Raw genomic sequence first — 40,763 nt, 5'->3', positions numbered from 1 at the left:
AATTATCCAGCTATTTGATGAACGGCGCTGTGGACGGATATGGAGAGCCGCCGACCAAGCCAAATGGCAAGCCGGGAGGGCTTGCTCCCGATTCCTACAAGGCCACCCAGTTCCAGCAAGATGCAATCATCTTCTGGCAGCCGCTTGAAACCAACCCCGGTGACTGGAACGACGGTTCCAGCAAACCCGACGAAGGCATCACCAAGTTGCATTCGGTAGGCACTTCACTCGGCATCGTGGATGGGCACGTTGAATACATGCAAACCGTGAAGTTTTACGCCGAGGGAAACATCGTAACCAAGAATCGGGTTTGGTGCAACCCAGGCACCGTGGACGGCCGCTAATCAGTCTCTGAATCAAAGAAATCCGAAAATGAAAAACATTTTTCCCGGTATAATCCTTTTGTGCGCGAGTCTGACCTTGGCTCTCACTGGCTGTAACAAAAACGCCAACGCCAGGGGTGAACTTGAAAAAGCCGCCAGCCTGTTAGAGAAATCCGAGACGGCACCCGCACCCGTGGCGCAATCACCGCAACCTGCAGAGGCAACCACCACTGTGGCCTCCCCATCGCAACAGATGAATCAAGCCATGGCTGCGTATAAAAGTGGGAATCTCGAAGACACTGTAACGCGCCTGCAAATCCTTCGGGCTGCGCCAGCCATCTCCCCCCAACAACGCGTGGCTGTGAATGATGCCACGGCAGCAGTGATGGCTGATATATATGCCAGGGCGGCCAAGGGCGATGCCGGTGCGATGCAGGCCGTCAAACAATACGAGCAGATGCAAACCCACAGCCATTAGCAATGAGCTGTGCGGAATGATTTACCTCCTTAAAATACAAAGGAGCCGGAACTTTCGCACCGGCTCCTGCTTCTGCTTGCTTTGAGCGGCATCACTGCCGCTCAGCATGATGGTCTACTGCCTACCATCCGTGGCCATGACCGCGATCTCCCCCACGCTCCCAACCACGGTGATCATAGTCTCGGTGCCCATAACCGTAATATCCCGGCCGACCATAGTAATAGGACGGAGGCGCTACCACCACAAAGGGCGGAGGCGCAAACACTGGCCTCGGTTCAACATAAACCGGCGCAGGTGCCACATACACTGGTGCAGGCCGGCCGATGATAATCGGCGGCGGTGGCAGCAACGGCAGCCCGATGCCGATGTGGAAACCCACCCCGGCTTGAGCCGCGGAAACCGCTCCTACCAGCACTGCTGACAGTAACAATATTTTCTTCATACAATGGTGAGACGACTCCCTATATTTTTCATTTAAGCCAAACTCATCTTTTTATTAGTTTTTCGTTGAATAACTCCACTCCTGATTCGTCTCCCACTAACTCAATCGCTGGCCGAAATGACTAAAACAACCAACTAAATCCATGCTCCATCCCTTGACAAATACGGTTAAGTTCAACCGGAGAATCACGATGTTTTAATAGTGCAATACCCTTGCCATCGCCGCCAAAGTCTGCTTCACTTTTTCAATCAGGAAGTTCGCGCGTCAACCCCGTAATATTTGGAGTACCCAAAGCTATGGATGCCAAAGACGATAAAAAAATGGAGGACCTCATCTTGCACCAGTTGTATTCACAACCTGGACGCCAAGGCGTTCTGGTCCCCTCAATGTTCAGCCCGCCCATCATGCTGAGCAACATCTTCCGCATCGCCTGCGCCTTGAAAAGCAAGGGCTACACCACTCAACCTGATCGCCGCTCGGGTGGTTGGCACCTCAAACTACTCGATCCTGGCATCTCCGCCTGCCAGTCCGGAGTCACCACCTCTGGCAGCCCTCCCACTTTAAAGCGGTTGTAGCCTGTAGCTTGCCATTCTTCTCAGCATAGCCCGATCAGTGCAAAGCCAGGAGGTTGAGAGTTCGAATTATTGTATTGCAGGGAACGTCCTGGCCCTGCCTTCATCCGGCACGTCCGGAAAATTCCCCCCAAAACCCTCAATCAAAATTTGACGACGCCCCCCCACCAAGACCACAGTGTCTTAACGGAGCATCTTGCATCCAGTTTTAGATCCAAACAAACACAATGGAATTATCAATAGGTAAACTGCCTGATAAATTGAAGGCTGCCACCGCATCCGCAGCCAAATCGGTGGGCGTCGAAAATCCTCCTGTCTGGCAGAACACACAGGAGGTAGCCACCATCAACTTGCTCAACCTTCCCTCACTTTGCCTCTTCCTGGATCATGTCGCCAAGATTGAGGGCTTTAAGGATTCCAACCAGGCCTTGAAAAGCACCCGGTTGAAAAATTTGCCCTGGTGGGAAACCAGTATCTGGCTGCCACTTCTGTTCGATCCCCGGCCGGAACCGACCGTCGACAGCCTGGGTTCGCGGAGCTTTCTTGGAAGTTGCCCCGGACTCATCTCCGAGCTGGAAGACATTCAAAAAAAATCCGATTTGGATCTTGGCGTAACGCCGCCCGGTTATGAGGAAATGAGAGCGGCTCCCGAAAAGACTCAACGTTCCGGCTTCACCCTGCATGGCGACCATCGTGCAGCGATCCAGTGGGTCTGGAAAGGTCTTTACGACGGCGCCCAACTCGCCCTGCGCAACTCAGCTCCGATGATTGGTTTCAGCTAGGGAGTTTTCTGCCCGGCAAGGCCCCGAGACAATTAATTTTGTTCGCCGCGCCAATGACGGAGAATTCGTTGGCCAATCCCATCAGCTCTCGTTATCTTGGCATGGGACTATGATCCGCTCATTTGCGTTCACCACTCAGGGAAAACTGCATAGCAAAGACTTCCAGATTAACCTGATGCCCTCGCTGCTTGCGGATGCGAGTCTTTTCCTTTGGGTCGATCTGGAAAAAGCCACTGGCGAGGAATCCAGGCAAATATTGGATGAGGTATTCCACTTTCATCCCCTATCCATTGAAGATTGTATAGCGGAAAGCCCCACGCCCAAAGTGGAGGAATATAACCCCGGGGAATATGATCGATTCGCGTCTTACCTCTTCATGGTCATTCATGCCGTGGATTACAGTCGCAAGAATGGCTTTTTCGCCACCAAGGAACTTAATTTTTTCCTGGGAGAGAAATTCCTGGTGACTTACCACGATGTTCCTCTGCAACCCATAACTTCGGCCGAGGAACTTTGCCTGAAAGGCGCGACGCATGTGGCCCGCTCTCCTGACCGCATCGCCCATACCCTCCTGGACTATGTCGTTGACCATTATAATCCCGCCTTGAACGAACTTTCAGAGGAAATGGCGAATGTGGAAGCCCAGGCTCTGCAGAATCCGAATAAAAAAACTCTCAATACAATTCTTCGCCTGAAGAAAAAGGTCAATCGATTGCGACAAATCATGGGCCCGCAACGGGATGTCATGGCCCGTGTCGCGCGGGGTGAGTTTAAGGTGATTCATGCCGATCTCGTGCCGTACTATCGTGATGTTTACGATGGCCTTGTCCGTATTTCAGAACTGGCACAAAGCTACACCGATTCATTGACTGGCATTCTGCAGGTTTACCTCAACATGTCTTCCAACCAAACCGGTGAAGTTGTCAAACTGCTCACTCTAATTACTGTCATCACCACCCCCTTGATGATGATTGGCACCTGGTACGGGATGAACTTCAAAGACATGCCGGAACTGAGCTGGCGTCATGCCTATCCCATTGCGGGAGGCATTATGATACTTTCAACTGGCGCCACTTACTGGTATTTTAAGAAGAAAAAATGGTTTTAATGGTGACAACGGCACGATATTTGAAAATAAGCAGCTCAGCATTTCCACAATGCCTCCCAAATCCAGTTTTTTAGATAAAGTCTTAGGCCGTATCAACCGCCTCGACGCCGAAGGGTTGCAAACTGTTGTTCAACGCCTCGCCAGCGAACGCAGCTTCCTCGAGACTCTCTTCAATACCATTGAGGATGGTGTGCTGGTGATCGATGCCAACAGCAGGATTGTTTATTTTAATCAAGCGGTCACCCAACTCCTCGGCTTGAAATCTGATGACGCCGAAGGTCGTCCCATTTCGGACTTCCTCCCGGAAATGAATTGGAAAAAGCTTGCCGCAATGGATACCGCCGGCGGCCAGCGCGTGGTTCGGCACGAGTTTGAAGTCAATTTTCCACGCCCGCGCTTCATCCGGCTTTACGCCGCGCCGCTGGACGGCGAAGCCGTGGGCACTTCCGGCCTGGCCCTGATCCTGCACGACGCCACGGAGGCTCGTCAGAAGACCTTCGAAGCCATCGAAAGCGAACGTGTTCAGGCGCTCACTCTGCTTGCTGCCAGTGTAGCTCATGAAATCGGAAATCCCTTGAACGCACTGCACATCCATCTCCAGCTCATGGAGCGCGAGTTGAAGAAGCTTCGCTCTTTGCCAACTGAGCAGGTGGCCACCGGTGGACTGCGGGCCCGTCGCGCGGCTCGTGCTCAGGCAAGCACCGTCTCCGATGACCTCAGCGAAATCACTGCCAAAATGGAACAGTATCTGGGCGTTGCCAAAGGCGAAATCAACCGGCTCGACTATATCATTACCCAGTTCCTCCAGGCCCTGCGTCCAACTCCTCCTCAACTAAAGCCGACCTCGCTTAACGAGGTCGTCGAAAAAACCGTCACCCTGCTCCGCCCGGAACTGGACAACCGCGGCCTGACAGTGAAGGAAAAGCTCCTTCGCCAGTTGCCAAGCGCTCCGATCGACTCCGTCCAGCTCCAGCAGGTATTGGTCAACCTTTTCAAAAATGCCATGCAGGCCATGACCAAGGGCGGGGTTCTCACCCTGCAAACCGGCAAAGGGCTGGATGGTGTCTGGGTGAGTGTGGCGGATACCGGAGGCGGCATACCCCAGGAGCAGATTAATCGAATTTTCGACCCTTTTTATACGACCAAAAAAAAGGGTTCGGGACTGGGATTGATGATTGTGCAACGCATCGTTCGCGCCCATAACGGCAGAATTGAACTGGAAAGCCACGTCGGCAGAGGCACTACTTTCCGCATCTGGTTGCCTTTGCACGAGCGTTCACCGCGCTTGCTCAATGACGCGTCCACGGATAAAAAATAGGTCGGCAAACGTGAGACATGAAATTGACCGAGAAACCAATGCTGCTGATAGTCGACGATGAAAAGCCCACGCGTGACGGTTTGCGCGCTGCTTTGGAAGATCGTTACGACGTCTACGTGGCGGAAGATGCCAAGGCCGCCATGGAACTTCTCGAACGTGAGCACTTCACCATCCTGCTGACCGACTTTCGCCTCCCGAACGAAGACGGGATGAAATTGATTACTCGCGCCAAATCGCTTTCCAAGCCTCCCATCTGCATTCTCATGACCGCCTACGGCTCGGAAGAACTTGCCGTGGATGCCATGAAGCGAGGCGCGGATGATTACATTGCCAAGGGCCGCCTGCAGATTGATGAACTTGAAATGCGGATTGCCCGCGCGGTTCGCCAGCAGGACCTTGAGGTTGAAAACGCCAGCCTGCGCGCGCAACTTGAGACCAGGTTTGGCATGGAGAACATTGTTGGCGAATCACCTGCGATGCAGGAGGTCTTCGACGCCGTCCGACAAGTCGCCCCCCACCGCTCCACCGTTCTGTTGCTCGGCGAGAGCGGCACCGGCAAGGAGCTCATCGCCCGCGCCATACATCAACTCAGTCCCCGCAGCAAACAGTCCATGGTCACCGTCCATTGCGCCGGACTGCCTCCCACCCTGTTGGAAAGCGAACTATTCGGCCATGAGAAGGGCGCTTTTACCGGCGCACACGAGCGCCGCATCGGCCGCATCGAGCAGGCTCAGGGTGGCACCTTGTTTTTTGACGAAATTGGTGAAATTGATGCCAGCACGCAGGTCAAGCTGCTCCGCTTTTTGGGCGAAAGAACTTTTGAGAGGCTCGGTTCCAATAAGACCCTGACTGCCGATGTCCGCCTGATTGCCGCCACCAACAAAAATCTGGAGGAGATGGTCAAAGCCGGCACCTTCCGTGAAGACCTCTTTTTCCGCCTGAGCATTGTTCCCATCCGTCTCCCTCCCCTCCGCGAGCGTGCCGGAGACATTCCACTTTTGGCCCAGGGCTTCCTGAGCGAGTTCGCCACTGAAATGGGGAAACCGGTCAAAGATTATACCGCCGAAGCTTTGGAAGCCTTGATTAATTATCCATGGCCGGGCAATGTCCGTGAACTGCGGGCAGCCATTGAGCATGCGGTCGTGTTATGCAGAGGGGATCGTATCACCTTGCGCGACCTGCCGCCATCAACTCGCTCCGGAGGCGGTGGCACGGCTTTGGCCGGTGACCCCAAAAAAAATTTGGCAACCAATGACATGACTGTAAAAGAAGCTGAAAAACAACTAATTCTCCGCGCGCTGAAGGAGGCCAACGGGAACCGGACTTTGGCCGCAGCCAAAATTGGCATGAGCCGCCGCACACTGCATCGCAAATTGCATAGCTACCATCTGGAAGGATTTTAATAATGCCGTTTATTCAAGACTGGATTCATCGTGCCGAAGAAGGTGGCGGCACACGCTATCTGAAATATGCCCTGATAATCTTCGCCTTCGTGGCCATGATTCTGAGCTACAATTATCGCGGGTTCAAAAACATGTCCAACCTGGAGTCCATGGACGCCGCCCAACTGGCGCGCAATATTTCCGAGCACAAAGGGTATAAGACCCAATTCGTCCGTCCTTTCAGCACCTACCTCCTGCAGAAAGCCGCTGTTGAGAAGTACGGTCCTTTGCCCGTAGGCAACCTCGAAGACCGCGCCCAGCTTCACGCCATGCACCCGGACATCTCCAACCCTCCGGTGTACCCGCTCGCACTCGCTGGCCTGATGAAGGTCGTACCGTTCAAATATTCGGTCAGTTCACCCAAATCCATCTGGAACCGGGCCGGAGCGTTCTGGATGTACGAACCTGATTTTGCCATAAGCGTATTCAATCAGTTCCTGTTTTTTATCGGTGTGGTTCTCGTCTTCTTTATTGCCCGTCGTCTTTTTGATTCAGCGGTGGCCTGGACCTCGGCAGCAGTTTTCTTCGGAACCGATTTATTCTGGCGCTTCAGCATTTCCGGCCTTTCGACCATGCTGCTGATTGTCATTTTCCTGGTTTTGGTTTTGGGTTTGATTTTGCTTGAGCAGGCGGCGCGTGACGGCAAATGGAAGGAGTCGTCACTTCTCGCGCTCGCAGCCACGGTTGGAGTCTGCGTTGGCATCGGCACATTGACACGTTATTCATTTGGCATATTGATGCTTCCCATCCTCTTGTTTTTCATTCTATTCCTGCCCCAGCGGAGGGTAATCTTCTCTCTCGCAACAATTGCGGCGTTCGCTGTCGTCCTCGCTCCCTGGGTTTTCCGCAATTACCGCCTCAGTCATACCGCCTTCGGCACTGCCCAATACGCCATTTACGAAACCGTGGCGCCCTTCACTGAACATCGGCTGTCACGCTCGCTCAAACCTGACTTTTCCCAGGTTCACTACAATCAAATTTGGTTTAAATTCCTCGGCAACTTTCGCTCGGAAGTAGCCGAAGATCTTCCCCGCATCGGCGGCAATTGGGTCAGCGCTTTCTTTTTAGCCGGGCTGCTTATCAGCTTCAAGCATCCCGGCCTGAACCGCCTGCGTTTCTTCCTGCTTTTCTCACTGTTTGCTTTTCTGGTCGCTCAGGCCCTTTTCCGAACGCAGTTGGCTGAAGATTCACCCATCATCAATTCTGAAAACCTTCTGGTGATTTTGGCTCCTTTGATCATAATTTTTGGAGTCAGCCTTTTTTATACCCTGCTGGACCAGGTATCCTTCCCGATTCCCCAACTGCGAAGCCTGGCCATAGGTGGATTCTGCGCCATTCTCTGCCTGCCCATGATTTTAACCTTCGTCTCGCCACGAGTGAATACCATCGCTTATCCACCTTATTATCCACCCATTATTCAAAAAATCTCGAGCTGGATGAAGCCTGACGAGCTCATGATGAGTGACATCCCAGCCGCGATAGCTTGGTACGGTGATCGCCAATGCATGTGGCTTCCCTTGAATGCTCAGGACGATTTTTTCCAGGTGAATGATTACCTGAAACAAGTTCACGCGGTGTATCTCACTCCCCAAACCATGGATGGCCGTTTCCTGACACAATGGGTGCGTGCCGGTGAACATAGCTGGGGCAGTTTCATCCTGGAAAGCATGGTAAAAAAAGAATTACCCCCGAATTTTCCCTTGCGAAAGTCCCCCTCGGGTTTCCTTCCGGAACAACTTTTCCTGACGGATCGCGATCGCTGGTCTGAAGCGGCCATTCAATAAGCTGACGGGGCCGCCTGCCTTGACCAGGTGATTTGCCCGCCAGCTATTAACTTTGCTTATGATGCGTGCGCCTCCAGCACGTGCCAGCATTATCAGTTCCATCTAAATCAGCATTCAAAAAATTTCGGGGCAAAAGTGGTTTTTAGCTTGAATAACTGACCTGAAGCTGCGTCAGATGGTCAAAAGCACTGTGAACCCTGAACTCCCAACATCCATGGACTCCGCTCCCGCAGACGGGATCTTTAAAAAAGATGGCGTCTATTATCTGCGACTGCTCTTTCCGTGGGAGACTCAGTTTGTCAACATCGCTCTGCACGGCGCTCTCAGCTACGCGGATGCGTTGAAAACATTCCAACTCCTTTATTCGCGGATCAAATCGTTGCCCGCTTACATTCCCTGATTCCTTTCCGCTAAGAAAGCTTTGGCTCTTCTCTTGGAAGCTACTTCACGTTACACACACTGTGGATGAGACGGATCCACCTGCGTTTCCTCAAGTGTAAGAATAACCCTTAATGAGCAAGTAGGCCCAGGCCCCAAAAAAGACCATGGGCATTAAAATCGGGCCAATCCATCCGCTATACAACAAGAGCTGATCTTTTCCTATCGTGGGCAAATAATCCGCCTCCCTCGTCATTGGCCTCAGCAAACCCCGCCACCGACGTATCGCCACCCATGCCGCCAAAATGCCAACAAAGCTCAGCAGACAGAAGCACGCGCCGGTAATGGGCACTAAAGGAAACAGAAAATCGTTGCCGGGTGTGGGAAACGGAGTATTTCCCCGGTGACCAATCGTCAAGGCAGTCAGGAGAAACGCCTGGGACCCGGTAAACCAATTCAACCGACTGCTCATCACATTGTCCTCACGCGCAATCTCGTTCCGGATGGCCTTGTAACGCTCAAAGGTCTCCTGGTCGTAGGTCGATTGCTTTTCAACGTCGCTCATCGCAGAATTTACTTCGGTTGAGAACTCTCCTCTAACAAATGGAGCTTACTCCACGAGGTGCCGCACCGCCAGTTCTCGGCTGGACATTGGAAGGCTTCAAAAACCTGATTTCCGACCTCCTCCAAACCGGTCAACCGAATCACCATTTATTATTGAATTCCGACAAGCGAGTGATACAGTTGTGTCTGTTCCCTGCATTCAGTTTAACCAAACCAATCCCCTATCTCCCATGAGAAAAATAATTCTCGGTGCCGCAATTGCTGCGGTTGCTGGCATGTTCAGCACACGTGCCGGTGTCATTATTTGGCAATCACCCCAGGTCATTACCGGGGCGGCTGACGTGCTCACCAATGGAACATATTTTGGTTCCTGGGCCCCATACGATGGTGGCGCGAATGGCATGCCGGTTAACGGCGTGACCTTTCAGGGTTTCTCGGATTTGCCCAGTCTGGCCTCGAGCTTTGATGGCGGCCAAAACGGCTATAATGGATTCGCATCGCCAGGCACTCCGGACGTCAATTATAACAATCTCCTGCAATACGCTGCCTTCGCCAACGGCATCAGCCTCACCTTCAGTTGGGGCGGCATGACGCCAGGCCACACTTATGAAGTTCAGTTATGGGCGAATGACGCCCGTGGCGTGACTGGAGGGCGTTGGGAGAACTTCAGCGGAGGAGCCATTGGCGCCACTGCTTATGGCACCGACACTTCAGACCCCGTTGGTTATTCTTCACCCCTCTTTAGCGGCAACGCCAGCGCCGGATATTATATTGTCGGCACCTTTGCGGCGGACAGTTCCCGGTTCGGAGGAGGTTTTGTTGACGGCATTTGCCAATAGCACTGCCAGCGCGCAGATCAACCTCGTGCAAGTCCGCGACATCACCACACCACCCTCGCAACCGATTAATGGCGGATATTCCGCAGCGGTGTTGTCCGACCATCCGTTGGCTTATTACCGGCTCAATGAACAAGGCCCGCTGCTGCCGGACATCTCCACCAACAGCGGCAGTCTCGGAGTAGCGGGAAACGCGACGAATTTTCCCGGCGCCGGACACCAGATTGCGGGGGCGATCGCAGGCGACCTGAACACGGCGATGACGTTTAGCGCCATTGACACCAATTCTGACGACGGCGGAGTGCCCGTGATTATTCCCTACAATTCTGCTTTAAATGCTTCCAGTTCGTTCACCATCGAGGCATGGCTGCGACCAACCGAGGAAGGCGCGGGGAACGCGCAGTGTCCGCTCTTTAACTGCCAGGCCAGCACTGAAGACTATGGCTGGGACTTCTACCAGCGCGCGTCCGACGCGGGAGCCGGCCCTCAAGGTTTCGAATTCTATATGAACGATGCCAGCGGAGCGCGGGTGGCAGATGCCGTGGGCGGCACTTATACCGTGGGCCAATGGTGTCATTTGGTAGCGGTTTATAACTCGAGTGCTGCCACCGCCACGCTTTATGTGAATGGAGCGCAGGTGGCTCAATCCGCCGGCATCAGCGGATATGTGCCAAACCCTTCCTACCCGATGTCCATTGGCGGCTATTCGGACGGATCGCAGAATCCGTTTGTTGGCGACATTGACGAATTTGCGTATTACACCAGCGCGTTGTCATCGGCCCAGGTCCTCGCGCATTACCAGAATGGAACCAATGCCTCGCGGAGTACTCCATACAAGTCGCTCATCACTTCGGACGGCGCGGTGGAATACCTGCGACTGGATTCGCCCGCAGTCAATGTGGCGGTCAATGCCGGCACTCTTGGGTCGCTGGCAAATGGCGTTGACTCCAACACTGGTAACCCGGTGTCCGGCCCCGCTGCGCCGCTTTTCCCCGGCTTTGAATCCCCTGGCACTAACCTCGCCGAGTTTTTTGATGGCACCAGTGATTATGTCGAGCTGTTGAATCCGCCAGGTTTGAATTTCACCGGGCCAATTACACTGGAGGCATGGATTCAACCCGCCGCGACGCAGCATACCGCGGGTGATATCATCGCCCACGGCCACAATCACGACGCCACCGCGGAAGTGGTGTTGCGCGTCAACGACACCACCAGCTATCAAATTTCATCATATGATGGTATTAACAACTACGGCGCCTCAGCCCCCATCCCGGCGCAGGACTTGGGCAACGGCAACTGGGTCCATCTGGTCGGAACTTACGACGGTGCCAGTTGGAATCTCTACCGCAATGGCGTGCTGGTCGGGTCCTCGGGTGCCGATGTCGGCTCCTTGCCAGTGCCCAATGCCAGCTGGGCCATCGGCGCGCGCGGAAGATGGAAGTACGCCAGCGGTTATCCGATCAACGGGCTGGATCGGCAATTCACCGGTGCCATTGATGAAGTGGCCATTTACGATCACTCCCTGACACCAGATCGCGTCCAGGCACATTACAACGAAAGTTTGCAGGGCCTGAAGTTAAGTATCTCCGGCGGACAGGTGACACTGACATGGGTGCTGGGCACCCTGGTGAGTTCCACCAGTGTCACCGGGCCGTATGCACCAGTGTCAGGCGCGACCTCGCCGTATCAGCCCACGCTTAGTGCGGGTCCCCATTTCTATCGCCTCAAATACTGAGCGAACTATTGGGCTACACACAATGGAAGCCGGGAGCATTCCCGGCTTCCATTCGTCACATTCATTTCGGCTTTCCGTGGCCTTTTACTGGCACTCCCTTTTGCAAAAAAGTCCTGCTTTATCGGGAATTAAGATGGAACTATTCTTTGTGCCGTACTAGCGCGACGGGCGTTTAGCGCGCGTCACATCAGTTGTCGTCTTGATGAACTGTTTTGGCGACTGCCCTGTTTCGCGGCTGAAGGCCGTGCTGAACCCGCTCGCGGATTCATAACCCACGGCGAGTGCTGTTTCGGTGACCGTTTTTTGCCCGGAGTTGAGCATGGCCTTGGCAACCGACAGCCGCCAATGCAACAGATAGTTCAGTGGAGTCATTCCGATTACCCGGCCGAAGCGCGCTGCAAAAGAAGACCGAGACATGCCGGCTTCGCGCGCGAGTGTAGCGAGCGTCCACGGATGCTCAGTTCGCGTGTGGATACCACGCAAGGCCGTCGCCAACTGTGGATCACGAAGTCCTGCCAGCAATCCGGTCGCATTCAAGTCGGATTGAACGGAGCGCAAGGCTTCAACGAGCATGATTTCGATGAGGCGCGTTAACACGAGCGACTGACCCGCGCGCTTTTCCAACGCCTCGCGCTTGATGAGTTCGATAATGGGCACCACGCTGCCAATGCCAGGGTCATTTCCGCGGAGGTGGACCATCTTCGGCAATAAGTCGAGTAGCATCGAGGAATTGATGGAATCAAAGGTGAAATAGCCGCCCAGAAGGCTTGCAGATGGTTTTGTCGTTGCGTCGCCATGAAAAACCTCCTCCAGCTGCTTTCCGGACGGAATGGGCTTCATTGACTTCGGCTTGGTCTTTGAGTCGCTCGCCAAGGTAAACCCCGGCGTGGCCGGAAACAAAACGAAGTCGCCCGTTTCAAGAATTTTGGCTGGAATTCCATCTGGGGATAACCAGCACGGCCCTTTGAGAACCAGTGCGAAGCTCGGATGACCAAACTTGGAGTAGCTCACACCCCAGCGCCCGCTGCCATGCACGAGCGTGGCCACGATCGCTTGCGGCTTAAGAAGGGTGACAACAGCGGCTAAAGCATCCATTTGGACTATCTCAAATGAATCTCGGACTTGCTCTTATAGCAAGTCCGAAATTTGCTGCTATCGTCGATGTCATGCAAAAACATATGAATTCCACTGTTCTCATCACCGGTTGCTCCTCTGGTTTCGGCAAGGCGAGCGCCGCATTGTTCCTCACGCGCGGCTGGAACGTCATCGCCACGATGCGTTCGCCCAAGCCAGAGTTGTTCGAAGTGAGCGATCGGTTGCTCATCACTTCGCTCGATGTCACCAATCCGAAGAGCATTTCCGACGCTATAGCGAAAGGGATCGAGCGATTCGGAAAGATTGACGTTCTCGTCAACAATGCCGGGATCGGCCTCTTCGGAGCACACGAGGTAACACCAGACGAAACCATCCGTCAGGTGTTCGAAACAAATACCTTCGGTGTAATGACGGCCAACCGCGCCATTGTTCCTCACATGCGCGAACGCGGATCGGGAACGATTATCAACGTGACATCAAGCGCTGGCATCGCGCCGATGCCGATGGTGGCGGTTTACACGGCGAGCAAATACGCAATCGAAGGATTCTCGGAATCGCTGGCATACGAGCTTGGAACGTTTGGCGTTCGGGTCAAGATCGTCGAGCCCGGACTCGCTCCCTCGACAAGCTTCGCCGCCAATTCCGGTGGTCGCTGCGACAATCTGATTCCTCCCGCTTACGCCGAGTATGCGGGAGGTTACCTCAAATCAATGCAGGACTATCCCACCGCCTATACCAGCCCCGAAGATGTCGCTGAGGCCGTCTATACCGCTGCGACCGATGAGAGCAATCGCCTTCGTTATCCAGCGGGCGCTGACAGCGTGATGTTGGCCGAAATGCGCAAATCACTTCCGGAGAAGGTGTTTTTGGCACGTGTGCGCGCAATGACCGGAGGCAACCAAACAGAATAGCAAAGATCACTACGTGGGGACCTCCGCCTTCCCGCATGTAAACTCCGTCCTGGCAATTCGCTCCCTCCACCTCTTTTCCCGAGGCTGCTACCGCAGTCTCTCGAAAAAGGGGACATGCTCACGGAATTAGGACAACGCCTTTCGGGAAGAATTGTCAAATTGCGCCCGCCTGATAGATCATCCTCGACGACTTCTTTGTAGCGATGTTAACTCAGCCTAAGTGAAAACACTCCAACCGCTCTCGCCGCCGAAGGCCTTCTCAAATTCCGCCCGGACCATCGTCAGATTATCGTTTTTGATAACCGCCCTTGCCGTCCGGGCCTCGGAACCCGCCGGCTCCGGCCCTCAGGCGACGCTGGTGGCCCCGGGCATCTGGCGGATCCATTTCGGCAATCCAGAGCCCTTCACTCCCATCCATTTCCAGAGCGCACCCATGGACTCGTCGGCCCTCAAGACGATGCCTGACAAGAAGCCCATTCCCGTGGACCAAAACAAAATCTCATTCCGATGCTCTGATCGCGGATGCTCCGTGCTCCTGCCGATGAAGTCAGGTGAAAGCATCTATGGGCTGGGGTTGAGCACGAAATTGTTCGATTTGACGCAAGGCAAAAACGGCCAATCCGGCCGCCATGTCTTCCTCAAACCAACCGATTCCCCAGAAAATGAACTGGGTGAATCCCACGCGCCTGCTCCATTTTACGTTTCCTCAGAAGGCTACGGCGTGTTTATCGACACAGCCCGGTTCGCCTCATTTTACACGGGGAATAACTCGCCGACGCTCGACGCCGTCGAAACCCACGGCCGGGAAGTGAAAACCAACACCACCGGTCGCCCGCGAGGCATGAAAACGATGCTGGTGGACGTACCCGCGGCCAAAGGTCTGGACATTTATGTGTTTGCCGGTCCAACCATGCTCGACGCAGTCAAGCGCTACAATCTTTTCTCAGGCGGCGGCGTAGTCCCGCCATTATGGGGTTTGGGCATTCAATATCGCGGCCACGCCAAACTCGGCGCCGATGAAACACTCGAACTAGCCAACCGCCTTCGCGCCGACCACCTCCCGTGTGACGTCTGGGGCATCGAACCGGGCTGGCAATCCAAAGCGTATTCCTGCTCCTTCGTCTGGAACTCCAACACCTTTCCCGATCCCGACGGTTTCCTCCAGAAAATGCGCGGCCTGAATTACCACATGAATTTCTGGGAACACGCCTTCACCCATCCTTCCTCCCCGATTTACAACGAGCTCAAACCCTGGGCAGGAAATTATTTTGTATGGGGCGGTCTGGTCCCGGATTTCGCCTCTCCCAAGGGCCGCCAAATATTTCTCCATCAACAGAAAGTGGCTCTGTTCGACCATCAGGTCGAAGGCGTGAAACTGGACGAGTGCGATTACCAGCCGGAATCCCCCGCTCCATGGTCATTCCCGCTGAATACTGCCTTCCCTTCCGGCTTGGATGGCGAACAAATGCACTCGCTCTTCGGCTTGCTTTACCAGCAGGTGATGCTGGAATCCTATCGCGAAAAGGGTCTGCGCACCTGGGGCCTCGTACGCAACTCTCACGCACTGGCGAGTTCCCTTCCCTACGTCGTTTACAGTGATTCCTACGATCATCATTGCTACGTCCGCGGCCTCGTCAACGAGGGGTTCAACGGCCTGCTTTGGACCCCTGAGGTACGTGACGCCACTTCCCTGGAGGATTTTTACCGCCGTCTCGAAACTGTCCTCTTCTCCCCCAACGCCCTCATCAATTCCTGGTTCATCCGCAACCCGCCCTGGTACCAGATCAATCGCGAAAAAAATAATCGCAACGAATTCATGCCCGAACGGGTGGACGCGACGGACGGCGTGCGGCAATTGCTGCAACTCCGGATGAGTTTCATCCCCTACCTCTACTCTGCCTTCAACGAATACCGAACCACCGGCAAGCCCCCCATTCGCGCCTTGGTGCTGGACTGGCCCACAGACCCGAAAGTCCGCCAAATCGACGATCAATTCATGTTCGGCGATTCCGTTTTGGTGGCCCCCATGTTCGCCGGCCAAAACCAGCGGGATGTCTATCTGCCCGCCGGCGATTGGTATGATTATTGGACCCGCGAGAAATGCAGCGGAGGCAAAACAATTACCGCCACGAATGGAGTCAATCAAATTCCCTTGTTTGTGAAAGCCGGCACTCTGCTCCCGCTGGCCGAACCCGTGGAATTCGTCAAGCCGGACACCTGTTTCAAAATCACCGTCAATATCGTCGGTCCCAATCCTTCCGACTTTATACTGTACGAGGACGACGGCGTGACCTCGGCTTATGCCAGGGGCGAACAGAATAAAATCAAACTCCACACCAAGGGTGATAGCCATTCCGTTCAGCGCAGCGGCAATTATCACGGTCCGGATCGATTCAAGATTGTCGCCTGGCAACAGTTTTGAACGGCCAACAAGGTAAATTTCATACCGGTTTCAAAAACCTGATTGCAGTTCTTCGCCGGCTCGGAGATAACTTTCCCATGTTAGCAAGGGTTTGTTCCGCAGCCGTAAACGGCATCGAGGCGTTTCCGTTCGAAGTTGAAGTCAATGATGGTTACGGCGATAGCAAAATTGTTATCGTTGGCAACATTAACCTTAAGCAACTTTAAAGATAATTTTGGGACTTGTAGATGTAAATATTAAGTCGGTATTCTGACATACGTAATCCAAAGGAACTCCATGGCAACCACAACACTCATAACAAAGACCGCGTTAAGGAAAATATACGACTCCCTTGACGCTAGTTTTTTTTCTGCTGCTAGCTTCAGAATCGACACACCGCAAAAAGAGGTGTTCGCTCGAATTCATTATCTCGACAACGATTCCTATTATTTCCTTTTTTATGAAAAAGATGGGAATATGTCAGTTCAATTTTCCCCCGGAGAATTAAAAAATGTTCATACTGAGAGGATACACGGATTGGATGGTTGCATAGATAAAATTAGTGATTGGTGTGTTTACATCCAGCGCGAACTCAAGACAGGAAACCCCTTCTACGATGAACTTGAAAAAGTGAAAGCTGAATTCGCGGAAAAACTGAACAATCATTTTAGTGACGCTACTGCGCATTTTTCTAGCGAAGAGGCCGCGCAACTTCACTCCAGATTTGATGAATTGCTGCAAAAATTTGGGGAACTTAAGAAGCAAAATGGCATTAATGAAGAGGAACTGCGCAAGGTGAAGGAAACTGTGGCCACATTGCAAAGGGCAATTGAAGAGGTGCCCAAAAAGACATGGTATCGGAGCGCGGGGAACAAACTCATGGATTTGAGCAAAAAGTTTCTTCAGTCGAAGCAAGGACAACAACTCATTGCAAACGTGGGAGAAAAACTTCTTACAGGCGGGCAACCACAGTCACCGGAGCTGTAGCATGATTAAGCCGCAATAACCAATCACAGGAACCGAACATGACAGACCAAGAAACAGCAAAAAAAGTTTTCGATAGCCTCTTTGTGAAGCAGCGGGCGGCACAAACGAAAGAGGAAGTAGAGCAACGTTTATTTGTCGCTCACACCCTCATCAATTCCGTATTGATGAACAACACCGCAACGGGAGAAGTGATAGAGAAGTGGGAGGAAGAATTGTCAGATATTGAGGAGCATCTGAACGAGTTGCGGACTAAGATCGCTCAAGCCAAAACTTGAGCGAGCAAGACGCAAATAGCGCGCGCGCAAATAAACACACACAGCGCGCCTAGTCTCAAGCTGCACAAGCTAGAATCCGCTTTACCGCTGTAGCTGTCCACTTGCCCCCCTCTGGCGGTCTGTTCGCCGCGTTTGTTCATGCAATTCCAAAAACCTGATTGCAGTTCTTCTCCGGCTCGGAGATAACTTTCCCATGTTAGCAAGGGTTTGTTCCGCAGCCGTGAATGGCATTGAGGCGTTTCCGGTCGAAGTTGAAGTTAATGATGGTTACGGCGATAGCAAAATTGTTATCGTCGGCCTGCCGGATGCCGCCGTGAGAGAGTCAATCGATCGCGTGAGCACGGCGCTACAAAACTCCGGCTTCAAATTTACCTTCGGCAAAACCACCATCAATCTCGCGCCTGCCGACGTAAAAAAAGAAGGACCCAGTTTCGATCTGCCCATCGCCGTAGGCATCCTGGCCGCCAGTGAACAGATTGAGACCGACCAACTCGACAATTTCGTCATGGTTGGCGAACTCGCCCTGACGGGTGCCATCCGGTCGGTCAAAGGGATTCTGTCGATTGCCATTCAAGCTCGCGACGCCGGGAAAGCTGGCATTCTTGTCCCCGCTGAAAACGCCGCCGAAGCCGCCGTGGTCAATGGCTTGCTTGTCATCCCGGTTCGCAACCTCCGTGAAGCTGCCAGCTTCCTTGGAGGCGAACTGAAGATCAGTCCCACCAAGGTCGATATTGCACAAATCTTCGACCAGCCCATGGATGAGGAATATGATTTTGCGGATGTGAAAGGTCAGGAATCGGTGAAGCGCGCCCTGGAGATTGCCGCTGCTGGTGGTCACAATGTTTTGCTCATCGGCCCACCCGGTACCGGCAAATCCATGCTCGCCAAGCGGCTCGCCACCATTCTTCCTCCTCTCACGTTGCAGGAAGCACTCGATACGACCAAAGTCCATAGCATTGTCGGACTTCTCAAACCTGGTCAGGCACTGGTCACCCGCCGCCCTTTCCGCGCTCCACATCACACCGCCTCCGATGCCGGCCTGCTGGGCGGCAATATCAATCCAACTCCCGGCGAAATCTCCCTGGCACATCATGGAGTGTTATTCCTGGATGAACTGCCTGAATTCAAGCGCAGCGTTTTGGAAACCATGCGCCAACCTTTGGAAGAAGGCCACGTCACCATCTCACGCGCTGCCGGCACCATGACCTTCCCCGCGGAATTCATGCTGGTGGCCGCGATGAATCCGACGCCGGACGGAAAAATGCCGCACGAGTCAAAAAGTTCTCCCCGCGAAATTCAAAATTACCTCGGTCGCATTTCCGGTCCTCTGTTGGACCGCATTGATCTGCACATCGAAGTGCCGCAGGTTAAATTCCGCGAAATTACCGGGGAACGAACCGGGGAGGCTTCCGCTCAAATCCGTGACCGCGTCGTCGCCGCCCGGGAACGCCAGCAGAAGCGCTTTTCTGCAAAACCCTCGATTTCCTGTAACGCCCGCATGGGCAGCCGCGAGTTGAAAACCTATTGCGCCATCGATGCGGACACGTTGGAATTGCTCAAGTTCGCCATGTCGGATCTCAAACTCAGCGCGCGCGCCTATGATCGCATTCTTAAAGTCGCTCGCACCATTGCTGACCTGGCCGGTTCCGAACACATCGCCAGCGAGCACGTCTCCGAAGCCATCCAGTATCGCACGTTGGACAGGCAGTTGTGGACTTGAGCGCTGAGCAGCTTTCAGAAGTGTTGATCCTGGTCGAGTGCTGCTGCGATGCGTTTAGAAAGCGTTCCACTTGGTTTCGGCCGACCACTAATCCGGTTCCAGATGGTTATTGGGCTCAGTCCTAATTGCTGAGCGATTGGTCGGCGAGTTTTTCGGTTTTTGAGGGCATATTACACGATCATTTCGCCAAGTCTGCAAGGGTGTCGGTGATAAAAAGGCCACGTCTTTGGTTTCGTTGCCTCCGGCCTTCCAGGGACGGGATTGGTGAAGGAATTGTAGCCGAGATAAGCAGCAATGGCCGGTTGCTGTGTCCAGATTGGATAAACTTTATCCCCTCGTTTAACACAATCCTTCCGTCCATGTCATCCAATCGTATGACTATTTTCTCTGGAGAATTGTGTTTATATTCCGGTCAAATCGATCCCCAATAAGCATGAAACACTTTTTGTCAACCGCGCTATTCGCCACGATATTCTCCGCCGTCTCGTCTCTCCAAGCCGCCCCGCTCTATTGGGACCCCAGTGCATCCACTGGAACCACGCTCGGTGGCACGGGAAATTGGGACGAGGTCGGTAATTTTTGGTATAATGGCACTGCAGACATTATCTGGGCGAGTGCCAATGGCGACGATGCTTATTTTACCGGAACAGCCGGGACTGTCACGCTGACGTCAAGCATCACCGCCGGAAACCTTTATTTTACGAACGCTACCGGGAGCTATGTGCTGACCAATGCGACGGGCGCAGAAGTTTTGACGGTTGCCGGAGCAATTGACACCGGCGGCGGGGAACATATCATTGGCGCGCCAATCGTCAATTCGAGCACCTTAAACAAGAATGGTGGCGGACGGTTGCATTTACCCGTGGACAACGGCGCCACCCTCTTCGGCGCTGTGATGATCAACCAAGGCGATGTTTCGGTTGAGAACAATAACGGAGCGGGCCAGAGTACTTCGATAACGGTGGCCGACGGCGCAGCTTTGGTGTTGAACGGCGGCACTAGCGGATTGACTTCATTTAATCCAAATGTAACCATTTATGGTTCAGGCATTACCAACAGCGGGGCGCTTCGGAACCTGTCGGGTGTAACCACATTTAATGGACAGATTATATTGGGTGCGAATAACAGTGTAATTTATGCGGACAGCGGCAGCTCTTTGGTTTACAACGGGACAACCCCGCTTACCGACAACGGAAACAATTATAATCTCATTATCAACGCGTCGGGGTCGGGCAACGTTCATTTGGGTCAAATCAGCATTGGCGGGAGCCTGATCCTCAAAGGCCCCGGGTCGTGTTACAGCTATCTGAACTCAATTACGCCGTCGGCTTGGAAAAGCACGTATATCTCTCAAGGCGGCACGCTTTATGTCGAAAACAACAACGGCTTTGGAACGCAGCCGGCCACACTAATGACGACAAACGTGCTTTTGGACGGCGGCACGATTAACTCGATTGGCACCTATACCATGTATGCGACCGATGGTATCACGGTAACCACCAATGGCGGCACCTTGACTGTCGCCAGCGGCACCTTGACGAGTTGCAATATTTACAGCCAATCAAATGCCTCTTTCACAATCGGTGGCGCGGGGAGCAGCAGACCCGGCGGCGCGGCTGGTATAACGGCCGGGACCATCAATCTGGGCACAGGAGCCCTCATCAAGACTGGCGGCGGCGATTGCAATTTGGGTTACGCCAATCCTTCGCTTGAAATCTACAGCAACCTCGTGGTGAACGGGGGAAGCATCAGTTTCAACTACGATGTAACCAGCGGCCAAGTGACTAGTTTGGGAGCGGTGCCCAGCACGCTTAATGCGTCCAACATCGTGCTAAATGGAGGCCAGCTGCACGTCGGTCACACCACCACGATCGGCGCGATGCGCGGAATCTACGTTGGATCCGGTGGCGGAACCATCGAGGATGTCACGTCCGGCGGAACTGTGACGGTCGCATCGCCGATTATCGGGCCGGGCAGCATGAACTTTCCCTTGGGGAAGAGCGGCAGTACCACGGCGGTGACTTTAACCGGCAATAACAGCTATGCCGGAACCACCACTGTCGGCGCCAGTTCCACGCTGAACATCGGCTCAGGCGGTTCGACCGGAACGCTCGGCGCAGGCAATACCACCGACAACGGCACGCTGGTATTTAATCGCACAGGCAGCTATTCATACGGCGGCGTCATCAGCGGCAGCGGGACAGTAACTAAAAACGCGGCCGGCACCGTCACCCTCACCGGCGCAAGTACTTTCACCGGCAACACCACTGTCAACGCTGGTATGCTGCTCATCAACAATACCAGCGGCAGCGGCACGGGAACGGGAACGGTGACTGTTCAAAACAATGCGACACTTGGCGGCACAGGTTCAATAGGCGGAGCGGTCACAGTCAATGCCGGCGGGACGTTGGCACCAGGCACAGCCAACTCGCCACTCGGCAAGCTCACCATCAACAATAGTTTGACACTGGCTGGAAATCTGGCCGTTTCAGTCAACAGGACTGTACCGACGAACAGCCTGGTAACAGTAACGGGCGCTTTGGCCAACACGGGCACCGGCAACAAAGTAACCGTCACCAACCTGGGCCCTGTGTTGGTTGCCGGTGACAAATTCTATGTGTTCAATCAACCAATCTCCGGCGGAGACACGCTCCAAATCACTGGCGCAAGTGGCGTTACCTGGAGCAACAATCTTGCTGTTGATGGCAGCATCGTGGTTGTGGCACCTGCGCCTAATCCAGTGATCAATAGTTTTTCCCTGAGCAGCACGAATTTGGTAATGAGCGGCACCAATGGTTATGCCAACGGCGCATTCTATCTGCTGAGCACCACGAACGTAGGCCTGCCCTTGAGCAGTTGGTCGCGCGTATTGACGAACACGTTTGATGGCACCGGCAATTTCTCAGTCACGAACCAACAGACCACCAACTCACAGCGCTACTACATGCTTCAACTGCCATAAACTGATTGCCCGTGAATACACGCACTTGATTTATCCCAGAAATTCACGGGAACGCTGTTGTAACGAAGTTTGAGCGGGTGTTTTCGAGAAATGCGTCTCGAAAACACCAGATTACCGCGAGCCGCGCCTTCACACTGATTGACTTGCTGGTAGCCATCGCCTAGGGCTGAGCCAACGCAGGCTGCGGCCAAAAGAACCGCCGCCAGGAGGGATTTCGCGGAAAAGGTCGCTTGGCTGAGTTGCTCCTCAGTCGAAGATTCACCAGGGATGTTCTCCCTCGTCGCGCCTTGCCATCCAGCCTTTTGCGCGAAAACAGCACCCTCCATAATTTTAAAACACGCTCTAAAAGACTTCTTGTCCAGCCACAGTAAGTGGTATAAACGGATGATGTCAGCCAGGCCGTTTACGTTATCCGAATGCAGTTGAATAATACAGCATCGAGATGGATTACATCATCTTGGGAGCAGCGCACCTTGCGGGTATTATTGCTGTTTCTCCTGAGTTTGGCGACGTGCCAGCCCTTGATTGCCCTGCCTGTTACCGAATTTAATCCCACGCTTTGGCAAACCGAGGAAGGGCTTCCCAATAACAACGTTTTGTCGATTGCCCAAACACAGGATGGCTATTTGTGGGTCGGCACTCGGGAAGGATTGGCGCGTTTCGATGGGATCAAGTTTACGCCGTTGATGATCACCCGCGGTTCCCCGCAACCCACCATTAACGCCCTTTGCGCCTCGGACGATGGTTCGTTGTGGATCGGCACTGAACAGCACGGTTTGTATTGTTATAGAGGAGAGGTACTTGTGCATTATGAAACGGCATTGACCAACGATAGCGTCGTTCAAATCAAGCAATCCGGCACGAACCAAATATGGGTCGCATATCATGACGAACTCGCCCAGATACTAGGAGGAAGACTTCATTTCGAGCCCAGTTTGGCGGCGGCAACCAATAGCCTTCTTTCGCTCCATCCTGACCGTGACAGGGGGTTGTGGATCGGCGCAACCAGAAGCGTGCAATACTTGAAAGGTGAACAGGCTGTCACATACAAGGTCGCAAATAATTTTGCGCTGCGCGCAATCCGTGCTTTGTACGAAGATCCAGACGGAACGGTTTGGATCGGGAACAATCGCGGGCTGACTTGCCTTCGCGATGGGACTTTCACCCACTATTCGAAGGGAAATGGGCCGCCGGGAATTGTCACGGCGCTGCTGCGCGATCACGGGGGAAATCTTTGGGTGGGCACGCAAGGTGGGTTGAGCCGATTCATCGATGCAAAGTTTTATGAGGATCAGGGGCCGGAAGGAACTTCATACCGGGTTAATTCATTGTTTGAAGATCAGGAAGGCGACATTTGGGTCGGGTCAGAAACTGGTCTGCTGCGATTGACTCCCAAGCCTTTTACTGCATACACAAAACAATCCGGCCTGACACAGAATGCCACCACGGCCGTTTGTGCGACTCGCGATGGAAGTGTCTGGATCGGCACCTGGGGTGGCGGACTGGATCGCCTCAAGGATGGCATCATCACGACTTATGGGCGAAGCAATGGGCTTTCTTCGGACTTTGTCGTGGCGCTCATGCCAGGTGATGTTGATTCCGATCTCTGGGTTGGCACTGCCTATGCATCCGGCTCCGCCGGGGCCTATTCTTCCGGCCTGAATCGTTTCAAAGAGGGCAAAATTCTTAACGAAAATATCGCAGTGTCGGGATTGGGTTCGTTGCTGACTTGTTTCCTCAAGGATCGTAAAGGTGCAATGTGGATTGGGTCACAAACAGGTTTATCCCGGCTCGATCGAGGAGATCAGCTTGCAAATGGAGGTTCGATTGAATTGAGCAACTGTGCAGTCAATGCCCTCTGTGAAGACCACACCGGCAATCTTTGGATAGGCACTGAGGCTGGTTTGCGCCGATGGAACGGAACGGTCGTTGAAAAGGGTAACGTTCCAGGCGCAGATTTTACAAACCGTGTCCTTTCGCTCTATGAGGACATGGAACACGTGTTGTGGATTGGCACAGCCGGGGACGGGCTGGCGCGATTATCCAGCAGCAATTTTACCGTTTTTTCCGCCCGTCGCGGCCTGGCCGCCGATTCCATCTCCGCAATCATGGAAGATGGGGAGCACAATCTCTGGATGAACAGCGGGAAAGGTATTTTCCACGTGGCAAAAAATCAATTTGCGGAACTTGTCGATGGCAAAATAAGCAGGCTGAACTGCATCAGTTACGGCAAGGCTGAGGGTGTTTTGGGAACTGGACAGGCGCAAGAGACCACCCAGCCGGCGGCTTGCAAGGATTCGGAGGGCCGTTTCTGGTTCCATACCACGCAAGGAGTGGTTGTGGTTGATCCGGCCAGAATCGTTCCAAATCGATTGCCCCCGCCGGTGGTAATTGAAACCGTACTGTCCGACCGCATTCCCATTTTTTCGTCAGCGTCAACCCATGTTACCAATGCAATGACTGGTGGATTACCCGCAAAATCCTTTCCCATTAAATTAAAAATTCCGCCGTCGCACGGAGAATTGGAAATCCAATACACGGCATTAAGTTTGCAGGCGCCTGAAAAAAACCGATTCAAATATAAACTGACTGGAGTGGATTCTGATTGGGTGGACGCAGACGGCCGGCGGACTGTCTCGTATAAGCGGCTTCCGCCGGGAAGTTATGTATTCCGGGTCATCGCCTGCAACAACGAAGGAATATGGAACGAATCGGGTGCAACGGTTGCATTGGTCCTTCGCCCGCATTTGTGGCAAACGTGGTGGTTTTTGGGTTTATCCAGTTTACTGGCCATCGCAGTGATTGGCATTGCCACGCGCTACATTACGCGGCGTCGCATGCAGCGCCGGCTGGAACGTTTGGAATACCAGCACGCGATTGAACGAGAGCGCGCCCGCATCGCCCGTGATATGCACGACGAACTTGGCGCGAAGCTCACCAGAATCTCTTTTCAAGGTGCGACGGCGTTGCGTAGCCTGAATGATCGAGCCGAAGCGGAACGGCAGGTGGGCAGCATGGCTGAAACCGCGCGGGATTTGGTCGCATCGCTCGATGAAATCGTATGGGCGGTTGATCCAGGAAATGACTCGCTTGAAAGCCTGGCGAATTACATCTCACGTTATGCGAGTGAACTTTGTACCGATGGACCGCTGTCGTGCGACCTTATAATCCCAGCCAAACTGCCCGACTATAAATTGCCGACCGATGTCCGCCACAACATTTTCCTCGCCGTCAAGGAATCACTGAATAATGCACTGAAACACTCTGGTGGAACGCAAGTGCAGGTCAGCCTGCAGGCAAAAGATGATGAGCTTGAAGTCGTCATTGCCGATAATGGACAAGGGATTAATCAGCCTTGTCCCGCTGAATCCAGTGACAGGACTCGCCGAACCGGTCATGGCCTGAGCAATCTTCGCGATCGGCTCAAAGCGATCAATGGCCGATGTGAAGTGGAAAGCCTGCCGGGACAAGGCACACGTGTTCGCCTGATTATACCGCTCAACTCCGCGCCCCAATGGAACCCAGCTCATAAATAAATATGCCCTGCAGCATGTCATCCATATATCCGATTGGACGCGAAGCCGCTCCTGAGTATTCTTGACCCGCTTTATGACTATTGCGGTCAGTATAGTGGAAGATGACGCCGGCCTGCGCGAAAGCATTTGCCGCTTTATTCAAGGCGCTCCTGGATTTGAGTGCCTGGGCGCATATGCGTCCGCTGAGGAAGCCTTGGCCAATGTCCCGACCCGTCCGCCGGAAGTGGTTTTGATGGATATAAATCTGCCGAAAATGAACGGCATTGAATGCGTAAAGCGCTTGAAGGAAAAGCTCCCGAGCCTGCAAATCATAATGCTTACGGTCTATGAGAACAGCGATCGGATTTTTGAAGCCCTTGCCGCCGGCGCTTACGGCTATCTGGTAAAAAATACGCCGCCGGAAAAGTTGCTTGAAGCGATTGAGGAAATCGCAAAAGGCGGTTCCCCCATGTCCAGTCACATCGCAAGAAAGGTCGTGCAGGCTTTCCAACCGGCCGTTTGTGCGGTTCCATTGATCGAAAAGCTTGCACCTCGTGAGCAGCAAGTGCTCGAACTGCTTTCCAAGGGTCGCGCTTACAAACAAATCGCTGCAGAAATGAATTTGAGCATGGGAACAATCCGTACTTACATCCGCCGGATTTACGAGAAGCTTCACGTCAACTGCCGGACTGATGCGGTTGTGAAATACCTTGATGCAGCCAGTTCCGAGCGACGTCCCATTTCAAGGAAATGATAAAGCCGTTTGAACACTTCCGGGATTGTCGCATATGAATCACATGAGCCAATCTTTGTTTAGAAACCTGGCCTTTTTGTTGTGTGCATTTTGTTCCTGGGCGCTTTCGGTTACACGGGCGCCGCCCGCAAGCACCAGCTATTGGGTGGCTCCGGCGGCTGCCGGGACGGGCAACGGCTCTTCAGTCACCAACGCGGCTAACTATCGCACCACCTCTTTCTGGAGCACCGTTCAGAGCCAGCTTCAATCCGGGAATGTCACAGTTAATTTCGAAGACGGCACATATACTGCCGGAAGTCTGAGTTTAACGAATATGGGCAATCCATTGTATCCGTTGACGCTGGCAGCAGTGAATCCTCATGGGCCCGTGCTCAGCCCCTCCGCCAACATCATCGAGCTGTACGGATGTCAAAACTTTCAAGTAAATGGCCTGGTCTTCACCGGTCCCTCACCGAATTGGGGAATCTATTGCATACCGAATGGCACCAAGCCGTGCCGAAATATTGAAATCACCAATTGCTGGTTCTTGGATTTGACGAATGCCTATTACGCAGCCATTGGACTGCTCAATGGAACGAGAGATATCCAGGTCCATAATTGTAATTTCACGAATATCACCGCCGGCAGCCACCAACACATGATTTATGCGCCGCACGATATTGAGAACGTGGTGGTGTCCGACTGCGTTTTTCAGGACTGCCTGGCAGATTATGTGCGCTTCCGGGATGATTCCGAATACTGCGTCGTGCAAAATTGCCAGTTTATCAGCACGAAAAGCGCGTCGGCGTGGCCGTTCGTCAGCGCGGAATTGTATAATGTGACGAACTCTGACTCCGCGGGCGATGAATTTTTTGGGACCTATTTCCAAGTCAGCGGCAATTCGTTCACCTACCTGGCTTCGGGCGGGTCGGGACCCTACGCCGCCCTGCACTTCAGCGACAACGGGTATTCTCCCCAGAGCTATAATTGCGCCCTGACCTCCGCGCAGGCCAGCCAGTTGAGCAGCGGAACCACCAGCTTCCAGCGATCGTTTCTGGAAACGAATATGGGCATCATCTCCTCCGGTATCAAAATGTTTGGAAACACCTACAACTCACGGGTGGCCTATCACATGGACTACACCTATACCTGGGATAGTATTCAGCCAAACGGCGGCTGGCAGGGCACCATTAAACTCGACAACGTCCCCGATGCCAGCGGAACACCGCTGGGGCCTCCGCCAGTGATGCGCAACGCCGATTTCAACCGGCGCGGACTGCTGCTGACGCCGGTTTCTGTAGGTCTCAAGGATTATGAATGCCTGTTTCGCGACTGGCTTTGCAGTCCCAAATACACGGACATCCTTTTGTCTTCCAATTTCTATGGAACCAACAATGCCTTGCGCTTTGACAAGGCAAATAATCAATATGTTTATCAATGGATTTCCAGCCCCGGCCCGAACTGGACGATGGATTGCCTGTTTGCCATTGGCTCGGCCTTTACCGGCACCGGCGTAAAATTCAAGGTGGACCTCTTCCATAACGACATCACCGGCAGCAAGGTTTCGCTGGGTGTGGACAACCTGGGCCGCTTTGGCATTTACAATGGCGGCACTTTCACGCTTCTGCCCGGTCTGGGCACAGTGGCCTTCTCGGTGGACAACACCGGCGGCGGCACCTACACCACCCCTGGCGATGTGCTGAACGTCTATCGCTTGCGTATCGTCGGCAATTACACCGCGTCGACGCCTTATGTGAATATTTATACCAGCGATGCGAACAGTCCTAATCTGAACCATCAGGCGCTGGGCCAGACTTATTGGGTCGGCAACAAGCCCGTCACTGACAAATCCGCGCCGGAAACGGCCATCTTCTACAACTTCACCGCGCCAGTGTTGTTGGGCCAAATTGCCCTGGCCCCAGGACTTGGCCAGCAGCCACCGATCCTCCAAATCGCTTCATTGGGGAACGGGACAATGCGACTTAGCTGCACCAATGGCTTTCCTGGAGACATGTATTACATGCTAACTTCAACCAATCTGGCTGCGGCGCCGGGCAGTTGGACGGTGGCAGCGACGAACACATTTGACCAAACCGGCTCATTTTCGATGTCCAATCCATTGCCATCCAATTCACCGCCAGTATTTTACCGTTTGCAGCTTCAATAAACCTTGCCACAGTCACGCAGTCCCCAAGGCAGCCTCCATGGATTGGTTCAAGTTTAGAACCTCGCAAGCCAACCATCGCGAGCAGGCCACCATGCCCGACTCGGAGCGTTGTCCCGCGCCATCGCTGACATCGCCGGTTCCGAACATATTGCGAGCGAGCATGTCTCCGAAGCCATCAAGTATCGCACGCTCGATCGACAGTTGTGGACGTAATTTCGTCCGCGCTTTCACTCTCCACGGCGGAAGAACCCTCTCCCACCGTTTTTCCTGCCTTTGAGAATTTGCTGAAATTCTTAACTTAAGACCGGTGCCGTGTATGGAACACCATGCGCCTCGGCCACGGCCTTGTGCGTCACGTTGCCATCCATGATATTGATGCCGCCGATCAACGCTGGCTGCTTCTGGCAAGCTTCCGCCAGGCCAAGATCCGCAAGCAATTCCACATAGCGATACGTCACATTCGTCAACGCCTGCGTCGCCGTTCGCGCATAAGCACCAGGCATGTTCGCCACACAATAATGCGTCACGCCTTCCTCCACATAAACCGGATTCTGATGCGTCGTCGCGCGGGACGTCTCGGCGCAACCACCCTGGTCGATGGCGATATCCACCAGCACGCTACCCGGCCGCATGTGCTGCAACATTTCGCGATTAATCAGTTTCGGCGCCTTCGCTCCCGGCACCAACACCGCCCCAATCAACAAATCCACCGTCGGCAACAAACTCACCAAGTGCGCCTCGCTCGAGTAAAGCGTGTGCGCGGTATGCAAAGTAATGTCGAGAAAACGCATCCGTTCCAAATCCACTTCGAGAATCGTCACATCCGCGCCCAAACCCGTCGCCATCCGCGCCGCATTGATGCCCGATGCTCCGCCGCCCAACACCACCACGCGACCCGGCAATACCCCCGGCACGCCACCGAGCAACACACCACTGCCGCCATTGTGCTTCGCCAAAAAAAAGCCGCCCACCAACACCGACATACGACCGGCGATTTCGCTCATCGGCTCCAACAAAGGCAACCGGCGATTCACCTCGATCGTTTCATAAGCAATACCCGTGACGCCCGTCTTCAACATCCCTTCCGTCAACGCACGACTCGCTGCCAGGTGCAGATACGTGAAAATAATTTGGCCCTGTCGCAACAACGGCAGTTCAGACGGCTGCGGTTCCTTCACCTTCACAATCAATCCCGCCTTCTCAAAAACCTTGCGATGATCCTCCACCAACGTGGCGCCCGCCTGTTGGTAATCGACATCGGGATAACCCGCACCGGCTCCCGCGCCTCGCTCCACCACCACCTGGTGCCCGCGCTTGATCAGTTGATAGACGGCTGATGGCAGCAACGCCACCCGATATTCATGGTCCTTGATTTCTTTCGGAACGCCTATAATCATATTTTAAATCGCTAAGTTAAGTCGTTGAGTGAGTCACAGCTTTCAAATCATTTCCCGCAATTTTCAGCGCTTCAGCGCGCGTGGTCAGTTCGAGGATCGTCACTGATGAAGCGGCTCTGCGTTCCGCTTCCAGGATTTTCTCATATTCGTCATAAATTTCCGAGCGGGCTGGCTCATCCCGCGTCGCCAACTCCTGCCCCTGGCCGACGCGCAATGCCAGCAAAATATCGTGGCACGTCATGGAGTCAAGCGGTCTCGCCGCCGCAAAACCAATCTCTTTCCCCAGCACCACTTCCACCACCAGATGGGAACTTACCAGAGTCTGCATAATCTGCTGCACCATTCTGGTCGGCACGATCAGACGTGCCGCCATCTCCGGCACCGTCGGCGGCAGCTGTCCCTTTTGAAACCGTTCAGCCACGCATTGGATCAGGCGCAGCGCAAGAAACTCGCGTCCACGCTGGCAGATGGTCTCCGACAATTTCTGCTGCAGATATAAAACCCGATTCTGATACGCATACGCCACCTGCGCTCCAAATAATAGAATCAACCAGGAAAAATACAATCCCACCATGAACACCGGCACCATGCCCAGGCTGCCATAAAACCGGCTGTTGGTCACCACGCGCGAAACATAATAAACGCTGAACATGTTGTTGAAATGCCACAGAATTCCTCCAACCGTTCCCCCCACCACCGCCGCTTTCCAACTCACCTTCGTGTTCGGCATCAACATGTAAAACAAACCGAAACTCAAACAGAGCACCACGACGGGCAGCAACTTGAATAACAACCCGCTCGCCACCGGCATCTGTTCCAAAAATCTCTTTGTCGCCAGCAATTGCGGCCCGCTGGATAATCCCAGCGCCAGTGCGAGAAATATCGGTCCCAACGTGATCACCGCCCAATACTGCACAATCCTGGACAGCCAACTCCTCCCGCGCGTCACACCCCAGATATCATTGAACGCCTCCTCAATCCGGCTCAGCATCGAAATCGCCACGAACACCAGCAGCACCGACCCCGTCAACCCCAGCGTGCCAGTTCTGGTATTCTGGATAAACTCATTGATCTGCTTCGCCACCTGCTTCCGCGCATCAACCGGCTTGGCACCAGGAACTCCCGCCGCCGCAGTGTTCGTTTCCCCGGCCGGTTGATTCGTAACGCCAGCCAACCCCTCCGCGCCAGGCACCCCATTCGTCAAAGCCATTTCATTCGTCCCCGCCACCACTGGATTGCTGACCTCTCCAGAATTTGCTTTTGCCGCCGCTACATTGGGTTGGCCATGCGACTTTTTAACCCTCGCGTTCACCACCTCCACCGAACCATTCGTCGAACTCAACATCGCCGGTGGAACCACGCTATCCACGAGCTTGTTAACCATCTCCAAAATCCGATCCTCGCCATCCTTCTTCAGAATGCTCGTCGATACACTGATCGCCACCGCCAACATCGGGATCAACGCCAGCAAAGACCCATAAGCCAACGCCGAAGCACGCACCGGACATTTATTCTTCGAAAAACTCTTCGCCACCAACAGCCAGAAGTGGCCGAACTTATGCAACCTCGAAGGCTCAGCCCCATCCGCCCGCACGATCCCCTTCTCCTCCAGGAATTCGAGCAGTCCGGTCTGCAACTTCTTAACCTTTGATTCTTTGGCCATGACAACCAGCAAACGCTAACAGAGCCCTTTTTTAAGTCAACGGCTCGCCCCATCGGCCGCCGCCTCTAATTTTCCACTTCCAGAGCACCTCCGCCATCATTCATCACCCCGCCTATCCACCTAAAATTTTTTAACCGTTATTTGGCGTTATATACCGTTATTTACCGTGATATGGCGTTAGACCTCGCCACTCGAAACTCGAAAATCGACATTCGCAATTTCCATGGCCTTCCGATACCTTCCGATACCTTCCGATACCTTCCGATACCAACCGAACTCCCAACTTCAGTCCCTGACTCCCCACCACGAACTCCAGAATCTCCATCCGCCCCACAAAATTTAAACCCGAGATAACCCAAGTTAGCACTAGTTAACTCGAGAAAGCGCGAGATAGCCTGAGCACCACTACCCCCACGACCTCCCAACGATGGACAACCGACGACTGACATTCCCAACTTGATAGTTTGATAATATAAAATTTTCATCCCAGTTTAAGTCAGTTTAACGCCAGTGAACTCAGTTTTACCATTGCCCGGCACCCGTAAGCACGCACTGATTCCAAGAAGTATCGCACCAATATCCATTCACAAAATATATAAACGCACTCATAGTGTATTCTTACGCTTACAAATTCTATCTATGTTATACTAAACACACTTTGTCAATAGTAATATTCATACTTATTTTAGTCCCGTCTTTGCAACGCGACACCTCTTCACCCGCCGACTCCCGATCCTCGTTCCATTCCCGCGCGTTCCCTAACTCACCCCAGAACTAAAATCTGCGCTCGCTGAAAGCGTGCGAGTAAGGAAGCCCAAGGTCCAGCCCGTCTTCGGGTATGTAGCCGTGCGCAAGCACCCCTGGGATAGAACCGCAAAAAATCCCCGCACCCTGAAAGCGGTGCGAGTAATCGTCCATTGCCTCAGAGTCCCCCAGCGACTTGCCACGACAACCAACCACATCCCTTTTTCCGAAATCAGGCCCATCCGCAACCCAATCCCCAGTGCCAAAGGCACGACCGTCAATAGCCACGCCGCGAACTGCTCCGTCCGGGTTTGGAGTCCCGTCTTCAGAGGCGGTGCCTTTGTCACGATCCACCCCTCGCGCCAGCGGTCGAAACATTTTTTCGTCCGCTGTCACTCCTTTACTGAGGCTCTGCCGCGCGATGGAACGCGAAGCGCAGTGAATAAGTTGCTTGTCCGCATCAGAACGTGCACCATGGAGGCACACGAAATAATGGAACCTGGCAAGCTTATCACCTTCGCTGATCGCCCGTCCGACTCCCCCTTCGTTGAAAGGGTTTGGCGCAGTCACAGCGACCAGGCGGGAATGTTTCATTCCATCGCCACGTGTCACTGGGTGATGGTCGTCACGCGCCTGGAGGGTAAGATCTCTTTGACCGTGCGCGGGCCGGAAACGAAGGCCACGATGGCGGATTGTCCGGCGCAGGGCGAGTGGTTTGGGGTGCTCTTCAAACTCGGCACCTTCATGCCTCTGATGCGATCAGGCAATCTGCGTGATCGTAACGGCGTGACCCTGCCGAACGCGACGGGACATTCATTCTGGCTAAATGGTTCAGCGTGGGATTTTCCCAACTTTGAGAACATGGAGACGTTTGTGAACAAGCTTGTGCGGAGCGGGTTGATTGGGAGCGATCGCACCGTGGAGGGCGCGATTCGCGGAGAGCTGCAAAGTGTTACGACACGGACCGAACAACGACGCGTGCTCCAGGTAACGGGGTTGACCCGCGGCGCCATTCACCAGATTGAGCGCGCCCGGCGGGCCACTCAGCTCTTGAGGCAAGGCACCCCGATCCTCGATGTGGTTCACGAAGCGGGTTATTACGATCAGGCACATCTCACCCGGTCGCTGCAGCGATTCATCGGACAGAGCCCGGCGCGAATCACGCACGGGAAGGAACAGTTGTCGTTTTTATACAATAAGGAGCCGGCATAGTTCGCTACGGTGTGATTATGACTATGAATCAAGACACAATCATGCAAACGTCGGCTGAACTCTCCTCTGTTTCCAAGGTGATGCCGTGGCTGGGAGCAGGCCTCACCGGACTAGTGGTGTTGTTTCTGGCTTTCGACGGAATCACCAAGGTTATCCGCGTGGCTCGGGTGATGGAAGCGTGCCAGAAGATGGGCATTGGCCCTGATTTGGCCGTACGCATCGGCATCCTGTTGCTCGCCTGCACCGCCCTCTACGTGATCCCAAAAACCGCCATCCTCGGGGCGATTCTATTGACTGGCTATCTCGGCGGCGCGGCAGCCACGCAAGTGATCGCCAGAAGCGGAATTTTCCCAATCGCCTTCTCGATTGGCTTTGGCCTGCTGGTCTGGGTGGGACTCATCTTGCGCGAGCCTCGGTTGGTCCGGTGGATTTTATTGCGGCAGTAATTTGCAGGATCGGCAGACTTCCCAACCAAAGAATACGGCTATGTCATTTCAAGCATATCTCACGAACATTCAGGCAAAGACCGGCAAAAGCCCCGCTGACTTCCGGGCGCTCGCCGAGAAAAAGGGATTCACACACAATGGGCAACTTGCTGTCGGCGTAAAAGCGGGAGCGATCGTTAAATGGCTCAAAGATGACTTTCAGTTGGGCCATGGTCATGCGATGGCCATCTTCGCCCTGCTAAAAGGAGTGAAATGAGAGGATAGCCCTTGATACGACGTTGGAGGAATCCGTCAATTATTCGGTAGGGAGACACTCTGTGGAGCCCTGACACGGCCCGGATTCCAATCCAACCCTCAGCCGTTCCCGCGTACGCGACCAACGATTCAATCCAACCGTCAGGCACATTCTAATCGGTAGGGAACTCGCTGCGTCGATTCCCAAACAAGGCCAACGACGCCATCCCATCTCTCGTCTCCACTCGCGTACGCGGCCCACGATTTCAGTCCAACCGCCAGGCAAGTTCACTCGCGTAGCATCTGGCGTGAGCCGGATCAAATTTCCCTGGCAACCAATCCCCTCAAAACTCACTCGCGTACGCGACCCACAACACCAAATCACCCCGCCAAATAACTCCTCCCACACCTTCGCACAACAAAACCATCCCACCGAGAAGTAAAGTCGGAACCAAAACTTCACCCTTCGATTTTCAACCCACGCCAACAACCGCCTTTACCTGACTCAGAGAGCATCAGGTGAGTGTAAATAATTTGGTTTGCTGGCCAGAGGACTGACTCTCTAAGTTGCAGTTTATTTTTCGTTGTGTTCTTGGGCGAACTTTTGCGCCGCCTCAGGGTCGATGTCGCTCAGCGCGGTAAACAACCCGGTCGCAGCCAGTTGATCATCCGTTTCGCGGAGAAGTTCGATGATTCTTGGAACCGCTTTCCTGGCCTCTTCCGGAAAGCTGCGCAGAGCAATCGCGGCGATGGCGCGAAAGTTCGGGTCAGGATCTGACAAGCATCCGATCAACGCAGGCACCACGACGTTGCCCTGCCTGGCAATTTCGCGCAATCCGACAGCGCACTGAATCCGCGTCTGTTGATCCTCGTCGTGCAGATGCTTGATTAACGCTGGAATGGCGGGCTCAGCATCTTCTTTGAGTTCGAAGACCAGAGTGGCGGCTCCCCGGCGAATCTCAGGTTCTTTGGCATCGAGCCGGGCGATTAAGGCCTGAGTTGCACCCTTGGGATCGATCCTTTTCAAGGCATAGCCCGCACCGCCGACGATCTCGTTATACTCGCCCTTATCGACAATCTTGAGCAAGGCGGGAACGGCCGACTTTGCATCTTCTCCGTAAGAGGCGAGCGTCCGTGCTCTGCCCCGAATGGCGGTTTCGTCATTGGCGGTTTCCAGAGCTTGAATGAGTGTTGGAACGGCATCCGTAGGGTTCTGATGCAGCGAGGCCAAACGGCTTGCGGCGACTTGTTGCACTGTTGGATCGGGATCGTGCAAGGCCTGGCTCAGGACACGGGCGGCGTTCGTCGATTGAATGACGCAGAGTGCAATCAGCGCGTTGCGCCGGCGAACGGCGTTGGTGTGAGACGCAGCCTCGATCAATGCTGGTTCGGCCGCCAGACCCATTCCTTTGAGGGTGTAAATCGCTTCGTTTGGTCTTTTGTCGTCGAGCAGTTCGATCAGTTCAGGGATGAGCGCGGTGGCGTTCGTGCCCATTTGTCTGACTTCCTTCATCGCCCGATGTTGGCGTTCAGTCGCGGTCGGTATATTCACCAGCGGAATTTCACGCGTCACTTTTTCCATGCCGGAAGGCTTTGCGCGTAAACCGTCGCTCAACTGTTCTGTTGGGCTGCGGCGCAAAACAAACGCACCAACGGCTAGAACGGCCAGGACAGCCAGAGTGATCAATGTTGTTCGGAGTACCTTCACCGGCGTGAGTCTATCTGTAGAACCGCTTTCGCGTAAATCTCATTTGCTTTTGGATGATAAAAATTCCCTTCTACCATTAATCGATACAACCGGGGCGTTTCCAAAAGGGGTCCAAAAAGCGTCATACCTAATTGATTACACAACCATTTTGCTTCCAACCTCGCTCACCTTCGCAGAATCAAACCATCCCACCGCGAAGTAAAGTCCGAACCAAAACTTCACCCTACGATTTTCAACCCACGCCAACAACCGCCTATACCCGACTCAGAGAGAGCATCCAATGAGTGTAAGCGACAGCCAGTGAGTTGGTTCTTGCCAAAGGCTCAGGACTCGGTGTAGTCAAACCTTCATGCGTGTTTTGAGATTTCTCGTTCTTTTGCCACTCGTAATCATGTTCGGCTGCGTCCACGTCAACGAGAACTCCGCCACAGCCAGCCAGGAGCAAATCAAAGCCCATCTTGCAGCCCAACTACACTGCCAGACGCTCGAATTGGAACAGAACAGCAAGGACAGTTTTTCAGGAACAGGCAAAAACGAAACCGGCGAGTTTACCATCAAAGTGATCAGACAAGGAACGACGATTGCTTTCCATGGCGTCTATGTGGCGCCCGCAACAGGGACGTTCAGCGGTTCAGCCTGCTGGAGCAAGAGTGTGAACTCGACCTTTGGCTTTCACAAGACCAGCCAATCAACACAGGATTCACTGGGTACCCCATAATCAGGCAATTTTTTTGGTCCCGTAGAAAAGGGGCCAAGCCCAATTAATCACACAGCCATTTTGCTTCCCACCCCACTCACCTTCGGACCATGAAACCATCCCCACCGCGACGTAAAGCCCGCACCAAAACTTCACCCTTCAATTTTCAACCCACGACGGCAACCGCGCGACAGAGCCCAATCAATCCAAACACGCCAGGCAGCCCCCCTTCTCCCCCTTGCAATGGGAGAAGGGGGGGATGAGGGAAGATGCGCCCAGACTCTCCTTTGCCTCTGGGACCTCCGAAGTCCGAAAAGAACCGCTCCCAAGTAACAGCCATCACAGCCATTTTATTGCCGCGCCAAATAGTCCGTTTCAGGGAGTAGGAAGTGAACGTGATCTTGCGTACTAAAGATTGGGAAGTGCTTGGCATTGGCGATTTTACCCACTTGAACATCGAAGAATTTGGGGCAAGTTTATTGTGATTATGAGGGAAAATGACGAACAATCCCGTGCGTTATTGGCGGCCATCGTGGATTCCTCTGAAGACGCCATCATTACTAAAAACCTCGACGGAATCATCACCAGTTGGAACCAGGGAGCGGAAGGAATTTTTGGTTACACACCGCAGGAGGCCATTGGACAGCCGGTCACAATGCTTATTCCCCCGGACCGAATGGAAGAGGAACCAGTCATTCTGGAGCGAATTAAGCGTGGAGAGCGAATCAAACATTATCAAACGGTTCGGCGGGCCAAAAACGGCGCACTTCTTAATATTTCCCTGACCGTTTCACCCCTCATTAATTCGGAAGGCCGGATTATTGGAGCATCGAAAATTGCGAGAGACATCAGTCACGAAGTGAACACACAGGAACGGGTCCGCCAGAGTGAAGAACAATTTCGTGTCACTTTGTCCAGTATTGGTGATGCAGTAATTGCTACAGATCGAAATGGCCGTATCACGTTCATGAATTCCGTGGCCGAAACACTTACCGGCTGGGATACGCCCCAGGCAATCGGCATTCCGTTGGATAATGCATTCAAGATTGTTAACGAATTCACCCGGCAACCGGCAGAAAACCCAGTGAACAAAGTTATCCAGGAAGGAAAGGTCGTAGGGCTGGCTAATCATACCATTCTCATTTCAAAAGATGGCACAGAACGGCCCATCGACGACAGTGGAGCGCCTATACGTGGGAGTGCAGCAGATTTGAGGGGCGTGGTCCTGGTTTTCCGGGATGTTACCGAGCGCCGTGAAGCCGAAGTCGCAGCTTTGAGGTTGGCGGCTATCGTGCAGAATTCCGATGACGCAATTATCAGCAAGAATCTGGATGGGATTATTACCAGTTGGAACGAAGGAGCGCAGCGCATTTTTGGTTATTCCGCGAACGAAATAATCGGGAAGTCTATCAAAACGCTGGTCCCTCCCGAATTGCAAGAGCAGGAAGATGAAATCCTTGGGCGCTTGCGCCGAGGGGAGCGCGTGTTCCATTTTGAAACAATCCGAGTGGCTAAAGAAGGACGCCACATTCCGATTTCACTGACCATCTCTCCGATCAAAGATCCCAGCGGCCATATAATTGGCGCGTCGAAAATCGCACGGGACATCACAGAGCGCAAACAAGCCGAAAAGGCCCTCGCCGAAGCGAAAGAAAAACTTCAATCTTATGCGAATGAATTGGAACTACAGGTGCGTGAACGGACACGCTCTCTCGAAAAAACCATCACGGAATTGGAATCATTTTCATACAGTCTCTCGCATGACATGCGTGCCCCGCTGCGCGCCATTGAGAGTTTTTCGGAGATAGTATTGAAAGATTACGGTGAAACAATTGGAGCACCAGGTGTCGATTTGCTCAAGAGGACAATTACTGCCGCGCATCGGATGGACAAATTGATTCTGGATTTGCTCACGCTCACACGCTTGTCTCAAGCGCCAATCAATCTCGAACCCATTGACTTGGAAAAGTTAATCGACGGCATCATTCAGGGGAGGCTGGAATTTCAACCACCCCAGGCGGAGATCAAAATTCAAAAGCCGCTGTTTCGTGTAACGGGGAATGAAGTCTCCTTGACGCAGTGCCTCACAAATTTGTTGGACAATGCTGTAAAATTCGTGCCGACTGGCACTGTGCCGCATGTGCGCATTCATTCCGAACCAAATGGCGACGGCGTGCGTCTTTGGATTGAGGATAACGGTATTGGAATTAATGCGAATGAAAAAAAACAGTTGTTCCAAATGTTTCAAAGAATCCACAGCGATACTTATCCGGGAACCGGAATTGGGTTGGCTATTGTCCGTAAAGCAGTTGAACGCATGGGCGGTGAAGCCGGCGTTGAATCCGAACCGGGAAAAGGGAGCCAATTCTGGCTGCAACTTCAAAGAGATGGAGCATGAAAACCGGTCAATGCGTGTTGTTGGCGGAAGATGATCCGAATGACGTGTTGCTTTTGCAATTCGCCTTCCGAGAGGCTGAAATACACAGCCCCTTACATACCGTTAGCAATGGACAGGAGGCTATTGATTATCTTTCAGGAGTCGGGTCGTTTTCTGACCGTGAGCGCTTTCCAATTCCAGCTTTGCTGCTTTTGGATTTGAAAATGCCACGCAAAACCGGCATTGATGTTTTGGAGTGGCTTGCGAAAGACGATGTGATGCGTTGCCTGCCGACCGTCATGTTATCTTCCTCCACACATCCTGGTGACATCGAGAAAGCCTACCGGCTTGGTGTCAACGCATTTGTCGTCAAATCTCCAGGAACCGCACAAAGAACGGAGTTCTGTAAAATAATAAAGAGCTTTTGGCTCACATTGAACGAGTTGCCGCTAGTATGCACCGACGGTTTGGAAGCAGCACGTAAAGCCCGAATTGCGGACCTCTAATTAGTAATCTCTTCGTTTTATTCCCTGGTCGCTGGGCAGCACCCCGCCACTGTAAGATCTTCGTTTGTTGAAGGCAGAACGTTTCTGTCCTCAATTGTATTTAAATCGATTTTCTCTTAGCTGCCGATCAGTAGAGCTGCATTCGCTGCTGCCCAAATCCCGCAACTAAAATGAACCATGTTATGAGTCGCCCCCTCTGGGCCCCCCCAGCCGGGATGCCTCTTTTACGGATGGTACTCAAATGCCCCGCGATCCGGAGCCGATCCGTAATAAAGCGGATAGCCGCTGAAATCATAACTGTAACCCAGGTTCAATCCTGTGTTCTTCGCCGGACTGGTGGCTAGGATGGAAAAATCGATTGCATTGGTCCCTGTGATATTCGCGAATTTTGCATCGCCATACGTTGGGCTGGCGCCGGGTCCTTCATTACCCATGACCAGCGTTCCGACCGCATAATAATGGTTGTTCTGGATGATGCTGCCTGGCGTGTAGCTTCCAACGACATTAAAAACTTCGACGTTGTATTTTGTCATGATGATGTTGTTGCGGAATTTATTAGCCGTGCCGTTGCCTTTGAGAAGAAACACTCCGAGTTCGTTCGAGTTAATTTTCCGGCGCAACACCGTGTTGTTATCCACCGCGCAGTTCTGTGCAAAGCGGAGTTTCACAAACGCCTGGTAATCGTCGCTCACATTGAACTTGATCTTCCAATCCTTATAGAGCGGAGCAGGAGTCACATCGTCAAAAACCGCCTCGAGGAAGCCGCAATTGCCGCGGGTAAAATTGTCCGTGAGAACGATGTTGTATTTGTTGTAACGGCCATCATCGATTTCGAAAGCGCCTCCACCGACACCATTGGCAAAATGCGAAGGATCGGAATCGACCACCTGCATGTTCACGATCGTGTTTCCGGTGCACGTCTGAAAATCCTGGCCCATCCAAATGCCGAGCGGGCCCCAATTCCATTGCTTCATCGGACGATTGCAGTCGTGGATATAATTGTATTGGATGTTCGCAAATTTTCCGCGGCTCCGGATTCCAGCCACGCAGTCATAGAATTCGTTGTTTCGGATGATGCAGTAATCCGAGCCTCTCGCGATATTGATCGCGCCCATTTCCCAGACGATCCAGCCACCGTCGGACGAATAGTAATTTCCGTCCACATACATCGCTGTATTGTGAAAATAGAGATGTTCCACGATCACGTAATCACCGTTGATGCGAATGCAGTTTCCGAAATTATCCTGCGCA

Annotated in this window: 36 protein-coding genes and 1 pseudogene; 27 read left to right on the top strand and 10 right to left on the bottom strand. The window is 53.4% G+C overall.

Annotation, left to right across the window (positions count from 1 at the left end):
• A pseudogene (locus CFLAV_RS35825) lies at positions 1–344 on the top strand (hypothetical protein); the annotation flags it as partial.
• Between the two features lie 28 nt (positions 345–372).
• Complete coding sequence (locus CFLAV_RS27940) at positions 373–801, top strand: hypothetical protein (protein WP_007418272.1); 429 nt, start codon at positions 373–375, stop codon at positions 799–801.
• Positions 802–922: 121 nt separating this feature from the next.
• On the opposite strand, the gene CFLAV_RS27935 is transcribed toward CFLAV_RS27940, so the two are convergent.
• The gene (locus CFLAV_RS27935; RefSeq protein WP_007418271.1) at positions 923–1,243 is read right to left on the bottom strand and encodes a hypothetical protein; all 321 of its coding nucleotides are present in this window, start codon (positions 1,241–1,243) and stop codon (positions 923–925) included.
• 320 nt (positions 1,244–1,563) lie between these two features.
• Between CFLAV_RS27935 and CFLAV_RS27930 the strand changes: the two genes are divergently transcribed.
• From CFLAV_RS27930 to CFLAV_RS27900, 7 genes are all read left to right on the top strand, one after another.
• Positions 1,564–1,818, top strand: a complete 255-nt coding sequence (locus CFLAV_RS27930) for a hypothetical protein (RefSeq protein WP_160164678.1) — start codon at positions 1,564–1,566, stop codon at positions 1,816–1,818.
• 224 nt (positions 1,819–2,042) lie between these two features.
• Complete coding sequence (locus CFLAV_RS27925) at positions 2,043–2,597, top strand: hypothetical protein (protein ID WP_007418269.1); 555 nt, start codon at positions 2,043–2,045, stop codon at positions 2,595–2,597.
• 109 nt (positions 2,598–2,706) lie between these two features.
• Positions 2,707–3,705: a magnesium/cobalt transporter CorA gene (gene corA / locus CFLAV_RS27920; protein WP_007418268.1), complete on the top strand. Its 999-nt coding sequence runs from the start codon at positions 2,707–2,709 to the stop codon at positions 3,703–3,705.
• Positions 3,706–3,754: 49 nt separating this feature from the next.
• On the top strand, positions 3,755–5,023 hold the full coding sequence (locus CFLAV_RS27915) for a two-component system sensor histidine kinase NtrB (protein ID WP_007418267.1): 1,269 nt from the start codon (positions 3,755–3,757) through the stop codon (positions 5,021–5,023).
• 17 nt (positions 5,024–5,040) lie between these two features.
• A complete protein-coding gene (locus CFLAV_RS27910) occupies positions 5,041–6,426 on the top strand; it encodes a sigma-54-dependent transcriptional regulator (RefSeq protein ID WP_007418266.1) in 1,386 nt (461 codons plus the stop codon).
• Positions 6,427–6,428: 2 nt separating this feature from the next.
• On the top strand, positions 6,429–8,249 hold the full coding sequence (locus CFLAV_RS27905) for an ArnT family glycosyltransferase (RefSeq protein ID WP_007418265.1): 1,821 nt from the start codon (positions 6,429–6,431) through the stop codon (positions 8,247–8,249).
• A 214-nt stretch (positions 8,250–8,463) separates the two neighbouring features.
• Positions 8,464–8,649: a hypothetical protein gene (locus CFLAV_RS27900; protein ID WP_150107638.1), complete on the top strand. Its 186-nt coding sequence runs from the start codon at positions 8,464–8,466 to the stop codon at positions 8,647–8,649.
• 90 nt (positions 8,650–8,739) lie between these two features.
• Here CFLAV_RS27900 and CFLAV_RS27895 read toward each other — a convergent pair whose 3' ends face one another.
• Entirely contained in the window at positions 8,740–9,192 is a 453-nt protein-coding gene (locus CFLAV_RS27895) for a hypothetical protein (protein ID WP_007418262.1), read from the bottom strand.
• Positions 9,193–9,421: 229 nt separating this feature from the next.
• Here CFLAV_RS27895 and CFLAV_RS35820 point away from each other — a divergent pair, with 229 nt between their 5' ends.
• Complete coding sequence (locus CFLAV_RS35820; RefSeq protein WP_007418260.1) at positions 9,422–10,030, top strand: hypothetical protein; 609 nt, start codon at positions 9,422–9,424, stop codon at positions 10,028–10,030.
• Complete coding sequence (locus tag CFLAV_RS27880) at positions 9,975–11,762, top strand: LamG domain-containing protein (protein WP_160164677.1); 1,788 nt, start codon at positions 9,975–9,977, stop codon at positions 11,760–11,762. Before CFLAV_RS35820 ends, CFLAV_RS27880 begins: the two co-directional genes overlap by 56 nt.
• 156 nt (positions 11,763–11,918) lie before the next feature.
• Here the strand turns inward: CFLAV_RS27880 and CFLAV_RS27875 are convergent, their stop codons facing one another.
• A complete protein-coding gene (locus CFLAV_RS27875; protein WP_007418258.1) occupies positions 11,919–12,857 on the bottom strand; it encodes an AraC family transcriptional regulator in 939 nt (312 codons plus the stop codon).
• Positions 12,858–12,940: 83 nt separating this feature from the next.
• Here CFLAV_RS27875 and CFLAV_RS27870 point away from each other — a divergent pair, with 83 nt between their 5' ends.
• The 7 genes from CFLAV_RS27870 (at position 12,941) to CFLAV_RS27840 (ending at position 22,113) form a co-directional block, all read left to right on the top strand.
• Positions 12,941–13,768, top strand: coding sequence for an SDR family oxidoreductase (locus tag CFLAV_RS27870; RefSeq protein ID WP_040550533.1), 828 nt, complete (start codon positions 12,941–12,943; stop codon positions 13,766–13,768).
• A gap of 220 nt (positions 13,769–13,988) precedes the next feature.
• Positions 13,989–16,190, top strand: a complete 2,202-nt coding sequence (locus CFLAV_RS27865; RefSeq protein WP_007418256.1) for a glycoside hydrolase family 31 protein — start codon at positions 13,989–13,991, stop codon at positions 16,188–16,190.
• 77 nt (positions 16,191–16,267) lie between these two features.
• Positions 16,268–16,396 carry a hypothetical protein gene (locus tag CFLAV_RS37045; RefSeq protein ID WP_007418255.1) on the top strand — a complete coding sequence of 43 codons (129 nt, stop codon included), beginning with the start codon at positions 16,268–16,270 and terminating at the stop codon, positions 16,394–16,396.
• A gap of 70 nt (positions 16,397–16,466) precedes the next feature.
• Complete coding sequence (locus CFLAV_RS27855; RefSeq protein WP_007418254.1) at positions 16,467–17,156, top strand: hypothetical protein; 690 nt, start codon at positions 16,467–16,469, stop codon at positions 17,154–17,156.
• A 38-nt stretch (positions 17,157–17,194) separates the two neighbouring features.
• Positions 17,195–17,431: a hypothetical protein gene (locus CFLAV_RS27850; protein ID WP_007418253.1), complete on the top strand. Its 237-nt coding sequence runs from the start codon at positions 17,195–17,197 to the stop codon at positions 17,429–17,431.
• Positions 17,432–17,624: 193 nt separating this feature from the next.
• Positions 17,625–19,151: a YifB family Mg chelatase-like AAA ATPase gene (locus CFLAV_RS27845; RefSeq protein WP_007418251.1), complete on the top strand. Its 1,527-nt coding sequence runs from the start codon at positions 17,625–17,627 to the stop codon at positions 19,149–19,151.
• Positions 19,152–19,584: 433 nt separating this feature from the next.
• Entirely contained in the window at positions 19,585–22,113 is a 2,529-nt protein-coding gene (locus tag CFLAV_RS27840) for a beta strand repeat-containing protein (RefSeq protein WP_007418250.1), read from the top strand.
• Here CFLAV_RS27840 and CFLAV_RS36740 read toward each other — a convergent pair.
• Positions 22,101–22,439: a hypothetical protein gene (locus CFLAV_RS36740; RefSeq protein ID WP_007418249.1), complete on the bottom strand. Its 339-nt coding sequence runs from the start codon at positions 22,437–22,439 to the stop codon at positions 22,101–22,103. The two genes, CFLAV_RS27840 and CFLAV_RS36740, sit on opposite strands and share 13 nt — an antisense overlap.
• A gap of 90 nt (positions 22,440–22,529) precedes the next feature.
• On the opposite strand from CFLAV_RS36740, the gene CFLAV_RS27830 reads away from it, so the two are divergent.
• The 3 genes from CFLAV_RS27830 to CFLAV_RS27820 all read left to right on the top strand — a co-directional run bounded on the left by CFLAV_RS27830 (position 22,530) and on the right by CFLAV_RS27820 (position 28,528).
• Positions 22,530–25,649 (top strand): sensor histidine kinase, encoded by a 3,120-nt coding sequence (locus tag CFLAV_RS27830; RefSeq protein WP_007418248.1) that lies wholly within the window; start codon positions 22,530–22,532, stop codon positions 25,647–25,649.
• Positions 25,650–25,722: 73 nt separating this feature from the next.
• Positions 25,723–26,382, top strand: a complete 660-nt coding sequence (locus CFLAV_RS27825; protein ID WP_007418247.1) for a response regulator transcription factor — start codon at positions 25,723–25,725, stop codon at positions 26,380–26,382.
• A 43-nt stretch (positions 26,383–26,425) separates the two neighbouring features.
• A complete protein-coding gene (locus tag CFLAV_RS27820) occupies positions 26,426–28,528 on the top strand; it encodes a polysaccharide lyase domain-containing protein (protein ID WP_150107637.1) in 2,103 nt (700 codons plus the stop codon).
• A 12-nt stretch (positions 28,529–28,540) separates the two neighbouring features.
• Here CFLAV_RS27820 and CFLAV_RS37950 read toward each other — a convergent pair whose 3' ends face one another.
• The 4 genes from CFLAV_RS37950 to CFLAV_RS36005 all read right to left on the bottom strand — a co-directional run bounded on the left by CFLAV_RS37950 (position 28,541) and on the right by CFLAV_RS36005 (position 32,926).
• Positions 28,541–28,759, bottom strand: a complete 219-nt coding sequence (locus CFLAV_RS37950; protein WP_040550518.1) for a hypothetical protein — start codon at positions 28,757–28,759, stop codon at positions 28,541–28,543.
• Positions 28,760–28,821: 62 nt separating this feature from the next.
• Entirely contained in the window at positions 28,822–29,925 is a 1,104-nt protein-coding gene (gene ald, locus CFLAV_RS27810; RefSeq protein WP_007418244.1) for an alanine dehydrogenase, read from the bottom strand.
• A gap of 16 nt (positions 29,926–29,941) precedes the next feature.
• Positions 29,942–31,588 carry a YhjD/YihY/BrkB family envelope integrity protein gene (locus CFLAV_RS27805; protein ID WP_007418243.1) on the bottom strand — a complete coding sequence of 549 codons (1,647 nt, stop codon included), beginning with the start codon at positions 31,586–31,588 and terminating at the stop codon, positions 29,942–29,944.
• Positions 31,589–32,362: 774 nt separating this feature from the next.
• Positions 32,363–32,926, bottom strand: a complete 564-nt coding sequence (locus CFLAV_RS36005; protein ID WP_192812815.1) for a hypothetical protein — start codon at positions 32,924–32,926, stop codon at positions 32,363–32,365.
• Between CFLAV_RS36005 and CFLAV_RS27795 the strand changes: the two genes are divergently transcribed.
• From CFLAV_RS27795 to CFLAV_RS27785, 3 genes are read left to right on the top strand one after another with little or no spacing between them, the layout of a single operon-like run.
• Positions 32,918–33,544: a helix-turn-helix domain-containing protein gene (locus CFLAV_RS27795; RefSeq protein ID WP_202796967.1), complete on the top strand. Its 627-nt coding sequence runs from the start codon at positions 32,918–32,920 to the stop codon at positions 33,542–33,544. The genes CFLAV_RS36005 and CFLAV_RS27795 overlap by 9 nt on opposite strands.
• 23 nt (positions 33,545–33,567) lie before the next feature.
• Positions 33,568–33,990, top strand: coding sequence for a DoxX family protein (locus tag CFLAV_RS27790; protein WP_202796966.1), 423 nt, complete (start codon positions 33,568–33,570; stop codon positions 33,988–33,990).
• A 40-nt stretch (positions 33,991–34,030) separates the two neighbouring features.
• Positions 34,031–34,246: a DUF4287 domain-containing protein gene (locus CFLAV_RS27785; protein WP_007418240.1), complete on the top strand. Its 216-nt coding sequence runs from the start codon at positions 34,031–34,033 to the stop codon at positions 34,244–34,246.
• A 552-nt stretch (positions 34,247–34,798) separates the two neighbouring features.
• Here CFLAV_RS27785 and CFLAV_RS27780 read toward each other — a convergent pair.
• Complete coding sequence (locus CFLAV_RS27780) at positions 34,799–35,932, bottom strand: HEAT repeat domain-containing protein (protein WP_007418239.1); 1,134 nt, start codon at positions 35,930–35,932, stop codon at positions 34,799–34,801.
• Between the two features lie 349 nt (positions 35,933–36,281).
• Here CFLAV_RS27780 and CFLAV_RS27775 point away from each other — a divergent pair, with 349 nt between their 5' ends.
• From CFLAV_RS27775 to CFLAV_RS27760, 3 genes are all read left to right on the top strand, one after another.
• Positions 36,282–36,650, top strand: coding sequence for a hypothetical protein (locus CFLAV_RS27775; RefSeq protein WP_007418238.1), 369 nt, complete (start codon positions 36,282–36,284; stop codon positions 36,648–36,650).
• Between the two features lie 466 nt (positions 36,651–37,116).
• Positions 37,117–39,027 carry a PAS domain-containing sensor histidine kinase gene (locus tag CFLAV_RS33325; RefSeq protein WP_007418236.1) on the top strand — a complete coding sequence of 637 codons (1,911 nt, stop codon included), beginning with the start codon at positions 37,117–37,119 and terminating at the stop codon, positions 39,025–39,027.
• Positions 39,028–39,044: 17 nt separating this feature from the next.
• Entirely contained in the window at positions 39,045–39,512 is a 468-nt protein-coding gene (locus CFLAV_RS27760) for a response regulator (protein ID WP_160164675.1), read from the top strand.
• A 224-nt stretch (positions 39,513–39,736) separates the two neighbouring features.
• Here CFLAV_RS27760 and CFLAV_RS35815 read toward each other — a convergent pair.
• Positions 39,737–40,763 (bottom strand): hypothetical protein (locus CFLAV_RS35815; RefSeq protein WP_007418234.1); only part of this gene is annotated, 1,027 nt, incomplete at its 5' end.

Origin of the sequence: Pedosphaera parvula Ellin514 (genome assembly GCF_000172555.1) — a bacterium.
Lineage (GTDB): Bacteria > Verrucomicrobiota > Verrucomicrobiia > Limisphaerales > Pedosphaeraceae > Pedosphaera.
Note: the sequence above shows the minus strand (reverse complement) of the source record. Positions and strands in the feature narration are given on the sequence as shown.

Excerpts from the sequence above, each read along its gene's own strand:
- CFLAV_RS27915 (WP_007418267.1), top strand. The coding sequence starts at position 3,755 with ATGCCTCCCAAATCCAGTTTTTTAGATAAAGTCTTAGGCCGTATCAAC.
- CFLAV_RS27910 (WP_007418266.1), top strand. The coding sequence starts at position 5,041 with ATGAAATTGACCGAGAAACCAATGCTGCTGATAGTCGACGATGAAAAG.
- CFLAV_RS37045 (WP_007418255.1), top strand. The coding sequence starts at position 16,268 with ATGTTAGCAAGGGTTTGTTCCGCAGCCGTAAACGGCATCGAGGCGTTT.
- CFLAV_RS27930 (WP_160164678.1), top strand. The coding sequence starts at position 1,564 with ATGGAGGACCTCATCTTGCACCAGTTGTATTCACAACCTGGACGCCAA.
- CFLAV_RS27855 (WP_007418254.1), top strand. The coding sequence starts at position 16,467 with ATGGCAACCACAACACTCATAACAAAGACCGCGTTAAGGAAAATATAC.
- CFLAV_RS27775 (WP_007418238.1), top strand. The coding sequence starts at position 36,282 with ATGCGTGTTTTGAGATTTCTCGTTCTTTTGCCACTCGTAATCATGTTC.
- CFLAV_RS27840 (WP_007418250.1), top strand. The coding sequence starts at position 19,585 with ATGAAACACTTTTTGTCAACCGCGCTATTCGCCACGATATTCTCCGCC.
- CFLAV_RS27895 (WP_007418262.1), bottom strand. The coding sequence starts at position 9,192 with ATGAGCGACGTTGAAAAGCAATCGACCTACGACCAGGAGACCTTTGAG.
- CFLAV_RS27825 (WP_007418247.1), top strand. The coding sequence starts at position 25,723 with ATGACTATTGCGGTCAGTATAGTGGAAGATGACGCCGGCCTGCGCGAA.
- CFLAV_RS27845 (WP_007418251.1), top strand. The coding sequence starts at position 17,625 with ATGTTAGCAAGGGTTTGTTCCGCAGCCGTGAATGGCATTGAGGCGTTT.
- CFLAV_RS27850 (WP_007418253.1), top strand. The coding sequence starts at position 17,195 with ATGACAGACCAAGAAACAGCAAAAAAAGTTTTCGATAGCCTCTTTGTG.
- CFLAV_RS27940 (WP_007418272.1), top strand. The coding sequence starts at position 373 with ATGAAAAACATTTTTCCCGGTATAATCCTTTTGTGCGCGAGTCTGACC.
- CFLAV_RS33325 (WP_007418236.1), top strand. The coding sequence starts at position 37,117 with ATGAGGGAAAATGACGAACAATCCCGTGCGTTATTGGCGGCCATCGTG.
- CFLAV_RS27830 (WP_007418248.1), top strand. The coding sequence starts at position 22,530 with ATGCAGTTGAATAATACAGCATCGAGATGGATTACATCATCTTGGGAG.
- CFLAV_RS27875 (WP_007418258.1), bottom strand. The coding sequence starts at position 12,857 with ATGGATGCTTTAGCCGCTGTTGTCACCCTTCTTAAGCCGCAAGCGATC.
- CFLAV_RS27785 (WP_007418240.1), top strand. The coding sequence starts at position 34,031 with ATGTCATTTCAAGCATATCTCACGAACATTCAGGCAAAGACCGGCAAA.
- CFLAV_RS27925 (WP_007418269.1), top strand. The coding sequence starts at position 2,043 with ATGGAATTATCAATAGGTAAACTGCCTGATAAATTGAAGGCTGCCACC.
- CFLAV_RS27900 (WP_150107638.1), top strand. The coding sequence starts at position 8,464 with ATGGACTCCGCTCCCGCAGACGGGATCTTTAAAAAAGATGGCGTCTAT.
- CFLAV_RS27795 (WP_202796967.1), top strand. The coding sequence starts at position 32,918 with ATGTTTCATTCCATCGCCACGTGTCACTGGGTGATGGTCGTCACGCGC.
- CFLAV_RS27820 (WP_150107637.1), top strand. The coding sequence starts at position 26,426 with ATGAGCCAATCTTTGTTTAGAAACCTGGCCTTTTTGTTGTGTGCATTT.
- CFLAV_RS35820 (WP_007418260.1), top strand. The coding sequence starts at position 9,422 with ATGAGAAAAATAATTCTCGGTGCCGCAATTGCTGCGGTTGCTGGCATG.
- CFLAV_RS36740 (WP_007418249.1), bottom strand. The coding sequence starts at position 22,439 with ATGGAGGGTGCTGTTTTCGCGCAAAAGGCTGGATGGCAAGGCGCGACG.
- CFLAV_RS36005 (WP_192812815.1), bottom strand. The coding sequence starts at position 32,926 with ATGAAACATTCCCGCCTGGTCGCTGTGACTGCGCCAAACCCTTTCAAC.
- CFLAV_RS27790 (WP_202796966.1), top strand. The coding sequence starts at position 33,568 with ATGAATCAAGACACAATCATGCAAACGTCGGCTGAACTCTCCTCTGTT.
- corA (WP_007418268.1), top strand. The coding sequence starts at position 2,707 with ATGATCCGCTCATTTGCGTTCACCACTCAGGGAAAACTGCATAGCAAA.
- ald (WP_007418244.1), bottom strand. The coding sequence starts at position 29,925 with ATGATTATAGGCGTTCCGAAAGAAATCAAGGACCATGAATATCGGGTG.
- CFLAV_RS27935 (WP_007418271.1), bottom strand. The coding sequence starts at position 1,243 with ATGAAGAAAATATTGTTACTGTCAGCAGTGCTGGTAGGAGCGGTTTCC.
- CFLAV_RS27805 (WP_007418243.1), bottom strand. The coding sequence starts at position 31,588 with ATGGCCAAAGAATCAAAGGTTAAGAAGTTGCAGACCGGACTGCTCGAA.
- CFLAV_RS27905 (WP_007418265.1), top strand. The coding sequence starts at position 6,429 with ATGCCGTTTATTCAAGACTGGATTCATCGTGCCGAAGAAGGTGGCGGC.
- CFLAV_RS27870 (WP_040550533.1), top strand. The coding sequence starts at position 12,941 with ATGAATTCCACTGTTCTCATCACCGGTTGCTCCTCTGGTTTCGGCAAG.